The sequence below is a fragment of the Vreelandella sp. EE27 genome, assembly GCF_968206495.1.
On the sequence record NZ_OZ309109.1, the window covers coordinates 2996087 to 3051898 of the forward strand.

Here is a 55812-nt window from a genome sequence, read left to right on the forward strand (position 1 = left end):
TCGCCTCGCTAATGGCCTCGGGCTCGACGCGGCGAAGCGCCTCCATATTTGCTTCGAGCCAGCTCAAAAATGCCTCGTCGCGAATCAGGCCGTACTTGATCACCTCGGCAAGCCCGGCGGAGAGCTCGCGGCCAGGCAGTGTCGTCAGCGTATCGGTATCGACCAGCACCGCTTTGGGCTGCCAGAACGCGCCGATCATGTTCTTGCCAAGCGGATGATTGACGCCGGTTTTGCCGCCCACCGAGGAGTCCACCTGAGAGAGCAGCGTGGTGGGCACCTGGATGAACGCGACACCCCGCTGGTAGGCGGCGGCGGCGAAGCCGACCATGTCACCGATCACCCCGCCGCCGAGCGCCACCAGCGTACAGCGCCGGTTGAAGCCAGCGCCGAGCAGCGCATCCCAGATGCGCTCGACCTGCTCGATACGTTTATACTGCTCGCCGTCGGGCAGTACCAGGGTGTGTACGCTACACGCCTCGGGCAAGGCCTGGCAGAGCGTGTCGAGATATAAAGGCGCGATGGTCTCGTTGGTCACCACGAGCACCTGGCTACCCGCAATATAAGGGGCGAGCAGACCGGGCTCGGCGATCAAACCAGCGCCGATGTGAATAGGGTAGCTGCGCTCGGCAAGAGCTACGTTCAGGGTGCGCTTGGCGCTTGACGTCATGACGATACCTTGGAATCGGTCGGGTAGGCGCTTTCGAGCGGGTCGTTGAGACGCTGGGCACGGCGGAGAATATCGTTGACCACCGACCGCGGGCTTCGTCGGTCGGTGCGCACGGTCACATCCGAGGTGGCGCGGTAGAGCGGGTCGCGGGCGGTGAACATGTCCCGCAGCACCTGTTCGCGGTTGGCGCACTGCAACAGCGGGCGGTTTTTGTCCCGGCTGGTGCGCCTTAGCTGCTGTTCGACCGTCGTGAGCAGATAGACCACGGTGCCGCGTTCTCGCAGCGCCTGGCGGTTCTCTTCGCGCAGTACCGCGCCGCCGCCGGTGGCCAACACCACGCCTTGCAGGCGGGTCAGCTCGTCGATCATCTGCATTTCGCGCTGGCGAAAGCCAAGCTCGCCCTCGACATCGAAAATCCAGGGTATATCCGCACCGCAGCGATCCTGTATGACGTGGTCACTGTCATAAAAGGTGCGCGAAAGCTCTGCGGCCAACAAGCGGCCGATCGTACTTTTGCCGGCGCCCATGGGGCCGACCAAAAAAAGGCTGGGTAAATCCTGCATCAGCGAACCGCCAAACCATCATCTAGTAGTCGTGGAGTTATAAACACTAACAGCTCTACCTTTTCATTGCTCTCCTGGGTGTAGCGAAATAGCCGCCCGAGGAAGGGTAGATCACCCAATAACGGGGTTTTGGCAATTTGGCTGAGCTGCTCAGTGGTTAAGATACCGCCAAGCACGACAGTTTGGCCATTGTCGACCAGCACCTGGGTTTCGATTTGATTGGTATCGATGGGCGGCTCGCCGCCGAATTCGCTTTCCCGAAAGCTGTCGTTTTTGATCACGAGATCCATGATGATGCGGTTATCCGGGGTGATCTGCGGGGTGACCTCCAGCGAAAGCTCGGCCTCCTTGAACTGGGTGTCCGGGTTGCCCTGCACGTCCACGCTCTGAAACGCGCGCTCCTCGCCCTGGCGGATGGTGGCGGTGCGCTGGTTGGCGGTGATGATGCGCGGCTGGGAGATCGTCTGACTCTTGCCTTCGCTCTCGAGCGCCCTGAGTTCGAGATCCAGCAGCACGTCGCCGGAGAGATAACCAAAGCTAAACCCGGTACCGGCCACCGCGCCGGCCCCCAGGTCGACGGCAAGCCCACCCTGGGCGCGGTTGATGCCATCCGGGTTGATATTGCGCCGGCCGTAGGTCGTGCCATCTTCGTTGAGCTGAAAACCGCGCGTACTGGATGCGCCCCAGTTGATGCCCAGCTCGCGCGAGGCGGTGTCCCGGGCGATGACGATGCGCGCCTCGATCTGTACCTGGCGCACGGCGATGTCCAGCCGGTCGAGGGTGGCGAGTATTTCGCGAATCTGCTCGGCGGTGTCCTGAACCAGCAGCGTATTGGTGCGCTGGTCGACGGTGACCCGGCCGCGGTCGGTCAAAAGCCCGAAGCCGTCGCCGCCGCGCAAAAGCTGGGCGAAATCCTCGGCGCGGGCGTAGCGCACTTCGATGAATTCGGTGACCAGGGGCGTGAGGGTCTGGCGCTGATTGCGCGACTCGATCTCCTGGCGCTCGATATCGGCAAGCTCCCCCGCCGGTGCGATGACGATCACATTGCCTTGTTCGCGACTCGATAGCCCCTGGCTTTGCAAAATCAGCGCCAGCGCCTGGTCCCAGGGCACGTCGTTCAGGTTGAGCGTGACCCGCCCGGTCACGCTGTCGCTGGCCACCAGGTTCAGCCCGGTAAACTCGGCAAGCGTGGCCAGCACCGAACGCACCTCGATATCCTGAAAGTTGAGGCTCAGCCGGTCGCCGGTGAAGCTCTCCTCGCCGCGCTGGGCAAGTGAGTCGGATTCGGCGACGGGCTCCACGTCCACGGTCAGCACCCGCCCACTCTGCGAAGAGAGCATCGCAAAAGCCCCTTGGGTTTGAAGCTCCAGCTGCACCCCCCGGGCGGTGGCGCGCGGCGTGATGCGGTTGATCGGCGTGGCGAAGTCGGTGACATCGAGGATCTGGTCGAGGGAATCCGGCAAAGTCACGCCTTCCAGGTTGGCCAGCACGACGCCGCGGTCGGCTTCCTCGACAGTGGCGCTCACGCCGCTTTGGCTAAACGTGACCAGCAGCCGCCCGGCGCCGTTGGCGCCACGGCGAAAGTCGATGTTCTCGACCTGGGGTCCGCTGGCACTGGCGGGGGTGGAAGCGCTGGCAACGGAGGCCGCCGGCGGCGTTGTCGCAGCCGGGGCAGTAGAGGTAGAAGTAGATGCAGAAGCGGCAGCGGATGCAGAAGCCGTCGCGGCCGGGGGCGTACCGCCGGTCGGGGTCAGAAAAACGCTTAGCCGGCTGGGGGACGGCGCCGAGCGAAACGTATGCGCCCCCTGCAGCTCGACGATCAACCGCGTGCGCCCGCCCCCTTCGATGGTCGTGATCCGCTCGACCCCCGCCTGGTCGACCACCAGGTTACGGTTTTCGAGCCCGCTTTGGGTATCCGGCAAATCCAGCGCCAACCGCGGCGGCGACTCCAACACGTAGCCGGTGAGCTCGGCGGGAGGGCCGTCGAAGGAGAGCAAAAGCTCCACCTCCCCCTGGGATGCCTCGCGCACCTGAAGATCGGTCAACAGCACGGCATTGGCCATGGCAGGCCAGAGGGCGAGCAGGAAAAGCGCGGTATAGCGGGCAGTGATGAGCATAAACAACGGGTCCCGGATCAACGTCTATCAAGCGATAAGTAGTAACAGCCGGCTAGGGGTCGAGTGACAGCGCGGCCGGGCTCTCCTGCCAGCCCTCCTGCTCGCTGAATACGCGCTCGAGCAGAGTGACTTCCTCTAGTGAAATACGGGTGACCTCCCCGTAGTTGGATCCCATGTGATTCCCTTCGCGCACGTTCACGACGCTGCCATCCGGCGTAGCGACCAGCGCCACGCGCTGGCCCCCCATTTGCAGCGTACCGACCAGGCGCAGCGAGGCAAGCGCAAAGGCTTCCAGCGGCTCCAGGGGGCGCTGGGTATCCGGCGCCATGGCGCTGTTTCGCGGCGAGATTGTCTCACTTCGCGCCAACTGCTCAGGCGCCAAAAACGGGCTGCGCGACTCGCTATATTGGTAGTTTAAATATGCCGCCTCGGGAAAAGGCGCGCTTGCAAGGGAGGCCTGCCCACTGGGGGCGCGGCGAATATCGGCAAGCGTGGCGTCCAGCTCGTCCAGCCGGGCATCGCTGCAGCCGGTCAGGGTCGCCATCAGGGCCATCATGCACACGCGGCGTTGTCTCATGGCGCCGCCTCCTCGTGGCCGGGGTCGTCGATATAGCTGTAGGTGCGCGCCACCAAAGAGAGCCTGAGCACGTCGCTTTGCGGCTCGACCGGTGTAATGGTCAAGTCGTGCTGGGTGACGATACGCGCGAGCTGGCTGATGTCGGCCACGAAGCGGCCCAACTGGTGATACCCCCCGCGCACCTGAATATCCAGCGGATGCTCGATGTAGTGTTCGTTGCTCACGGTCGTACGCAACCGGACGACTTCGATGGTCAGCCGGTTATCCACCGCGGCGTCGCTGATGCTGTCCAAAAGCGAGGGGATCTCGGCGCTGGTGGGCAGCATGGCGCGCATCCGATCCATCTGCCCGCCGAGGGTGGTCAACTGGCTCTGCACGTTGGGCAAAAGCGCCACTTCCGAGGCCTTGACCCGGTATTCGCTCAAAAGGCGCGCCTCTTCGCGCTGCGCCTCGGCCAATCTGGCGCGTTTGTCGCTGACCTGCCACGCCATTAGCCCGCCAAAGGCGAGCGCGAACATCAGCACCACGCAAAGCGCTTTCAAAAAAACCGGCCAACTGCCCGCCTCCTTGAGATCCAGGCTTTGTACGTCGACTTCCTTGAGGCGCTGCCACTCGTGGCGCGCCCGGGCTCGCGTCATCACTGGGCGGCCTCCCCTTGACCGGCGTCAGGGTTTGTATCGTGCAGTGTCTGGACGACCTCGAAGCCAAACCGCCGCCCTTGCTGGTTCGGGGCGCTGGTCACCTCGGAAAGTACCGGCACGGCAAAGCCTGACATACTCGCAATGCGGCGCAGCTGCTCGGAGACCTGGCGCTCGTCGTTGGCCGTCGCGGTGAGCCGGACCCGCTCCCCTTCCCGGCTTAACTGCTCGTAGACCACGCCATCGGCCAGGCTCGCGGCAAGCGCGTTGAAAAGCTCGACGGTATCGGTGCGCTCGCTTTGCAGGGTTTTGAAAAGCTCGAGCTGGGTGCTTAGCTGTGCCGCGTCCGCCTGATAGCGCTTCACGTCGGCAATCTCTTGCTCCAACTGCTCGACATGGCGGGTGATGTAGGCGTTGCGCATCTCTTGCCCATCGAGCTCTTGCTGATACACAAGCCCCACGGCCAGCGCCATCAACACCCCCACGACCAGCGCCAGGGCCAGCACTTTATAGAACTGCCGGGTGCGCTTTTCCCGGCGCGCATCCCGCCAGGCCAACAGGTTGATGTTGATATTCATTGGCCCACCTTCATGGCAAGCCCACAGGCGGTGAGCATGGCCGGCGCGTCGTTGGTCAGGCCCTCGACGTTCAGCCGCTTATAGATGTGCATCCGGTGAAAGGGGTTGGCCAGCGTCACCGCCAGGCCGTTCTCTTCGGCGATACGCTCGGCAAGCCCCGGGATCACGCTCGACCCGCCGGCCAGCACCAAGTGCTCGACCCGCTGTTTGCGCCCGGCGGTATAGTAAAGCTGAAGCGAGCGGCCCACCTGCTGCACCACGGTTTCGATAAAAGGCGTTAGCACGTTGGCCTGATAATCCTCGGGCAGGCCGCCGCGCTTTTTGGCAAGGCCGGCCTCTTCGTTGCTCAGGTCGAACCGTTCGCGAATGGCATCGGTCAACTGACGCCCGCCAAACACCGTGTCGCGGCTGTAGGTAATGCGCCCGTCGCGCAGCACGTGAAATGCGTTCATATTAGCGCCCAGATCCACCAGGGCCACGCACGCCCTGGGGTCGTCACTGACGTTGAGCGCCCGCCGGAGCTCGCCAAACGAGCGCTCGACGGCGAAGGTTTCGACATCCACCGCAGCGGGTTCGAGCCCGGCCTGTACCAGCGTATCGGTCAGCTGGCTGACGTCGCGCTGACGACACGCCACCAGCGCCACCTGCTGCTGGCTTTCGTCATCGGGCACCACCCCCAAACGCTGAAAATCGAAGGCCACCTCGTTGAACGGAAAAGGAATGTGGCGGTCGTACTCCTCGATTATCCGCGCCTCGATCTCGTCTTCGCCCAGCGAAGCGGGAAAGCTCAGGGTTTTGCTAATGGCGGCGCTGGCGGGAACGGCGACCGCGGCTTTACGGGTCGAGGGGTTGGCGTGTTCGACGGCGTTTCGAAGCACGCGGGCGACATCGCTGATATCGCGTATCCGGCGCTCCACCACGGCCCCCTCTTTGAGCGGGCGCACGGCGTAGCTCTGAACCTGAAAATTGCCGTCCAGCTGCTTGAGCTCTAAAAGCTTAACGGTGGCCGAGGTGATATCGACCCCGATCAACCCCTTTCCAGACTTTGGTAGGCGCATGTGGTCCCGTTGATTTTGTCGTCTTGTCGAGCGTCGTCCGAGGTTACCTTATTTTGGGCGCCGCCACACGTTGAGGCAATCATGGCATATCAACACTGGTGGCCGAGGGCCTGGCTTCTTATAATGGTCGCCAATTGCGCAATACGGCCAGTTGGACGCCGTACTTATCTTATCTCCACGGGTGCCCTCTGTTCATGACGTTTTTTCGAACCCTTATCCTGTCACTGGTTTCGATGGCTGCCGCCCTGGTGGGCGCCGCTGTGCTGGCCGTGGTAGGCGCTGCCATCTACTTTTCTCCGGGGCTTCCCGACGTTCGCCAGCTGCAAAATTTCGAATTGCATACCCCGCTACGTATCTTCACCAACGATGGCCGATTGATCGGCGAGTTCGGTGAAGAGCGGCGCATGGTGGTCGATTTCGACGAAATCCCCCAGGACATGATCAACGCACTGGTCGCCGCGGAGGATTCGAGCTACTTCGAACACGCCGGGGTCGACCCGCGCGGGCTTGCCCGCGCGGCGGTGGAGCTTGCCCGAAGCGGCGGCTCGATCCAGTCCGGGGGCTCGACCATCACCATGCAGGTCGCGCGTAACTATATGCTGACGCTGGATCAAACCTTCACGCGTAAGATTCGTGAAATCCTGCTGGCGCTGCAGATGGAACAAGTGCTCTCCAAAGAGCAAATCTTCGAGCTTTATGTCAACAAGATCTTTTTGGGTAACCGCGCCTACGGCATCGCCACCGCCGCGGAAACCTACTACGACCGGCCGCTTGCCGAGCTAACGCTTGCCGAAACCGCAATGATCGCGGGGCTTCCCAAGGCGCCGTCGGCGTTCAACCCGCTGGCCAACTCCGAGCGCTCGCTGATTCGCCGCAACTGGATTTTGTTCCGTATGCGCGAGCTTGGCTATATCGATAACGATACCTACCAGGCCTCGGTGCAGGACCCGGTGACCGCGCGTCGCCACTACACTCAAACCGAAGTGGACGCCTCCTACGTCTCGGAAATGGCGCGTCAGTACGCGGTGGAGCGCTTTGGTGACACCGCCTACACCGGCGGCTACCGGATCTACACCACCATCGACAGCGAACTTCAACCCGCCGCCCGCAATGCGCTGGCCAACGGCTTGATCGAGTACGACCGGCGCCACGGCTGGCGCGGCGCGGAGCAGCGCGACATCGCCGCAAGCCTGGTCGAAGCCCAGGAGCAAACCAATACCCAGGGCCTTGAAGAGGAGCTTTCCGAGTCGCCGGAAATCCGCCAGACCGCGCGCCAGGCCGCGGAGCGCAGCCAGACCGAGATCGAAGGCATCGACGGCGACGTCTCCAACTGGCTGCAGGTGCTCGAGCGCACGCCCAACTACGGCCTCTTGCAACCGGCCATCGTGGTCCAGAGCAGCGGCCGAGAAATGCAGGTGCTGACCCGCGACCGCGAACTTAGAACCATCGCCTGGGACGGCCTGAACTGGGCACGCGCCTACCAAAGCCCGCGCAGCCGCGGCGGCGAGCCGTCAAGCGCGGATCAGATCGCCGTGCGCGGAGACCTGATCCGCGTGGTGGAGAACGACGACGAAACGCTAAGGCTTTCTCAGCGCCCGGACGTCGAAGGTTCGCTGGTGGTTCAGGACCCCCGCACCGGCGCGATTCTGGCGCTGCAGGGCGGCTTCGACTTCAACGCCAGCAAGTTCAACCGCGCCATTCAGGCCCAGCGTCAGTCGGGCTCGATCTTCAAGCCCTTCATCTACCTGGCCGCCCTCGACGATGGCGACATGACGGCGGCGAGCGTGGTCAACGACTCGCCCCTGGTGGTAGACGACGGCAGCAACTCGCTGTGGCGGCCGATGAACTCCAGCCGCGACTTCCAGGGGCCGATGCGCCTGCGCCCGGCGCTGGCACGTTCGCGCAACCTGGTCACCATTCGCGTACTCCAGACCATGGGCGTCAACCCGACCATCAACTACCTGGAAGGCTTCGGCTTCTCGGTTGACCGGCTGCCCCGCGGGCTTTCCCTGGCGCTCGGTAGCGCGAGCCTCACGCCCATGGAGATGACCAACGCTTACGCGGTGATCGCCAACGGCGGCTTCCAGGTATCGCCCTGGTTCATCGAGCGCGTCACCCGCGACGACGACCGGGAGGTCCTCGACGAGGCCACGCCGCAGATCGCCTGCCCGAGCTGCGCCGAAGGCCAGGAGAGCGTCGAGATCGACGGCAAGGAGTATCCGGTCGCCCGGCGCGTCGCCGATGCCGGCGCGGTATATATTCTGCGCGACATGCTGCGCGACGTGATCACCTCGGGCACCGGACGCGCCGCGCTCAGCCTGAACCGCGACGACATCGTGGGTAAAACCGGTACCACCAACAACCAGCGCGATGCCTGGTTCGCCGGCTTCAACAGCGACCTGGTTACGACGGTCTGGGTGGGTAAGGACAGCAACGAAACTACCGCGGAATACGGCGCCAGCGCCGCCCTGCCGATCTGGATCGACTTCATGGGCGGCGCCCTGGAAGGCACGCCTTCGGCCCTGCCGGAGCGCCCCGCCTCCATCGTTACCGCGCGGGTCGACCCGGACACCGGCCGCCGCTTGTACGACAGCCAGTCCGGCGGGCTCGTGGAGCTTTTCCGTGAAGACCATCTGCCCTCCTACCAGGCGCGCACCATTAGTCGCGAGCTCGAGGAGGCCAGCGGCTCCCAGGGCTCGGGCGCGGCGGAATCGATCTTCTAGCCAGGCCGCGATGACAAGGCCCAACGAAAAAGCCCGGAACATGGTTCCGGGCTTTTTTTATGTGCGGCCATAATACGTGAGTTACGCCTTCACGACGGTCACCTCGCGGCGGCTGGCCAGGTAGTTGGCGCTGATCACCGCCGCGATCACCACCACGCCGGCTATTTCGGTCCAAAGACTTGGGTAGAAGACGCCAAAGATCGCCGCCCCGATGGCCAGGCGCGGTAGCCACGACATGCGCGTAAACAGATACCCCTCGAGCGAGGCGGCAAAGGCGCATAGCGCAAAGATCGCGATCACCGCGTTCCAGGCCACGACCAGCACCGGCCCGCCCAGGATGATCTCCGGGTTGAACACCATGAACAGCGGGATCAGGTAGAGCCCCTTGGCAAACTTCCAGGCCTGGAAGCCGGTTTCCATGGGTTTACTGCCGGCAATCGCAGCCCCGGCAAACCCGGCCAGCGCGATCGGCGGAGTCACGTTGGAGTCCTGGGAGTACCAGAACACCACCAGATGCGCGATCAACAGCGGCACGCCGAATTCACTGGTGAGCGCCGGCCCGACCAGCACGATCAGCACGATATAACTCGCCGTGACCGGCAGCCCCATACCCAGTACCAGGCTCGCCAGCAGCACCATGACCAGCGCAAGCACCAGGTTGCCCCCGGAAAAAGCGAGCATCATCGAGGAGAACTTGAGCCCAAGCCCGGTCAAGCCCACCACGCCGACGATGATCCCCGCCACCGCGCAGGCCATGGACACCGCCACGGCGTTGCGCGCGCCAAGCTCCAGACCTTCCACCAGCTTGATGAGCCCCGCCCACACCACGTTTTTTGTGCGCTCGAAGGTCACCGGCTGGCCCTGGCCGGGGGCGACGAAGAAATACCAAAGCGCGTAGCGAATCACCGCCACGGCGACCATGGTCACCACCGCGTAGTAGCCCACCCGCATGGGCGAAAGGTTCATGACCAGTAGCCAGACCAGCACCGCCAGCGGCAGCAAGAAGTGCCAGCCATCCTTCATCACCTGGCGCATTTTGGGCAGCTCGCTTCTCGGCATGCCCTGCATGCCTTGCTTTAGCGCGATGATATGCACGAAGAGATACACCGTGGCGAAGTACATGATGGCCGGCAGGATACTGATCTTGACGATGTCCAGGTACGGCGTGTTGGTGTACTCGGCGATCAAAAACGCCCCGGCCCCCATCAGCGGCGGCATGATTTGCCCGCCGGTCGACGCCGCGGCCTCGATGCCGCCGGCCTGTTTGGGCTGGTAGCCGAGCTTTTTCATGAGCGGAATGGTAAAGGCGCCGGTGGTCACCACGTTGGCAATGGCGCTACCCGAGATCGAGCCCATGCCCGCCGAGGCGAGTACCGCCGCCTTGGCCGGGCCGCCGCGCTGGCGCCCGGTGGCCGCATAAGCCATGTCGATGAAAAACCGCCCCGCGCCGGTGCTCTCCAAAAAGGCGCCGAACAGCACGAAAATGAAGATATAGGTGGCCGCCACCCCCAGCGGCAGGCCGAAAATACCCTCCTGACCAAGGTAAAGCTGCCCCGCCACACGATCGAGCGTATAGCCGCGGTGGGACAAAATACCCGGCAACCACTCGCCAAGCCAGGCCAGTTCCCCCCGGGGCCCGGCCAGCGCGTAGACGATCGCGATCAGGCCGATGATGGTCATGCCAAAGCCAACCGCCCGCCGGCTGGCCTCCAGCACCGTGATCGTGGCGATGATCGCCACGGTGATATCGGTCTGGTTCCAGAACCCGGCGCGATTGATGATCTCATCCAAAAAGAAGACCAGGTAGCCGCCGGTGACCAGGGCGCCGGCAAAGAAGATCGCATCGACGGCCCAGCCGAGTACGCCGCGCGCTCGGGTCGGGCCGAACACGGGAAACATCAAAAACGCCAGCAACATGATCAGCGCCAGGTGGATACTGCGCTGATAGAAAAGCCCCAGCGGCTGAATGCCCGCCGAGTAGAGTTGGAAAAGCGAAAGGGCAACCGCCACGATCGTGATGGCCCAAAGTGCCAGGCGGGGCTGCACCGCGTTTGCCCCCGGCATGACCACCGCAGGTTGAGTGGATTCGCTCATGGAGTCCTCGAAAGGGTTAGCAAGCAAAGAGTTTTAACGTCAAGGGATAGCCGCGGACACCGGCTCACGGCGCGGCGAGTTCGACGATCACCCGCTCACCGGGGGCGCGCTCGCTCAGGCTCACCGTTTCATGGCCGCTATCGGGCCAGCTGATGCGATGGTTCACCGAGAGTGCCCCTACGCGTAGCCGGTAGCGATTGCCTGGCACGGCCTCGTCGATGGCGTTGATCCAATAGCCGCCTTCGCCGTCGGAAACCTGCACCCCGCGCCCGGCGATATGACCAAGACCCGCGGCGAAGTCAGGCTGGTGGCTACGCTCCAGCACCATCTGCCCGCCGCGGTTCTGGTAGCAGTCGAGCACGGTAAAGTGCGCCACCGAGTGGTTCCAGGCCACACACCAGCGGCTTTCATCGGGGATGGGGTGATCGAGCAGCACGTCGCCGGCGTCGCTGGTCACCGTCAAACGCGCCGGCGCCTGTCCAAAGGCACCGGCGCTTTGTAGCGCCATCAGTGAAAGCGCTATCAGCGGCACGGCTAGCCACTGCATGATCGAACGCCTTGGGTAGGCTTACGGGCGCAGGCGATCGGGGATCTCGGCGCCGGTCTCTTCGAAGTAGCGGATGGCACCCGGGTGGAGCGGCACCGGCGTAGACTCCATCGTAAACTCGACGGTGGTGTCGTTGGCCGCCGGGTGAACGGCGATCAGCTCGTCGGTGTGCTCGAAAAGCACCTGAGTAAGCTGGTAGGCAAGCTCTTCGTCCATATCCGCGTTGACCACCAGGACGTTGGGAATGCCGATGGTCTGCACTGCTTCGTCCATACCGTCGTAAAGACCGGCCGCCAGCTCGTAGGGGGCGAACACCTCTTCGTCTTCCCGGGCGTTGGCAATCTCTTCCTCGGAAAGGCTGATCAAGCGGATATCGCGGGTGGCCGCCAGGTTCATGATCGAGCTGGTCGGCGGGCCAACGCTCCAGAATCCGGCGTCGATGTCGCCATCGCGGATGGCATCGGCGGTTTCGTTGAAATTCAGCCGCTGCGGATCAAAGTCATCGTAACTAATGCCGTTGGACTCGAGCAGCGCACTGACGTTGAGCTCGGTGCCGCTACCCGGTGCGCCCACCGACACCCGCTTACCGGCCAGGTCACTAATACTCTGGATATCGGACTCCGCAAGCGTGACCAGTTGTACGGCGTTGGGGTAGATCGAAGCCAGCGCCCGGGTGTTTTCGACCTGACGGCCTTCGAAGTCGCCCGTGCCGGTGTAGGCCTGGTAGACGGTGTCCGCCAACGCGGTGGCCATGTCCGCGTCGCCACGCATGATCAGGCCCATGTTCTCGACCGAAGCGCCGGTGACTTCCGCGGTCGCCTGCGCCCCTTCGATATGGTTGTTGATCATTTCGGCCAGACCGCCGCCAATCGGATAGTAGACGCCCCCGGTGCCCCCGGTGGCAATCGAGAGCTGCTGTGCGCTGGCGGGTAGCGCCAGCGCTAACATGGTCGTGGCGGCAGCGTATTTTAGCGTTCGCATGGGCGTTGTCTCTCTCATGGGTGCGTTATTGATATTGGAATCGCAAGGTCAACGCGGCTTTGTGGTTTTTAAAAGCCGCTTTAATGACGTTAGCACGGTTTCAAAACAAACGTTAATGGGACGATAGTGCCATAGCCGCGGCGTCGTAAAAGCGCTCGCCCGCCGCTGCGCTCATCAGCCGACGCCTGGCGGCGCCCTTTCACGAAATAGCGTCACTTGAGATAAATTTTCAAAATTACGCAATAATGACGCCTATTTTGCCGCCACCCCAGGAGATTCGATGGAACCGCCCCTACCCCGGCCCAACCTGGCCATTAGCGCCTACCGCGATTTGAAGCGGGATATCATTCGTGGGCGCTACCCGCCGGGCGAGAAACTCTTGATGAGCCTTTTGAAAACGCATTACGGGATAAGCACCGGCCCGCTGCGAGAGGCGCTTTCCCAGCTGGTGGCCGACCGGTTGGTGGTCGCCATTAGCCAGCGCGGCTACCGCGTCGCGCCCATGTCGCTTGCCGAACTGGGCGATATTTACGACGCCCGCGCCCAGCTAGAAGGCCTGGTGCTGGGGTTGGCGATCGAGCGTGGCGACGATGACTGGGAAGCCGACGTGCTGGCCACCGCCCACCGGCTGGGCAAGGTCACCGACGTCAGCAGCCCGGATGAGCTTCTCGATAACTGGGACCAGCGCCACCAGGCTTTCCATACCGCCATTGCCAGCGGTTGCAACTCCCCCCACCTGCTGCAAATGCGCGATGCGCTGTTCAACCAGGTCGAGCGTTACCGCCACCTTTGGTTACAGGAAACCGTGATGTCGGCCAGCGCGCTGGCCCAGAAGCACCAGGAGCACAGCGCGCTGGTCGAGGTGATTCTGGCCCGGGACGGCGAACGCGCCGCGGGCATGATGCGCGAGCACCTGATGACCCCGGTACCGGTCATTACCGAGGTGCTACGAGCGCGGGGCATCGACTAAAGTCGACGTTTTATAAAAATGTAGATATTTCTTTTAAACGGCGATACATTGCAAGCACTCACCAAGAGGGCTTTCGCCATGTCACGCTTTAACTGGGATGACCCGCTGCTGCTCGAGCAGCAACTTACCGACGAAGAACGCCAGATCCGCGACGCCGCGCGGGACTACTGCCAGCAAAATCTTCAGCCGCGCGTGCTCAGCGCCTTTCGTGAGGAGCGCTTCGATCGCGAGATCATGTCCGAGATGGGCGAGCTGGGACTTCTGGGCGCCACCGTTGCCGAGGAGTACGGCGGCGCGGGGGTCAATAACGTGGCCTACGGGTTGATCGCCCGCGAGGTAGAGCGGGTCGACTCCGGCTACCGTTCGGCGATGAGCGTGCAGTCGTCGCTGGTGATGTACCCCATCGAAGCCTACGGCTCTGAGGAGCAAAAGCAGAAGTACCTGCCCAAACTCGCCAGCGGCGAAATGGTCGGCTGCTTTGGCCTGACCGAGCCGGACCACGGTTCCGACCCGGGTTCGATGATCACCCGTGCCGAGCAGGTCGACGGCGGCTACCGGCTGACCGGCGCCAAGATGTGGATCACCAACAGCCCGATCGCCGATATCGCCGTGGTCTGGGCAAAATCCGCCGCTCACGACGACCAGATCAAGGGCTTCATCGTCGAGCGCGGGTTCGAGGGCTTCTCCACCCCGAAAATCGAAGGCAAGGTGTCGCTGCGCGCCTCGATCACCGGCGAGATCGTGCTCGATGGCACCTTCGTTCCCGAAGAGAACCTGCTGCCTAACGTCAGTGGGCTGAAAGGCCCGTTCGGCTGTTTGAACAAGGCGCGCTACGGCATTGCCTGGGGCGTGATGGGCACCGCGGAGTTCTGCTGGCACGCCGCGCGCCAATACACCCTGGATCGCAAGCAGTTCAACCGCCCGCTTGCCGCCAACCAGCTGATCCAGAAAAAGCTCGCCGATATGCAAACCGAGATCGCCCTCGGCCTTCAGGCCGCGCTGCAGGTGGGCCGTTTGATGGATACCGGCAACTGGACACCGGAGATGGTCTCGCTGATCAAACGCAACAACTGCGGCAAGGCGCTGGATATCGCGCGGGTCTCCCGGGACATGCACGGCGGCAACGGCGTCTCCGATGAATACGGCGTCATTCGCCACATGGTGAACCTGGAGTCGGTGAACACCTACGAAGGCACCCACGATGTCCATGCCCTGATTCTGGGCCGCGCCCAGACCGGCCTACAGGCGTTTTTCTAATCCATCGCCCCGCGCAAGGAGCCCCCATGAGCGATACGCCAACGCCGCTTAAGGGCATCAAGGTGCTCGACCTTTCCCGCGTGCTGGCCGGCCCCTGGTGCGGGCAGGCCCTGGCCGACATGGGCGCCGATGTCATCAAGATCGAGCGCCCGGGTAGTGGCGACGACACCCGTCACTGGGGCCCGCCCTGGCTTGGCGAAAGTTTCGAGTCCGCCTATTACCTTTGCGCCAACCGCGGCAAGCGCTCGGTCACGGTGGATATGGCAAAACCCGAAGGCCAGGCGCTGATCAAGACCCTGGCCGCCGACGCCGACGTGGTGCTCGAGAACTTCAAGGTCGGGGGGCTCAAGCGCTACGGGCTCGACTTCGAGAGCCTAAAAACGATCAACCCGGGGCTCGTTTACTGCTCGATCACCGGCTTCGGTCAAGAAAGCCCCTACGCCCACCGGGCCGGCTACGACTTCATGATCCAGGCCATGGGCGGCTTGATGAGCCTGACCGGCCAACCCGACGAAGTGCCCGGCGGCGGCCCGGTGAAAGTGGGCGTGGCGATTACCGATATTTTCACCGGCCTTTACGCCACCAACGCGATCCTCGCCGCGCTGTATGCACGCCGCGAAAGCGGCGAAGGCTGCCATATCGACCTTTCGCTGATGGATGTTCAGGTGGGGGTTTTGGCCAACCAGGCCACCAACTACCTGACCTCCCACCAGGTGCCCAAGCGGCTGGGTAACGCCCACCCCAATATCGTGCCCTACCAGGCGTTTGCCACCCAGGATGGGCATATCATCGTCGCGGTGGGTAACGACGCCCAGTTCAAGCGCTTTTGCGCAGCGATCGGCCAGCCTGCGCTTTGTAAAGATGCCCGTTTCGCCACCAACGGCGCCCGGGTCGCCCACCGCGAGGCGCTCGTGCCGCTTTTAGAGGCGGCGATTGCCCTCAGGCCCATCGACCATTGGCTTGCGACGCTGGAAAACGCCGGCGTGCCCTGCGGGCCGATCAATACCCTGGACCGGGTGTTCGAGGATGCCCACGTCAAGGCGCGGGGGCTCAAGCAGACCCTGCCCCACCCCACGGCGGGCAGCGTCGACCTGGTGGCCAACCCGGTTCGTATCGACGGCCACGCGGTATCTGCCCAAACCGCCCCTCCGCTTTTAGGCCAGCATACCGACAGCGTGCTGGAGGAAATCGGTATCACCGCCGCCCAGCGCGAAGCGCTCTATAAGGCGGGCATCATTTAGCGCAGCCTTGAGCGCCCGCAACGGGCGCTTAAGCCAACTTCGCCCTTTCCCGAAAGCTTCTTCAACATAAATTAAAAGGGCGTGTGGACCTTAACGCCCGTCATGTACGCAACCCCCCTCTGCTACTAGACTGCTACGAGTCACATTGACGTCACACGTCACAAAACGCGCCAAGACGCGTTGAATACTCAAAAACACCAAGGGCTTAACAGAGGATTTTTCATGAGTAACTGCGCTCGGGTAGAGGGTCGGTGTAATCGCTGCGATGGCGAGCTCCCCTTCGATTTCACTATGGCGTTTCAACCTATCGTGGATCTATCGAAAGCGCAGGTCACCACCTATGAAGCGCTCGTGCGCGGTGTGAACGGCGAGTCCGCCTGGAGCATCATTTCCAAAGTCACCGACGACTTGCTCTACCGCTTCGACCAGGCCTGCCGGGTCAAGGCCATCGAGATGGCAAGCGCGCTGAATATGCAGACCAACCTGTCGATCAACTTTCTACCCAACGCGGTGTACGAACCCCACGCCTGCATACAGGCGACCCTGGAAGTTTCCCGGCGCGTTGGCTGGCCAGCCAGCCGCCTGGTGTTCGAAATTACCGAAACCGAGCGCGTCGAGGACCGCCAACACCTGGCCAATATCATCGATGCGTATCGCAACATGGGGTTCCAGACCGCCCTGGACGATTTCGGCAACGGCTACGCCAATCTGGATCTACTCACCGATTTGAACCCCGACAAGCTTAAGATCGATCGTGAAATCGTCATGAACTGCGATAGCGACCCGCGCCGCCAGGCCCTGCTCAAAGCGGTCGTTTCGCTGGCCCAGGAACTCGACATCGCGGTGATTGCCGAAGGCATCGAAACCCACAGCGAAGCGCTGTGGCTAGCCCGTGCTGGCATTATGCGCCAGCAAGGCTACTTTTACGCCAAGCCCGCTATCAACTCATTGGGTGAGGACCTTACGCCGCGGCTCGTGGCACTGCGAGACGAAGCGCTCGCGCGTTCAAATCCCGGAGTGGTGAATGCCTGATATTTCGGCCGAGCAATTACAAGAAATGGTAAAACGCTCCAAACGCAATGCGTGGAGTGTACTGACTAGCGCGCCCATAGGAATCTGCGTCACCGATGACCAGGGCTGCTTCGAGCTCGTCAATCCAGCTTACTGCAACTTTTACGGTTACACCGAGAAAGAGCTCATCGGTCAGCCCTTCACCGTCATGGTAGCGCCGGAGTATCGCGAAAAGGCCAGCGCCCTGCACGATGAGTTCCTGCAAGGTACGGAACTGACCGAGATGCGTCAGGAGTGGCAGGTTTTTTGTAAAAACGGCGACTTGCGCACCATCATTGCCGAAGCCGCACGGGTAGAAGGCGATGATGGCACCCCGCGCAAAGTAACCTTCGTAATCGACATCACCGAGCGCAAACAGCTGGAGGAACGGCTTCGAGAGGCGAACGACCGCCTGGACCACCTGGCCAGCCACGATGGCCTTACCGGGCTTTTGAATCGCCGCGCTGGAATTTGCCATCTTAGCGAAGAACTCAAACGCTGCCGGCGCTATGGGGGCGATCTCAGCGTCATGATGTTCGACCTGGATCGCTTCAAAACCATCAACGACACCTATGGCCACGCGACTGGGGATACGGTACTGACCGAGCTTTCCGCCGCGATCGATAATATGCTTCGCGACACCGACGTTCAGGTGCGCTTAGGGGGCGAAGAGTTTTTGGTCATCATGCCCGAAACCAGCAGTAGCGAAGCCCAAACCGCCGCCGAACGCCTTCGCGCGCACATAGAAGAACAGACCTTCACCGAGCATGCACTGACGATCACGCTCTCCGGCGGGGTCGCCAGCACCCCGGCCTCCTGCGCCGAGCAGTTGATCGAGCGCGGCGACCAGGGCATGTACCGCGCCAAGGAGCAGGGGCGTAACCAGATCGTGGTGGCTCAGCCAGAGACACCCGAAGAATTTTAATAGCGGCGTAGGCGTACTATGCTAATGCCCTACCCGTGCTTCATGCCCAACGCTAAAGGAACCCGCCATGACCAATGCCGAGCTTAACGCGCTAAAGCAAAAATACGTGGCCGCCGGCGCGGCAAGCCCCGCCACCGCCTTCGCCGCCCGTGCCGAAAACGCCGAGATCTGGGATGCCGACGGCCACCGCTTCATCGATTTTGCCGGCGGCATTGGCGTACTCAACATTGGCCACCGCCACCCGAAGGTCGTCGCGGCGGTCAAGGAACAGCTCGACAAGGTGATGCACACCTGTCAGACCGTCATGCCCTATGAAGGCTACGTGAAGGTGGCCGAAAAGCTCAGCCAGGTCGTGCCGGTACGCGGCCATGCCAAGGTGATGCTGGCCAACTCCGGTGCCGAGGCGCTGGAAAATGCCGTGAAGATCGCCCGCGCGGCTACAGGCCGCCCCAACGTGGTCTGCTTCGACGGCGGCTATCACGGGCGTACCTTCTACACCATGGCGATGAACGGTAAGGTCGCGCCCTACCAGACCGACTTCGGCCCGATGCCGGGGACCGTCTTCCGTGCGCCTTATCCGGTGCCCTACCACGGCATCAGCGAAGACGAGGCGATTCGTGGCTTGATGATGGCGCTGAAAACCGACGCCGGCCCGACTAACACCGCCGCCATCGTACTCGAACCCGTGCTCGGCGAAGGCGGCTTCTACGCCGCCCCGGCCTCCTTTCTCAAACGCGTTCGCGACATCTGCGATGAGCTCGGTATCTTGATGATCGTCGACGAAGTGCAGTCGGGTTTCGGGCGTACCGGCAAGCTCTTTGCCATCGAGCACAGCGACGTCGAGCCCGACATCATGACCATGGCGAAAAGCATGGCCGATGGCATGCCGATCTCGGCCATCGTCGGTACCGATAAAATCATGGACGCCTCTGGCCCCAACTCGCTGGGCGGCACTTACACCGGCAGCCCCACCGCCTGCGCCGCGGCCCTGGCGGTACTCGAGGTGTTCGAGGAAGAGAATATTCTCGAGCAGAGCCTGGCGCTGGGTAACAAGCTGGTCAAACGTTTCCACGAGTGGCAGAACAAGTTCGACTGCATCGATAACGTGCGCAACCTGGGCGCCATGGCCGCGTTCGAGCTGGTCACCGAGAAAGAAGGCAAAAAGGCACCGAACCCGGACCTGGCCGGCGCGCTCTGCAAAAAAGCCCGCGAAAAAGGCCTGATCCTGCTCTCCTGCGGTATGTACGGCAACACCATCCGCTTTTTGATGCCGATCACCATCGAAGGCGACGTGCTCAACGAAGGTCTGGACATCATCGAGTCCTGCCTGGATTCGCTGACCTGATCTCCGGGCTAAACGCCGCCTGAACGCAAAAACGCCGCCCTATCGGGCGGCGTTTTTGTTTATCTCATACTAACAGCTCAGCCAGCCATGAAGCGCGGCAGCCAAAGCACCAGGCCGGGCCATAGGCTAACGATAATGGCCGCCAGACACATCAGCAAAAAGAACGGCAGCGCCGCCCAAGCTACGCGACCGATACTTTCTCCGGTCAGGCTTTGCAAAACGAAGAGGTTAAAGCCCACGGGCGGGGTGATCTGGCCAAGCTCGATCATGATGATTAGAAAAATGCCGAACCAGATCGGATCGAACCCTGCCAGCAGCACGATCGGAAGCGTAATGGGCAGGCTCATGACGGTAATCGAGATGCCGTCCAAAAAAAGCCCCAAGACGATATAAAAAACCGCCAACGCCAGCAACAACATGGCCGGGCTGAAGTTCTGTGTGGCAATCCAACTGGCAAGCTCGCGCGGAAGGTGCAGATAGCCCATCGCCGTTGACAAAAGGGTCGCGGTGATCAACAGGCTACATACCATGATCGAGGTAATCAGTGTGCCCCGAAAGGCCTCGGTGAGCATGGCCAAATTGATCTGCCGCTCGGCACCCAACAGTACCAGCGTAGCCGCCACGCCCACCGCCGCCGCCTCGGATGGCGTGGCGATGCCGCTGTAGATCGAGCCGATCACGATCGAGATCAGAATCAAAATGGGCAGTAAAAGCAGAATCGACTGGCCAATGGACTGCTCATGCGCCACCTGTTTAGGAGCAAGCGCTGGAGACATCAAGGCGCGTATACCAATGTAGCCGCTATACAGAAGCGCAATCACAAGCCCCGGGACAACGCCCGCCATGAACAGCTGGCTGATCGAAACCTCCGCCTGAACGCCATACACGATCATGACGATCGAGGGCGGAATCAGTAGCCCTAGACTCCCCGCGCCAGCCAGCGAGCCGATCGACAGGTGCCGGTCATAGCCGCGTTGCTTGAGCTCTTGGGTGGTAATCTTACCGATGGTGGCGGTGGTGGCCGCACTCGAGCCGCTGACGGCGGCAAACAGCGTACAGCCCAATACATTGGTGTGCAGAATACCGCCAGGCAGCCGACTGGTAATCGGCACCAAACCTTTGAAAAGCCGCTCCGAGAGATTCGAGCGAAAGATCAGCTCGCCCATCAAAATAAATAGCGGAATCGCCGAAAGCTCCCAGCTATTGCTGGCCCGATATAAAATCCGTGAGAAGATCAAACCGATACGATCAGCGCTGAAGTCCCCGAAAAGCCAGAGCGAGCCAATGGAAACCGCCAGCATCGAGGCGAATATCCAGGTCCCCATGGAGAGGAAAAACACCAGCAGCAGCGCCACACCAACGGCCGTCCAGAAAATATCCATAGTCCGTTCCTGTTAGCCAGGCCTAGGCCGTGGGAGATGAGTACCGCGAGCGCAGTAAAACGATTTTTAATGACCTCACTAATAGCGTAAGTGAAATCAGCCACATGCCAATGAGGATGGCGCCTTCGGGAAGCCAGATAGGCGTTTCGGCCAGGGTCTCACTTACCACGCCACGCTGATAGCTACGCTGAACGTTTTGCAGCCAAAATGTGGAGAGCCATAAAAAACAGCCGGCGGTAACCAGGCTGCTGAAAAGCTCTAAAGGCCATCGCTTGGGTTCGGGAATGCGCTCCATGAGCAGCGACACTCGAATCAAACCACCTTTTTCGAGCACGTAGGGAAGCCCCAGAAACGCCATGGTGGCCACGGCGTAGCCGATATATTCATCCAAAATGAAGGTAGAGCGACCCAACAGGCGCATCACGATTTCGAGAATGATATGGCCAAACATGTAGATGATGAGGGCCACGGCAATCGCGGCGCCCGCACGGTTGAGTAGCTTCGACGCTTTTTCCATTAGCTCGAAAAACCTCATTGCTGGCCTCGAAACTCATCCAGGATCTTTTCGCCGGTGTCGCCAGTGTTCTCCAGCCAGTTTTCGATCACGTTGGTAGAAGCCTCGGAGAGCGCGTCATTGAGGCCTTGCGACACGGGGTCGCTCACCTCGACGTCGTTCTCCGCGAGCATCTGGTAGTTCTCCTCGGTACGCGTTTCAACGGCGGACCAGTTGTACTGGTCGGTCAGGCGAGCGGCTTCGAGCACGGCCTGCTGCTGCTCTTCGCTAAATGAATCGAACACGGCCTTGTTCATGTGCACCATGTTGAGCGGGATGGCGTACTGAACCGCGGAGAAGTGGTTTTGATGCTCCCAGAAGCTGCCGTTGGCACCGGCCTCGGCGGAGGTAAGCACGGCGCTAATACCGCCGGTGGCCAACTGCGGCACCACATCACCCCAGGAGAGGCTGACCGGCGAGGCGCCGACGTTTCTAAAGGTCTCGGTGCCGCTGCGATCGAAGGTGCGAATCTTTAGATTCGTTAGATCATCGGCGCTTTCGATTGCGTCCTTCGACCAGATACCGCTGGGCGGCCAGGGCGAGGCGTAAAGCAGCACCTGGTCGTTATCTTCGAATACGTCTTCGTAATAGGGTTTGGCAATGTCGTAAAGCTGGCGAGCGTCTTCGATATCATCGACCAGAAACGGCAAGGAAGAGAGCAAAAAGAGCGCATCCACACCGCTCATGGTGCCGGAGAGGGTATCGGCGATATCCACGGCGCCATCGGCCACTGCGTAGAAGTGGTCACCGGAATTAAACCCAAGCGCGCCACCGGTATGCAGCGTAATGTCGATATCACCGTCCGTCAGCTCTTCCACCTTGTCGATAAAGTAGGCGTCGCCTTGGGCGTGAATCGAGCTTGCATTGTACTCGTTGGAAAAGTCCAGGCTGAACGTCTGGGCATACGCCTGGCCGCTTACCAGGGCCAATCCCAAGGCCGTTAGAAGAGTTTTTCCGGTGTGAAGCCGGTGAGCGCTACGTTGCATGAGAGTCATGGTGTCAGGTTCCCTGCCGATTTTTATTGAGGTTCTTTTTCAATTTACCTATATCAGCAGGCGGACTGTTTCCATTAACGACTTTTAAGCACCAGGGCGCGACACAATCGCCAACGAAAACTAAAGCATTATTTACTTTCAACGCTCATTGAGGGCAATAAAATGCCGCTCTGGATAAGCGGCATCGGGCTTAAAAAGTTCTGGTCAATAAAACCGAATTACCTTGGCCGGCGATCCCCTTCGAGAAAATTCGCCGTGAATACCGCTTTGCCGTGGGTCTCGAAGGACCATTTCATGACATCGTTAAGGGCGGTCATGACCGCGTCGAACTCGCCGAACACCTGGGTGCTCATGCGGTTGGGGTGAACCTCGAGCCCGCTTTGTTCCAGGCGCTGGACGACCTCCTTGACCACCGGTTTGAAGTCGTCGGTCAGCGGGTAGTAGCTTAGCTGTACAGAAAGATACATGGTCGCTCTCCTGGTCGTTATCGATAGGGCTTAAGGCCCTCAATGGGCCTGGATACGCTGCCAGGCATCGAGGATCGCCGTGCGGGTCTCCTCCGGGTGCTCCATGGGGAACATATGCCCGCCCGGCACGCGGTTGACCGACATCCCTTTACGCTGCAGGCGGCCAATGCGCTTGGGTGTCATCAGGTCAGAGCCCGCGCCGGCGACGATTTCCACCGGCACCTGAACCCGGGCCAGCCGGAATGAAAGGTGATCCGGCAGGTTGCGGAAGATGGCGACCTCGACGCCGGGTTCGAACACCAGCTCGGCCTGGCCATCCTCGAGTAGCCGGGTGCCTGTTTCAACATAGTCGCTAAGCGCCTGCGGGGTAAAGGTGCGAAAAAGCCCACGGCGTTTGAGCGAAGTGGTCATCGCCTCGCGGCTGGGCCACACGCTTCGCCGGTTGCGCGTTTTGCCGGCCGGGGTGATCCGGTCGACGAAACCAAAGCGCTTGGCCGCTTTCAACGCCCAGGCATCGATGCCCATCATCAAGGGCGGGTCGAGCATGACCACGCCGTAAAAGCGCTTGGGCTCGCGCAGTGCGGCCATGGCCATCAGCGTGCCGCCCAGCGAGTGGCCCACACCCAGCACCTTCGTGTGCGTAGGCAGGTAATGTAAAAGCTCATCGACCAGGTTGGCCCAGTTGCGATTCACCGGGAAGCGCGGGTGATGCCCGACCCGGTCGATAGGCTGAAGATCGAAGTGCTCGGCCAGAGGCGCCAGCAGGCTTTTGTAACTGTCGCCGGTAAAGCCGTTGGCGTGGGCGAAGACCAGGGGAGGACGTGAAGGTGTCATAAGGGCTCTGGCGGTATAAGAAATAGTACGGTCCGGCGGTCCGGGGCGCAGCAGCCATTAGGCCGCTATCTGTCATACAGCTGTTTTAATCAAAGCCAGAACCGGCGTCAAGGCCAAGCCCCTGGGGCCCTTAAAACAGCGAAAGCTGGGTGTCCGGGGCGCCGTCGGCCAGCCGGTAGCCCACTCCCAGCAGGCGAACCGGGCGCGCCCCGCGCGCCCAGCCAACGTTCAAAAGCGATTCGAACTGCGCCATGTTCGGCGCGGGGTCGGCGTGCTCGACCGTGGTTTGGGTAAAGTCGTTGAACTTCACCTTGACCATCAGCCCCTTCACCGCCGGGGGCGGGTCCAGTCGTGCGTAGCGCCGCTCCAAATCGCTCAAAAGCTCGGGGAGCTCGCCCCGGCACGCCTCGAGCGTGGGCAAATCCTGGGAATAGGTTTGTTCGGTGCTGATCGACTTGCGCTCGCGGTGGGTCTTGACCGGGCGCTCGTCATGACCGCGGCTTAGATCAAACAAACGTTTACCAAAGCGCCCGAAGTGCTCGATCAGCTCGGTGAGCGCTCGGGTGCGCAGGTCCGCGCAGGTGTGGATATCGAGGCTGGCCATTTTTTCCGCCGTGCGCGGGCCGACGCCGTGAATCTTTTTGACCGGCAGCGCCTCGACGAAGCGCTCGACGTCGTCGGGCGGAATCACGCACAGGCCATCGGGCTTGTTCCAGTCGCTGGCGATCTTGGCCAGAAACTTGTTGGGGGCAACGCCGGCGGAGACGGTAATGCCCACCTCCCGGCGCACTTTCTCGCGAATGGCCTGGGCCATCAGCGTGGCGCTGCCTTTGAACTGCGTCACCTGAGAGACGTCCAGAAACGCTTCGTCCAGTGACAGCGGCTCGATCAGCTCGGTCATCTCGCGGTAGATGGCAAACACCTGGCGGGCCACGTCCTTGTACTTGGCCATGTCGCCACGAATGATGGTGAGGTGCGGGCAGCGTTTGAGCGCCTGGCCCATGGGCATGGCGGAGTGAATGCCGTACTCCCGCGCGGGGTAGTTGCACGTGGCGACCACGCCGCGCTGCTCCACGGAACCGCCAATGGCGATAGGAATATCCGCAAGCGCCGGGTTATCGCGCATTTCGACCGCTGCGTAGAAGCAGTCGCAGTCACAGTGAATAATCTTGCGCACGGGCCCCTGCTTACCTCCGTGTCGAAAAGCAGGGCCACGTGAAAAGCCACCGCCTTAACTGTAAAAAATCACAGTATAGCATAGCCCCGACGCGCTCCCGCCATGCCATGCCGTGTAGCGGCTAGGTACCGCAGAAGGTGCGCAGTACCTGTTCGCTGCTGGTAGCCGGGGCGGCCAGCCGACGCGCGCTCGTCGACTCATCGAACGGGTTGGTTACTGCTGCCAACAGCGTATGAAACGGCGCGAAATCCCCCTGAAGGGCGGCGTCGATGACCTCTTTCACGCGGTGGTTACGCGGGATGACCACCGGGTTGGCGCGGCGCATGGTGTGCTGACGCGTGGCGTGCTCGGCCAGTTCGCTGCCCCGCCAGGTCTCGAGCCATCCATCCAGTGCATTCGGCGTTTGGGAGAGCGCCAACAGTGCCTCGCGGCTGGCATCGTCGAAGTCGATGGCGTAGTGGGTCAGCGCATCGAAGGTGGCGGTCATATCCATGCGCCCTTGCTGCATCAGCGTTTCGAGCTCGTCCATCAGGGTGTCGGCAAGCTCCGGCGCGTCCTCTTCGAGCCCCAGCTTGGCAATGCGCAACTGCCGCCGGGCATGATCGAAGTGCGTGTCGAAACCGCGAATCACCTCTACCGCGCGCTCGACGCCCTCTTCGCCCTGCACGTTCATCAAGGGCAGCAAGGTTTCGGCAAAGCGGGCCAGGTTCCACTGGGCCGCCGCGGGCTGGTTACTAAACGCGTAGCGCCCGCCTTCGTCGATCGAACTGTACACCTTACCCGGGTCGAACTGTTCCATGAAGGCGCAGGGGCCGTAGTCGATGGTCTCGCCACTGATACTGGTGTTGTCGGTATTCATCACGCCGTGGATAAACCCGACGCTCATCCAGCGGGCGACGAGCTCGGCCTGGCGGCGGGTCACGCACTCGAGCAGCGCCAGGTAAGGGTCGTCTTCGGTCATGACCTCGGGGTAATGGCGCTGGATGACGTAGTCCGCCAGCGCTTTCAAAGTGGCCTGGTCCTGACGTGCGGCAAACTGGAAAGTGCCCACGCGAACATGGCTCGAGGCGACCCGGGTGAACACCGCGCCGGGCTCGGGCATTTGGCGCACCACGCGCTCGCCTGCGGCCACCGCCGCCAGCGCCCGGGTGGTGGGCACGCCGATAGCGGCCATGAACTCGCTGACCAGGTATTCGCGCAGCACCGGCCCAAGCGGCGAGCGACCGTCGCCGCCACGGGAGAACGGCGTTCGCCCGCTGCCCTTGAGCTGGACATCCCAGCGTTTGCCCTCACTATCTACTACCTCGCCCAACAGCAGCGCGCGGCCATCGCCCAGCTGAGGCACGAAGTTGCCGAACTGATGCCCGGCGTAGCCAAGCGCGACGGGGCGCGCCCCTTCCGGCGTTACGTTACCGCTGAACCACTGCGCAAGCGTTGCTTGATCCGGCACGGTGCGCGCGCCGAGTGTCTTTGCGAGCGCCTCGTTGAAGGCGATCAGAGAGGGGGCAGCAACGCCCGCGGGCTCGCAGGCACGCCATAGCGGCTCGGGAAGCGTTTGGTACTCGTGATCGAAGTTCAGCACTAAGGCCTCCACTTTCAATAGTCGGGCTGGGGTAATACCCTAGCATCTTGCTCAAGTTTATGGCGATATCATGGGTTTTCCTAACACGTCGACATCATCGATTCACGCCCCGCTGCCCCGGCGCTTTTACGACCGGGATACCCTGCTGGTCGCTCGTGAGCTTTTGGGCTGCCAGCTGGTGCGCCGGGTGGGCGATGAGCTGGTCGCCGCCACCATCGTGGAAACCGAAGCGTACCGGGGCGCTGCGGACTCCGCCTGCCACGCGCACCGGCGCAAAACGCCGCGCACCCAAGCGATGTTCGGCCCGCCCGGCCACGCCTACGTGTACCTGGTGTACGGCATGCACTGGCTTTTGAATATCGTCACCCAGCCCGAAGGCAACCCCTGCGCGGTGCTGGTGCGTGCGGTCGAGCCCGCCGTCAACGAAGAGGCCATGCGCTACTACCGCCCCATGCAGGGCAAGGCGCTCTGCAACGGCCCGGGCAAGCTCACCCGGGCACTGCAAATCGACAAATCGCTTTACGGTGAAGACATGACCCAACCGAAAAAGCTTTGGGTCACCCAGGGCAAGGCCGTTGAGCGTATTTCGAGCGGGCCGCGTGTGGGGATCGACTACGCCGCCCCGGCGGATCGCGACGCACCCTGGCGGCTTTGGGTGGCGGATAACCCCTGGGTCTCTAAAGCGCGTTAGTGCTGGTTTGCTCCAGGCAGGTCAACGCGTGAGCCAATACCGGGGTGAGCGGCGCGCGCCACTGGTGGGTGAGCAGGTGATCGGCCCGGGTCACGCCCAGCGAAAGTGATGCCACCGGCAGGCCCCGGGCGTGGGCCTCGCGGCAGAAGCGGTAACCGGAGAACACCATCAACGAGGTACCCACCGCCAGCACCGCACTGGAGCGGGCCAGCGCCGCCTCGGCTTCGAGCCGGCGCGCCATGGGCACCACGTCGCCGTAATAGACCACGTCAGGTTTCAATATGCCGCTACAGCGTGGGCAGTCGTACACCTTGAAGCTCGAGAAATCGGTATCCAGATCCGCGTCGCCGTCCGGGGCGTGGGCGGCGTCCATTGCCGCAAAGCGGGGGTTCATGCGCGCCATTTCCGCGTGCATGGCGTAGCGCATGATGCTGTAACCGCAGCGCATGCAGCTCACCGTATCCGCCCGGCCGTGCAGGTCGACCACGCGTTTTGAGCCCGCCCGCTGATGAAGCCGGTCGACGTTTTGCGTCACCAGCATTTCCACCATGCCCTTGGCTTCGAGCGCGGCCAGCACCCGGTGCGAACCGCCCACCTGGGCGCTGCCCAGCGCCTTGAAGCCGATCAGCGCCCGCGCCCAGTAACGCTTGCGCACACTGGCACTTCCCATGAAGTCACCGTGCTGCACCGGCGGCGAGCGTTTCCACTGGCCGTTGGCATCGCGGTAATCGGGAATGCCGCTGTCGGTGCTGACCCCGGCACCGGTAATGATGAAAAGCCGCGGGTGGCGAAGTATGAACGCCGCCAATTCTTCGCCCGCCTGCTCAACATCCGTCAGGTTTTTTATCTGCGTCAATACTTCACCCCAGGAAAGCGGTTAACATCTCAACGATACTGTAAGACAGTGGCGGTGCATACAACGTGCCCGCCCCGGCCTAACAAGGAGCCCTTTCATGCAGCGAGATCACGATATCATCATCATTGGCGGCGGCATGGTGGGCGCGGCACTGGCCGCGCGGCTGGGGCAAGCCGGCCGCCGCGTGGCGCTAATCGAACACAGCACGCCCCCAAGTGCCCCCGAGGGCGACTATGACCTGCGTATCTCGTCGCTGAACAAACGCTCGCTCGACTTCATCGAGGCAAGCCACACTAATCTTCCGCTGGAGCGCACCTCGTCGTTTCGCCATATCGAAGTGTGGAACCAGGAAGGCGCCGGGCACAGCCTGTTTTCGGCCGAGGACAGCGATATGGAGCGCTTTGGCCTGTTCATCGAGAACATCGCGCTTCAGCACGCCCTGTGGCAGCGTCTGGAAAGCATGGCCTGCGTGACGCTTTATACCGAAACCACGCTGGTGGCGACCTACGCAAGCGGAAGCACCCGCATGGTGGAGCTGGATAACGGCCAGACGCTGAGCGCCGAACTGGTGGTCGGTGCCGACGGCGCGAACTCCAAACTTCGTGAGCTGGCCGGTATCGAGATCGCCACCCACGACTATCACCAGCGCGCGATGATCATCAACGTGGAGACAGTACTTCCCCAGCAAGATGTGAGCTGGCAGTGCTTCACGCCCACCGGGCCCCTTGCCATGCTGCCGCTGCCCGGCCACCGCGCCTCCCTTGTGTGGTACGACCAGGAAGGCGCCATCCAGGCCCGCGAGGCCATGGACGACGACGCCCTCAAAACCGCCATCGAAGCGGCGTATCCCAAGCGGTTGGGCGGCATTACCCGCGTGGTCGCCCGCGCAAGCTTCCCCATCAAACGCCAGCACGCCAGAAGCTATACCGCCAAACGCCTAGCGCTAATGGGCGACGCCGCCCACGTGGTACACCCGCTGGCAGGTCAGGGGCTGAACATTGGCCTGCACGACGCCGACGCCCTGGCCGAGCTGATTCTGGGCCATACCGATGCCGGCGACAGCGCCGCGCTCAAGCGCTACGAGTGGCAGCGCCGCCTGGCCAACCAGGCGATGATTGCCGCCACGGACAGCTTCCATCATCTATTCACCGGCGCCAAGCCGCTGCGCCAGCTAGGCGATTTCAGCCTGCAGTTGGCCGAGCGCCTGCCCTTCGCCAAGCGCATGATGATGATGCAGGCCAATGGGTTGAATCCGTTCAAACGGCGCTAACACGGACGCTAGCGATAGCCACGGGTTTTAGCTTGACTCGCTGGCGCTTGATTGAGCGCCAGCGCTGTTTAGGTCACCTCGAAATCGAACAGGTGAACATCGTCAAGACTGACCGTGCTGCGATAGCACGCCTTCCTTATCCAAACTGAACTCGGCGAAATCCCGCGCCAGATAAAGCGTGCTCGAATAGGCGCGCCTGGCCTCCTCGCGGATCTCCTCGATCGAAGACGAGCCTTGCGTATGCGACTGGTAGCGCGGGCTAAAGTGCGTTAGCACCAAATTAGGCAGCGCCACTGCCTCGGCCAACGCAGCCACCTGTTGTGCATAGCTGTGCCCTACCTCACTCGCTTTTTCGGCCATCGCGGCAGTATAAGTGGCTTCGTGCACCAGCACCTGGGCATCCGCGCACGCTTTTGTTAGAAGCTCGGGGCTGTCGTTGTCACCGGCAATGACTATCTTGCCGGGCGGGTTTTTGAACACTCGGTAGTCCGCACTTTTTAGCGTCTCGCCGCCCCACTCGATATCCACGCCCTGCTGAATTTGGCCCCACAGCGGCCCACGCGGAACGCCGCGCTCGGTTAACGCCTCGACGTTCAAGGCACGCTCGGGCTTTTCGGTAAAGCTGTAGGCGTAGGAAGCCACGCCATGAGAAAGACGCGAGGTGGCAACCATCATGTTCTCGAACTCGACGTCTGGCAGCGCGTCGGCGTCGATGAACGTCACGGCAAAAGGCAGCGAGAGCGACGTGGTTTCGAACGTTGCCTTCATCCACGCCTGGATGCCAGCGGGCGCCACCACGGTGAGCGGCGCCTGGCGGCCGTTCATCGCCGCGCTCGCCAAAAGCCCCGGCAGCCCATAGCAGTGGTCGCCGTGCACGTGGGTGATGAAAATACCGCGCAGCGCATTCAGCGAAAGCCGGGTGTAAAGGATCTGCTGCTGGGTGCCCTCGCCGCAGTCGATCAGATACCAGCCCTTGCCCTTACGCTCGCAAAGGGCAACGGCGGAGACGTTTCGCTGCTTGGTGGGGACGCCGGCAGAGGTGCCAAGAAAAAGCAGGTTCATGGTGAGCCCGTGTGATGGTTAGCGTTCTCGAACATTGCCAGGGTGTCCTGAGCCTCGGGTATGCCGGAAGCGGCCGCTTTCTCGAGCCATTCGGCCCCCGCCGCATAATCTTCGTAGCCCGCCCAGCCATCGATCAAGGCCAATCCCCAATTATACTGGGCGGCCGGATGTCCTTTATTGGCTGCTTTCTCGAAGTACTGGCCGGCCTTTACATCGTTCACTGGAACGAACTGCCCCGCCATGTGCATACAACCAAGGTTGAACTCTGCATACATCAACCACTTGCCGTTCAAGGCCGCCGCTTTCTCGAAACATTGATAGGCTCTTTCATGGTCCTCCTTCACCCCTATGCCATCCAAGCACCTGGACCCTAGATCGATAAGGCCTCTTTCACCTTCCAGCGTTTCCAGCACTTCAAGGTGGCGAACCGCTCTTGCTTCGTCATTATTCTCAAAGCTCGCCGCCAGGAACTGGTGATGAGAGATTCTGATCTTTCTTAACCATTTGGCAGGCATCAATCCTGCAACGATACCCGTATCAATGGCGACGTGAATGCGCCGCCAACAGGGAATGTTGTTCAATAAACCGGGGATACGCCGGTACCGCGACCACGCCAACTTTTCGTCAGCAATAGGTGCCCCGCAACGCTTGCAAACCAATCGTGTTCTGTAGAACCTTCTGGTCTGGTCAAAGAAGGTAAATAAAAGCGCCGCCCCCAGAACATATAAAAGAGTACTGGATACGTGCAGCATTAACGTACCGAATCCACCGACCAAAAGCGCCCACCGCAGCAACATAATGACGATGTTTTTAAACGTCCACGGCAGTACCCAGGCAGCACTTCCTCGGCAGCCCAAGCAACATAGAATGTCCTCCACTTTTCTTTTTCCCAAGCGCCACCTTTTACCGGCTGATTGTGAGGTCGAACGGCTCTTTTCAAAGCACCACGGCGGTTAAGCCAGCAGGTCTCCGCGCTCCCATAGTGAGATCACGACGTTCATTTGCTGGTTATGCTTTTTTTGGGTGCCGCGCCGGAGCGATATTGATCGACCGCCTTTCGTGCAATCTGTGCGTATTTATTCATCGTCTCTTTACCTAAACTTAATAAAGCGAGCTTATCCTGGAGCCTACCCATTCGCCATGAAATGACACGCGTCAATCTATCGGTTTTGAATCGAAACGAAGTGGGTACAGCACTGTCACAGACGATTACACTGATCATGCAACTCACTCTACGTACAGGACTATTTGCCATGGAAGCGACCAACGAGAAAGTCTTCATCAGCCCGGCCCGCTACGTTCAGGGTGAAGGTGTGACGGCTCGCGCCGGTCACTACGTCTCGGCACTGGGCAAAAAAGCCCTACTCATCGCCGACGACGTGGTCTGGAAAATTGCCGGTAAGCAATTAAGCGAGAGCCTGGAAAACGAAGGCGTGAGTTTCGAGCGCGTCGTGTTCGAAGGCGAGGCCTCCACGCGCGAGATCGAGCGGATCAGTGAGCTGGGCCGCCAGCAACAAGCGCAAGTCGTCATCGGCTTCGGTGGCGGTAAGACGATCGACACCGCCAAGGGCGTGGCCGACGAGCTCAAAGCCGCCTGTGCCGTACTGCCGACCACGGCGTCTACCGATGCGCCGACCAGTGCGCTCTCGGTCATCTACAACGATGAAGGCGAGTTCGAGTCCTATCGCTTTTTCGACAAGAACCCCAACCTGGTGCTGGTGGACACCGGCATCATCTGCAAGGCGCCGCCGCGCTTTTTAGCCTCCGGCATTGCCGATGCGCTGGCCACCTGGGTCGAGGCGCGCGCCGCCATTCGTGCCAACGCCAACAACATGGCCGGCGGCAAGTCCACGCTTCTGGGCGCGACCATTGGCGAGAAGTGCGAAGAGATCCTCTTCGAGCACGCAATGCTCGCCTACCAGGCGAACCAGGCGCAGATCGTCACGCCCTCATTCGAGGCCGTGGTCGAAGCCAACACCCTGCTCAGCGGGCTCGGTTTCGAAAGCGGTGGCCTGGCAGGCGCCCACGCCATTCACAACGGCTTTACCGCCCTGCACGGCGAGATCCACGACCTGACCCACGGCGAAAAAGTCGCCTACGGCACCATGGCTCAGTTGATTCTCGACCAGACCCCGCAAGCAGAACTGGAAGAGTACCTGGACCTCTACCTGGCCCTTGGCCTGCCGGTGACGCTAAAAGCGCTCAAGCTCGACGAAGCCAGCGACGACGATTTATTCCGCGTAGCCGAGGCCGCGCTGAAAGAAGGCGAATCGAGCCACAACCTGGCGTACGAACTCACGCCGCAGCAGGTCGTCAGCGCCATCAAGGCGGTGGACGTGCATGCGCGGGCGTTTATGGAGAAGGTGGGCCTGAGCGAGTAAGGCTTAAAAAGCGGGGCGCTTCGGCGCTCCGCTTTCTCGAAGGTAAGCGGAGCGTCAGAGCCAGGTCAAGAGACTATGCAGATAAACTATAATCCAATGGGGAAATGGTCGGCAGAGGCAGTGAAGGTAAGATATTCAGAGTTAAGCTATACATTGGGAGGGGGCGATGGATTCGAGCCGTACTGTAAAACCTTTACTAACCGCGGAGGCTTCACCTGGATTTATAATATTATGGAATCCGTACCAGATAGGGACCGGTTAGGTGACAAGCCTGCGTACAGCTTTTTCCAGGATCTGGCCGAAAAGTGCATGCACTCTCAAGACAAAATCTAACGAACCTGGAATGCCCACTCAAACGTATCAGTGCTTCCCGACACACGGTCATTAATGGTCGCCTCAAGCCGATACTGCCCTGGGGGATCATCTGAATCTATCACTATTCCCATGTACTCAACGCTTAGCTCATACATGCCGGGCGCGACAGCTGGCTTATCCTGCCATAGTTCAACATCGTTCAACGCGTCTCCATAGATGTCGCCTTCCGGGTTAAAGAGAACATAATCTACCGTAGCATCACAATTCCCATTGGCATTCGCAGCACACCCAGAAAACGCCACAATTGCCGTCAAAAACCGTTCGAGAGGTGCCACCTCGAGCTTTTCAAGCTCTAGTGTATGCATGGTGCCAGTGCGCCTGGCATGAAATAGCTCATCCCCTCGATCCGTCAAGAGGAGAAACCCGTCAATATCAGCTTGCCCAGTTTCAGCCTGCGCCACACTCTGGCTGCTGCAAAGCAAACCGAGTAAGGTAACCGCGATTTGAAGAACTTGTGAGAATCGAAACACCAGGCACCGCCTTTCATATAGTGAATACCACGTTATTATTTTCCATCTTCACTACTACAACTAATTGAACAGCCGTAATAGCGATAGAGCGCAGTAAGTGGCTATTCAAAACTAATCAACCTACTCTAATCCATAAGTAGCAGCCATCTCTTCTCTGGCCAACCTTATAACTTCCTCTCCACTAAGGCCGTCTAAGCTCGAACGCGCCCGATCGGCACGCCGCTGAAGCTCCTCGTCGCTTAGTTCACTGAGCTCCCTCATCGACAGCCCCTCGGACAGGCGACGCATGGTAAGGACACTTATTGCCTGATTGAACCGGCTGACTTCACTTTCATCCAGCGCTTCACGGATAGATCTAATCGACTCATCGAATTGCTGTTGATCGGTACCATCGATTTCAGGATCTGCATGAGCTATTCCCATCATCGATACCATAGCGACTACGGCTAATATACGTTTCATTACGTCTTTACTCAGTTCAGTAGATGTGGAACAAAACTAAACAATAACGCTTTGAAATGCCAATTAAATTCCCCTCGAATCCTTCGTTACTATCGATGCTGCCACCCCAAACAGCATTATTCGAACTACCTGCATAAATCCCGATTGGTAACTGAAGCGCTCTGCCATGCCGCCCATCTGCCGCCTCCCGGCTTGATCAGGCGGTGCTTGAGTCCAGGGTCCGGCACAACCGCGAGCGTAGTGAGCCCTACGGCTTAAAGCTGTCAATTACTGGCTTTTAGTAAGCGTTTTACTTGTCAGGATAAACATTATCAGGCGTAAATATTTCCGGATAGAATATGCCGTTGCCCCAGTACTCCGACCTGATAAAGTAGCCGAAAGATAAGACTTGCTCCACCTTATAAAGTCAGGCGAATGCGCTGGTTTAAAGCCACATAGCGGTGGAGGCCTGTCGCTGTGTAGCCACTATCATAAGCTGACATGTCTTCGCACATAATTGCATGCCGATACTGCACAAGCTGCGCCTAGCAAGCCATAAAAGCCAAGGAAGGAGGCTGATTCAATGCCGAATCTTGTACCAGACGAACCAAACACCAGAAGCGGTGTGATAGTACCGAAAATAAAGCCAACAACAGAGTAGATGCCAAGCCAAGTATATTCTCGCAACTGAACTGCCTGACGAAGCTTGATCAAGGGATAGGACAGAAGAAGGCACCAGAACACTGCAACAGGGAATGCGAGAACACCAAAGATAGTCGCTGCGCCTCCATATGTCGGCAAGCAAACGACAACCAGAAGCATTGCACCTACAAAAGCTGCCTGGATGCTTGATACTAAAACATGCTTCCACATTGCATTGCCTCCTGAGATCAAGCAATAAGTGCAGCACCTGCGGTATCCAGGGCCCCACTCTTTGCGCAGTTGCTTGGCGACGATGCTGATCATGCCGGGTAGGCGCTTCGTCCACTTCCAGGCGATACGCCACCTGCTGTCACTATAGTGATAGCCATCAGCGGTCGCGTTACGACGCTGTTCGCGGCTAATCGTACTGTTATGAATGCCAAGGTCTCTGGCGATCTGTCATTGGCTCATGCCTCCCCCGATCTACGGCTATTAAAACGGTTCTTCCAATCGAATTCAGGAATATTGATTCTTTGATTCGTAGTCCCATCCCAATCTACCGCGAATCCTGCCTTTTCCAGCTCTTCCTGCATAATCTGGGCAACGTTAATTTTCTCAGCCACATCACCATTAACGTGATCATAAGCCAGCATCAAGCCCTCGCTATCAATAGCTCGCTCTAAATCTTGCCCATGATAAAAGCAATAGCCGAAGAATGTCGCTTTTGGATATACACTCAATACTTCATTTGAATCGTCATGCCCATCCGCCATCGTATAGCCAGCGTTATGTAAACAAAGAATGCCTTTTGCCCTGAGGGCCTGAAACACACTGTCTAATCGATCCAGGTCTGTTATTTGAGGCCATGATTCTTCAGCCGCTAGCTTTTTCTTAAATTCGATGCTTACGGACTCACGAAGCATTTGCTCATCGGCATCATCTTCAAGTAGGTCGGAAATTACCTCTTGGATGTCTTCTGGTGTATCGAACCCACCCCAAACATGAACCTTGATGGTGTCTAAAATATACTGATTCACTTCATTCATATTCTCTACCTTGGACAAAGCAAGTTCACTAACGATTATCCGCGCTATTCAGGCCAACGGATAAGTTTCCAAAAAAAAGTTTTTTAAGGCTTATAACGTGTCAACGCAATGCCGCAAGCGATCAGTCCAGAAGAAACAAACCGCCATACTCCGAAACCTTCTTTCAAAATGATGGTGGAAATCAGCGCGGCAAACAATACGCTGGTTTCGCGTAGCGCCGAGACCATGCCAAGGGGCGCATAGGCCATGGCCCAGATAACGATCCAATACGCGCCAACCTGCATTCCACCGCCAGCAATGGCAGGAGCCAGGTTGCCACATACGACTTTTTGTATTTCCTTGGCTTTCCATGTCAAGGCAATCGCAAACGTCAGCAAGCCGTTACCGAGCGTCAGAAGAACCGCAAAGCCGAGTACCGAGCCCGCCTGCCTTGCCCCCAAACCGCCACCAACGTGTAAGAGGCAATCAGCCCGCCCGTGCCCAACGCAAGTATTATGGCGCGCGGGTTACGCGTGATACCGGTACGGGCATCGAAGGCCAGCGACATCACCCCCACCCCGAGAAACAACACCCCAAGAAGCGGTAGCATGCCCAGCATTTCGCCAGCGAATGCAGCCGCACCCAGGGTGACGAGTAACGGCGCCGACCCGCGCGCGATGGGATAGACCTGGCCAAAATCACCATGCTGGTACGCCATGGGCAGGCAGAAGTGATACGCCGTATGTATCAGGATAGCCAGGCCCAGAAGTGGCCAACTGGCCGGATCGGGGAGCGTGACAAAAGGCAAGGCGAGTGCGGAAACGGCGCTACCCAATAACGTGATCACCGCCATGACGGCAATTCTGTCACCGCTCACTTTGACGATAGCGTTCCAACTGGCGTTGAAGAGCGCCGCGAGCAGTACGATCATGGTGATTTCAGGGCTCATGTCATCGAATCCTTGGGCGGCAGGATGCTACGTTAAGAAAAAATAGTTTTTCCAGCATAGCGACCAGCTCTGCATCAGCGCCATAATACTTATGGAGCTGGTGTACGGTGCTGAGAAATCTGCTTCTCCCGAGAAAAATTTAAGCGCGATAGAAGGATTCGCAGCCCGACTGGAAGTACTCGACTATGACCAGATGATTGTCGGGCACGCCCGTTCAAGAGGGTTGATTCTGGTAACCAATAACTTGCGAGAATTTCATCGCGTGCCAAGGCTTCGAGTAGAAGATTGGCTTTGAAACGCTAAGCCATTTGAATCAAGGCCTAATGCCCCATTCGCGTCAACATGACCAACATGGCCGTAGGTGAAGTTGCGAGGAAAACGTCTTCGAGCGCGCCATGCTGGCTTATCAAGCTGTACAGCGAGATTCATAATCTTACCCACGGCGAAAAAAAGGCTCACAGCACGGTCGCGCAGCTGATTTCGACCAAACGCCACGAGCAGAGCTTGAAGAGTATCTAGACCTCTACCAGGCGCTGGGCCTGCCGGAGGCGCTGAAGCTTGACCAGGCAAGTGAGGAAGATCTTTACCGTGTAGCCGAAGCGGCGCCTAAAGAGGGCGAATCAAGCCATAACCTGGCGTATGAGCTAACGCCCAAGCTAAAGCATGCGCGGGCGTTTATGGATAAAGCTGATCTGACAGAGTAGATCCAGGTGGCGGAGCACTGCGGCGCTCCGTATTGGGCACCCTTTCAAATGTACTACGTTGTGATTGGCTTGATCATCGCTAACGCCCCCAAATCACCCCTGCCTTTTTCCACAAGCCCCAACGCTTGATAAAGGCGAAAAGCGGCTGTATTCGACTCATAAACGTTGAGTGTAAAACTGCTTACGCTTACGTGATGCTGCGAAGCCCCTTGCTCCATCAGTGCGACACATAGCGCTCTCCCCACACCATGCCCCCGCATTACTGGGTCAACAATCAAGCGCGCCAAGTGAAGAACGCCGCCTTCGCGTAACAGCAGCTGACCAAACCCCATAATTTCGCCTTCAGCATCCACAAGGACGTAAGCATTGTTTTCGGATGCCCCCATGTCAGCCCACGCAGTGTCGGGTGTGCCAGGGTATCGCACATTTGGCCCTGCCCACATGCGGCACTCTTGCTTACCAGTGATCCAGTTCAAAATTGTGGAAAGGTCGGCGGGTTGCGCGGCGCGTAATGTCATCTGATGAATTACCTTTCAACACTGCGTCATGCATATGCTTTATCGGAAAGGCGCGCCATATGGTATGCATTCACGTATTCGCCACCCCTAAAAGCAAAAGCCACCGACTCACCTTCAATTTCAAAATCAAATTTCTTGTATAGATTAATGGCGCGCTCATTGTCTGTGTATACGGTGAGTTCGATGCGCTTGAGATTAAGCCAATTATCCGCCAGCTCGACCACCGTAGATAACAGCGCACTGCCAACCCCCTGCCCTTGGGATTTATCCTTCACCCCCATACCGAGCGACCCCACATGTTTGCGCCTTGGGTTTTGACAGACCTCAAAGCCCAAATTACCCACGATTTCTCCATTAACCAGAGCAACATACCCGTAAACATTCTGTGGTGTATTCGAAAGACGCTGCTCCCAGAGGGCAACAGATGGATGGGGAAGTTGAAGAGTGCCCGCATAGGCGTTTGGGCATTCGTAAATTTCTTTTACAGCGCGAGCATCGGAGGGCTCGGCTCTTCTAATTTCAGCATCCATATTTCTCTATTTCCTTTATACACCATGAACGATACATGGCTAACCTTAACCCTAATTAGCACCGCCTACACAACATTGCTTACGGCTAAATGTGGCTTTTTTGTCACGCCAACTGGATTTCAGTGGTATCTAAAAGCCTCAATTCACCACAGAGCGTCCGGCCTCTTACCGGTTAGCATTTTCCTCAGCCACTTGGCGCAGCGCATCGACCAGCACATCCGCGGGCTGGGCACCTGAAATCAGGTAGCGGCCGTCGAGGATGAAGCCCGGGACGGCGCTCACTCCGGCCTCCATGAATTTCTGCTGTGCCGCTCGCACCTCGTCCGCGTACTGATCAGAGCGGGCGATGGCTTCGGCGGTATCGCCATCAAGCCCCACTTCCATCGCCTTCTCGCGTAGCACCTCCGGGTCTGCCGGATTTTTCGCGTCGCCAAAGTAGGCCTCGAACAGGGCCAGTTGCAGGGGCGTTTCCAGGTTCTGCGTGGCCGCCCAGGCAAGTACACGGTGCGCATCGAAGGTATTATTCGCCCGGCGCTCTACGGCGCCACGGAAATTCAAACCAAGCTCTTCAGCAACCTTCATGATCTCGCGCTGGGATTGCTCCATGGTAGCCGCATCCTTGCCGTACTTGCGGCACAGGTGCTCCAGAATCGGCTCGCCCTCGGGCGGCATGTCCCGGTTGAGTTCGAAGGGCTGCCAGTGAAGTTCGACTTCAATCTCGCCCTTCAGGGTTTCCAGCGCTTGTTCCAGGCGGCGGTAGCCGATGGCACACCACGGGCAGGCGACGTCGGACACCAGGTCAATTCTTACTTTTTGCATACTGTATATCCCTTTGACATATCCCAAAATGCGATCAAACTATAGAAATCATGCTACGTACATAGTGTAAGTAATGACAGTACTGAAAAAGGAGGCGGCCATGGAAAAAGCAGCGGTGTTTAAAAGTAATCGTAGCCAAGCGGTTCGCATGCCTAAATCGCTCGCGCTACCGGAGGGCGTTACACGCGTTGATGTGATTGCAGTGGGTCGCGCGCGCTTGATTACGCCCGCAGGTGAAGCGTGGGACAGCTGGTTCGACGGCCCAAGCGTCACCGCAGACTTTATGGGTGAACGCGAGCAGCCCGTTGAGCAGGAACGTGAGGCGTTTTGATGCTTAAGTACATGCTCGATACGAATATCTGCATTTTTACCATCAAACATAAACCGGCTCATGTTCGCGAGACCTTTAATCAGCATAGCGAGCAGATTTGCATCAGTACCGTGACACTAATGGAATTGGTGTACGGTGCTGAAAAATCCGCTTCTCCCGAGAAAAATTTAAGTGTGATAGAAGGATTCGCAGCCCGACTGGAAGTACTCGACTACGACCCTGGCGCCGCCTATCACAGCGGAGAGCTACGAAGCGAGCTGGCCAACGCGGGCACCCCCATCGGCCCCTATGATCAGATGATTGCCGGGCATGCTCGCTCAAGAGGGTTGATTCTGGTCACCAATAACCTACGTGAGTTTAATCGCGTGCCTGGGCTTCGAGTAGAAGATTGGCTTTGAGGCGATAGCTACTTGGCTCGAACCCTGCCCTTCCATCTGCGCTAATGCCAACAACATGGCAGGCGTCAAGGCGACGCTACTCGGTGCGATCATCGTTTAGAAAGACAAGACAGTGGACGCCCGTGCCTTCATGGCGAAGGTAGGCCTGAGCGAGTAAGGCATTGATCAGGAGATTATTTACAGGATTAAGGCGTTACTCGATAGCGGGTTCCGGTAACACCGGCGGCGTACTGTCCATATAGGTCAGAAAGTCTTGCCAGATGTCGTGCGTTCGCTGTTTCGTTAAACGGGTACTGCACGTAATGCCCATGACGTTCCGAATGCTCCCGTCGCGCCACTGCGTATAGACAGCGCCGCAATGGGCAGCGGCATACGCCTGCCACTGCTTTTGAGCCACCTGAATCGCTTCGACTAGCTCAGGGTCAGCTTCGTTATATTCAACGCTCGTCTCCAGATAGTGGGCGAGCACGTCCTCGGCGGCCTCTAACTCGATAGCCGCGCACCGATTGGTCTCGAGCGTGTTCATTATGTTATTGCAATCAAGCGCCTCGTCGTCCGCCACGGCGGACAGCGACAGCGAAGCAAGCACTATCAATAGCCACTTTTTCATTTTTTCCCCAAACGCACATAAGGTGCGGGCCAGGCGGGCACAACCGAGATCACAGCGGTCTTGCCGTCCCGCCCCACGGGCAGTTCCGGTATAGGGGCAGGTGTCACAGGCGCGTCATGATGTCTGCTGTTGTTCGGCAGTGCGACGTTCAAAATCCTTTGCCAAGTCTTCAACGCTTATCTTCGAGAATTGCGCTAGTAGGCTAGCTTCAGCTGCCTGTAGCGTGGTGTTCAACTGGGCATCCACCGCCTGTTCGACCAGGCATTCGGCCGGCTCGGCCTTGGGTCCGATATTAAATATAGACGGCGCACCTGCCGCTTCATAAACGGTGCCCAACGTGATCTCGGAAAGCGGCTGTACCAGTTTCCAGCCACCACCATGCCCCTTCTCCGACGTAACAATCCCGCGCTCACGTAGCCCGCTCATCATCCGGCGCACCACCACGGGGTTGGTAGCGATCATCCTGGATATCTCATCCGACGTCGCGCGATGCACATGGCGGTCCATGTGAATCAGCACGTGCAATAAGCGGGACATGCGAAGATCGCGTGGCATAGGTGGTATCCATTTCACGTTCGTTATCTGTAAAGCAAGGACCCTAGCAGGCATCACGTAATAAATAAAGTTTCATGTATTGCCTTGGTTACCCACTCTATGTAACTCTATATGTTTCGTTAAGCATAAAGGCAGGAATTATCATGGATCATGAGGTGATCATCATCGGGGGCAGCTTTGCGGGGCTGTCGGCGGCCATGCAGTTAGCCCGCGCCCGCCGCAGCGTATTAATTATCGACAACGGCGCGCCGCGCAATCGATTTGCAGCGTCATCGCACGGGTTTCCGGGCCAAGACGGTCGACGCCCGGCGCAGATCAAGGAGGCGTTGCGCAATGAGTTAAGCGCGTATCCAACCGTAAGCTTCGTGGATGACGAGGCCGTGGCGGCATATCAACAGGATGGCGGGTTCAGGGTCTCGTTGAGGGAGGCAGGCAATATCGTGTCGCGCCGACTGATTCTGGCTTATGGTGTTCGAGACACCCTGCCCGACCTACCGGGCCTCTCAGAGCGTTGGGGGGCGACGGTGCTGCACTGCCCGTATTGCCACGGTTACGAATTGAACCAACAACCTGTGGGAGTGTTGGCGAGAAACGACATCGCGATACACCAGGCGATGCTGCTTCCTGATTGGGGGCCAACAACCTTATTCACTCAAGGCGCCATCACGCCGACGCCGGAACAACATCAGGCACTTTCCGCACGTGGTGTAAAAATCGAGACAACGCCGATTACGAGCCTGCTCGGACTGGCGCCCACGCTCACCGCCGCGAAGCTTGCCGACGGGCGTGAAATCCCGCTGGCGGGGTTGTTTCTTGTCCCCCAAACCGCCCTTGCCAGCGATATCGCAGAACAACTGGGCTGTGCGACCAAGGACGGGGCGACCGGCCCATATCTCGACGTCAACGAGATGCAGACAACGACGGTTCCAGGCGTTTTCGCTGCCGGTGACCTCGCAAGCCCAATGCCAAACGCGACCCTTGCTGCAGCAGCGGGCGTTATAGCCGGCGGCGCGGCGCATCAGTCGCTGATCTTCGATCCCGATCTTACTCAAATCAACTAAAGAGACACCACGAGACAAGCTGAAGCGTTCTGGGGTGGTATTCTATTGTTGCAACGCGCCGAGGTCTGGTAAGGCTCTGGGGATCTGACAGCTAACGCTGAGCTCAGGCGCGGCGAAGCCGTCGGCTGCAGCGCTTGGTTAGCTCCACAATTCGCCTCCAAAAGTACACCATCTTCGCGCGACTCTTGGAGCCATATTCCTTCTTAAATTCGACCGAGTAAACCACGGTCTTTCCTATTTCGACGACGGTGATATCGTTACAGGAAATCTCATGGTATCCGTGAGTAGTATCAAACGAAAAGATAAGGTGATCGGAGGGGTCGGTCTGTCCGTCCACCTCAATACGAATATCGATATTTCCTTTGGCTGGCACCTCAAATGAAGTTTTTGACGAAAACACAGCGTATCGGCTGGATAACTTCTCAACGTATTCTGGCTTTTCTCCTACCCTCTGCTCTATCTCGAAAGTTTTCCGTGAAAAGCAATCAATTCTTTTTGCCTCAACTGGATACGACTTTCTGTTCTTCGCCACAATTATATAGGTTAAGCCGTCATCCTTTTTATGTACTACCACCCTAGAAATGCTAAGAGGCTTCCGCGCACTGCTATACCACCCAATCAAAACTGACAGGATCGCTACAAGTGCAGCCAACGAAGCGAGTGTATCTACGACTACTTTGAAGCCCATGCACTCTCCTAGAGCTAACGCCGCGTTCACCGGCTTGTCCGGTGCAACGCTTTGTTAACCTTTGTTACGTGACTGATATTCTTTGCTTGCATCAGCTAGATACTCTTCTTTATCGTCGTGTTTCGCCAGCTCGTCACGTATAGCTGTTAGCGCATATTTCGAGTACTTAAATATATTTGAAGCACCAGCATTAACTTCGATTGAATATCTTTTGCTGCTTTTTAGCCCCAACTTCCAGACAAGAACCTGGGCATCATAGGACCGAATCTGCAGCTCATCTGCCAAATGCTTAACCAAAAACGGATAATCTTTGTTTGGATCAAGGTTAGGAACCACCACAGTATCGACTGGCGCAAGATTCCCTACTAGCTTGAGCGTAGGGGCCCCCTCTTTTTCCTTAAAATTTCCTTCTTGAACAAAAGAAACCTCATTTTTCAAGCCAGCCAATAACTCTTCATCTATAACAAAATTGTTAGCTATATTAGAGGATTCCATCTTGCCGCTATAAAGGTCAAGCAACGCTACATTTTTTGGCCCAATTCGCGATATTTTTTCTATATGCTCCATCCATAGCTTTCTTTCTTTTTCTCGGATTTCAATCTGCATCCGCTTTAGCTCAGGAAACTCGATTCGCTTACTTGTTCCGCGATAGCGATAGTAAATATCACCATCTTTCAGAATATCACCGGAGTTTTTCTTGCATATTACTGGCTTATCATCGGCCTCTTCTATAGCGATAAACCCATAGTGCTTTCTTTTAAAAGTAACGACGCCTATATCCCAGTGAATTTCTGGACTGAAGTACTCCGAAAGGTACGTAGATAGCTGCTCTATTTTAATCTGATCAAATTTATCCTTATCAATTCCTTTCAAAGTTCTCGGGCTATCAGTAACGCCAAAAACAAGAACCCCGCCTTGCGTATTGGCAAAGGCACAAATTGTCTTGAGATATTTAGCCAAGCTTTTGAAGCCAAAACTTTCCTTGAATTCGAGAGAGGTCGACTCTCTGGATCTAACTTTCCCATCATCGCTCGAATTAGCGAGAATTTCTTTAACTCGATATTCGTAGATGCTACTCATCTTGTTCCTTGTGAAGGGTTAACGCCGCCAGCACGCGCGGCTTTGTAGTGGAGGCGCAGCCGTAACGGAAAAACCGTCGCAGTGCCAGGCCTTGTTAACAGGTTCTCGCACCAATTCTATTACACGCATCCATCACCCCTCTGTATATCAGATCGGGAAACCCAAAAGTAGCTTGCGCATCATTTAGCCATTGCACCATCTTCGTTGCCGTTTCCTCGCTGTAGATGGGAGGCTTTTTCTTTGATGCTTGGAAGGCGTGGAGATTAAGTAAATTACCTGTATGAATATCCGTCACAACCCACTTGCCCAAGGTGAAAGGTTCTTCCAAGTATAAAATTTGCATATTTTCTTGTGTAACTTTTGTCGTTCCAATATGCATCTGGAAGTTACGTAATATTTTTAGTACATGCGGAAGCGGCCAGTCGGTATCCAATAAAAAGAACCCTTCATCTTGAAGTTCTATCTTGGCCATTTCATCGATCGCAACATATTCCGCCAATGAGGCTCGCAAGTATGAACCCGCCATCTTTTCTCTACCATCCCCTTCTTCCGCACTTCTAAGCAAGTGAGCAAAGTGTAAAGCTCCCCGTGCTCGGCTCAATGTTTCCGGATATTCAGATAAAGACTTCTCCGTAGCTTCATCCAGAGAAAAGAATACTTCATATGATTCTGGTTCCAACGCGTCGAATTTTAGGGAATTCTTATCCATATAGTACCTGTTAACGCTTGCCAGCAGGGGCGCAGAATGCGTCCCAACTGGCTGGCTTTGTTATGAGGTTATTCAACAAACTTGTCGTTAGCCCGCTCTTCGCAAAGATCATCCCATACTCTCTTAGGAATAAGTTTACTCGCCCATCCATAATAGCCCCATGTTTTCGCAAGGTCTTCCTGCCAACAATCATCACACATCAACGAATAAAAATGAACGCTACCGTTCATTATATCTTCGTAAACCTCATGCAAGCTTTTTGGATAATTACAATAACATTTATATTTAGGATCTCTTTTCCGCTCATATAAAGGACCCACTAAACGTTGATATATTTTAGGATGGACTTTTTTCAATCGCTGATGCACTGCATCTAAAACATCAACTCGATCTTTTTCTAAGGCATTTTTCCTTAAATTTAGAAGACTCTTTTCAGAGTCATATCGCCCTTGATGAATTCTGGAAACTATTCCAGCCATGGTTTAGTTTTCCTATGCCTCATAACGCCCGGCTCTGCGGCTGACAAAAATGGCGCTGCTTTTGCGTCAGCAAAAGGAGTGACGCTTTTGGCAGTCCGACAGCAGCCACTTGTTAAGCCGTGACTACCTCGACTGTTGTTTCGAAAGTAAATGCCTCACTTGGGGCCACACCTTCATTTTCAAATTCAACGACAACGGAACCCTGTATTTCATAGAGTCCATTATCAGCTTTAGAAAATATTAACTCTTTTACATAACACCAATTATGAGCACAACCGACATAAACCGAACCTTCGGCTTCTGGATATGACTCATGTGATAAATTAGCGCCATCCAGTTCTGCTGGATTTTCTAAGTTTAACTCGTACCAGTCTAAGACTATTTCGGTTGATAATGGTTGCTCTTCATACTCGAGACCTGAATCAAAAGGCTCAAGAGGTATGGTTATATGATGAAATAGCGTTTTCTGTAGCCCGATACTTTCGTTCTCGAACCAGTACGCCTCAACCTTTCCGCTTTTAGCTTTAGTTTTTTGCTGTAATTCGATTTTATTCATAGCTTCGATTCTGGTGTGGCTTAACGCTTGGGCTCAGCCGCCGGTTTGGAGCAGCAGCGGAAAACCGGTCGGCTGCAGCCCTTGGTTAGGTAGCGAATCACCGGGCTAACCGCATGGTCATATGCTCATGAACAGCCAGATCGCAGTAAACTTTGTTTCTTTGAGATACCGATGGAGTACCTAAAACGAGGATGTAAGCTCCAGCGAGACCCTCTTCATCATCGATGCCGTACCGTTCAAACAGTGGGGTAATTAAATGCTCATCCAAACAAAAACTGATCGCATCTCGACCGCCACTATTAATCCACAGCGTACCGTCATATGCTCGCCTTGCATCAGATAACATTCCCCAATAACCGCGAAACTGACCTTCATAAACAGTGGTCACTTCCAGCAGTGGAACAAAGAAATCTCTTACGGCAATTTCCGGATAGCCCTCGATTTCTAGGATTTGATCTGACTGTCGAAATTCGGGAATTTCAATCAGGTTTCGGAGTAACGTGCTAAGGCGGCGCTGCATTCTTGCTTGAGGCCGGCCTCCGTCTCCGCCATATCTTCCTCGCCTTTCTCTGTTTTGAGGCAGTCCTTCTTCCTCTCGAACAACTGGCTGGCGAGCCGCACCATAATCCAAGTCAACTACAATCCTATTTCCTGGATTCAGGAGTTGATCTTGGTCTTCTCCTCGACCGTCGGCGTTAGGATCGTATTCGGGTGCTGCCAACTCGCAGTTAGGCGCGTGAGGTCGAGCACCAAAGCATGCAGCCCTACCGCCGCGAGATGCTTTTCTGAAGAAAGCTGGGCCACCACACTCTGAACATTGCAGAAACCTACGTTTTCGAGCCAACTCCTCAGGAGGTAGCCTTGCAAAATCGACAGCGGCGTAGATCACACCGTCCTCGGTACATCTTGCTGAGTACATGTCTCCCTCGCTTTACCTAACGCTGAGCGAAGCGGCGGCCCGTCAGGGACGTCCGCCTTACGCGGCTGGTTAGTTCACTCACGGCGAGCCAGTAGCAGTCCGACCCCGGCGCTCCCAAGAAATCCAGCACAGATCCTATTGAACAGTTGACGCATAGCCGGACGAGAAAACCAGTGCCGCAACATCTTGCCAAAGAAGGCGTAGGTGCCTATCGCGATCCATTCAAGCATAAGAAAAAGAGCACCCAAAACCAAGAACTGAAATCCTACTGAGCCTGAAGGATCGACAAACTGAGGAAGAAAGGCCGTAAAAATCAAAATGGCCTTTGGGTTACCAGCCGCCAAAAGAAATTCTTGCTTCGCCAATTGGAGCAGGTTTTTACCCGCCGGTGACTCATCATCGGCACCAGTCGTGTCTGCTGTCCAAAGCTGGAAAGCCAGCCAAAGCAGATATAGTCCGCCGGCGATTTTTATAACAAGAAATAACTTCTCCGACGTATACAGCACTGTTGCCAGGCCTGTTGCTGCAAGAGTAATCATACCCACAAACGCGACAAGCCGACCAATGCCAGCACAACAGGCTGCCTTGATCCCGTAACGTTTGGCGTTTGCCATTGAAAGAAGGTTATTTGGCCCAGGAGCCATGTTTAAAGCAAAGCTCGCTGGTATGAATAAAAGGATCGTCGATAAGGTCACAGTTGATTCTCCTTGATGAACTAACAGTGATTATACGGAAGGCTACATAACCTCAATAAACGCGACGGCACATTGATTGAGGTTATGCTGCCCCAAGAAGTGAATCTACCCCATTGTTTCTCCTGAGAGCAAAGCCAAATTTGGCAGTATATCCAAAAGTCGCGTGCCTGCGCGTTTTGCCGATTTCCATCATCCTGACGCATGCGCATCATCCGGCAGTGCGCCTGAGTTTGAAGGACCAAATAGCGCGGGCCGCCCAATAGATAGATAGGCCATTATACTAGCCTCACACACACCTCCTCGCCCTCGAACCATTGCTGTAATAATCCCCGTTGCTGCTCCAACAGCGCTAGATAAGGCCTCAGCGGATGCTCCGGTGGCAGGCTAACGTGCAGTTGCCGCAGCCGTCGCTGATACGGCAACTGCACGGCGGGCTGGTGCAACGGGGTGGCGTGCTGGGTGAGCCATTCGATGCTGGGGAGTAGTAAATGGGTGGCGCCGGTGTCCAGCGCCAGCGTTATGCCCTTGGCATCGAAGTCGCCGGCGTAAAGATGCGGGCGGCGGGTTTTGCGCCACGCCTCAGCGAGCGAGGCGAAGCCGCCGCCGTAGTGGCTGTCCCCGCGGTAGGCGATGAGCGGTTGTGCGAAGCCTTTTAGCGCGGCGATGCTGGGGTCGAAGGCGTAGAAGCTGTCCAGGTTTTCGACCTGAATCAGCAGGCCGAAGGCGCCCAGGGAGAGGTCTCTCAAGTCGACATCGTGAATGCTGCGCGCTGCGTGGGTAATGCCGACGGTCGGCTGAGGGGCCATGTTGAGCAGCACCCGCCAAGCGCGGGGGCCTTCGCGGCCTTGTTTGTCTTCCTCAACACCTGCCTTCGCTTGGGCGCTGCTGGTCAAGCCGCTGAGCGAGCGGCCCAGCGGGGCCAGGTGGGCGCTTTCCAGCACCGCGTCGATCTCGGCGAGCAGTGCGGCGTCGAAGCGGAGCGCCTGGCTGGTCAGGCGCGGACCCAAGTCGATGTCCTGCTCGCGGCACCAGGCGACCACGTCGTCCACCCACTGGCGGCGGGGCCGTTCCACGCGGTCTTGTTGGCGCAGCAGGCGCTGCACGTCATTAAGCCCCGCGCGGGCGCGGCCGGGCAGGTTCATTGGGGCAGCGCCAGCTGTAGCGACACATCGCGGATCAGGCGCACGTCGTTGTAGTCGCTGGCAGGCTCCTCGGCCTGGTCGAGAATAAAGGCCTGCTGCTCGCTGCGCGGCAGGCCTTGGAACTCGGCGATGACCTCAAAAAGCCAGATTTCGTCGTTCCAAGTGAGCCCGCTTTGCTCCAGGTACTCCAGCGCGCTGACCGGCTGGGTTGGGACCGCGTCCACCACGTTGAGGTAGAACGTTTCCACGTCTTCTTTCAGCGCCTGCTGTCGGGCGGCCACGGCGGCGTCTTCCTGGGCGTGGGCGGGCCTGGCGGCGGTGGTCAGCTCGGCGGGGCGGCTGGGCGTGGGGATGGCGCTCAGCAGCGCGGCCAGTGTGGGCGTTTCCTGGGCGCGGTCAAGCGCAGCGGAGCCGGCGGCCACCATCGGTGCGGCGCGGTTGAAAAGCGCAGGCACGTCGCTGCGCTGGGCGTAGTTGCCGGGGGTGAAGCCGGGGTGTTCGCGTAGAAAGGCGGCCATGCCGGAAACAAGGCGGCTGCGCGCCTGCTGGTGACGAAAGCGCGCCATCAGCTCGATCAGGCGGTGCTGCACTTCGCGCAGGCTGGTGTAGTGCTGGCTGATCTGCTGCTGCAGCTGGCTGACCAGTACCTTACGCAGGGTGCCGTCGCTGCCCACCAGCTCGATCAGCTCATGGAAGTCGATCAGCGCCAAGCCGTCGAGCAGGCGCACCACCTGCTTCTGGGCGCGGTCGTTTTCGCGCACCTTGTCGCTTAGCTGGCTGACGAAGCCAAAGTCGCTGTTGAGCCGCTGCCAGAGGCTGTCGATGGCATCGGCAAAGCGGCCGTTCATGTCGTCCACCGCCTGGCGCAGCCGGGTGAGCTGCTGCTCCTGCTGCCAGTAGTCGCCGCGGCTGCTCGACTCGCGATAGCTGCCAATCAGGCTACGGATCAGCTCCAACGCCTCGGCCACGTCGGCATTGACGTGGCGGCGGGTCTCATCGGCGGTCATTTCGGCGATCAGCTCGCGCACCTTGGGCGTCAGCTTGACCCCGCCCTGCTCGTCCGGGCGCCAGACGATGCGCGCGGCCAAGAGCTTGCGCAGCGCACTGGTGCTGAGCCCGGCCAGCGGTACTTCGTCCTGGGTATAACCCTGCATCAACGCCTCGGCGTGGCGGCCCAAAAGGGCCAGGCGCTCCACGCCGGTGGTCATCTGGCGGCTTTCCAGGGCGGTCTCGGCGCTTTGAGTGTCGCGTTCGACCTCGCTCACAGCAGCGTCTCCTGGGCGGCGTCAACGTCATCCGCCACGGGCAGGTGCTCTTCGTCGCGAATGAAGCGCACCAGGTCGAGCAGGTACTCTACCTTGCCGGTCACCAGATAGACCTGGCGGTCGCCGTGGGGCTGGAGCAGGTAGCCGTGCTCTTTCAAACGCTTGAACACCTGCTTCACCTGGGCGTCGAGCTGGTCGCTCTGGGAGCCAAAGAAGGCGTCACCGGCCACCCGCTCGATGCGCTCGCGAAGGCTCGGGTTGTCTTCGCTTTTGGCCTGTAGCTCGCCGGGTTTGAGCACGTCCCCCGGGGCGGGCACGCTGTCGCGGCCAAGCGCCTCCTGGACCAACTGCAGCCACTCCAACAGCGGCAGCAGGCTGTGGAGCGTGTCGTTCAACTGGCGGGAGAGTTGCTCTCGGGCGGCGTCGTCAAGCTGGCGCCAGCCGAGGAAGTAGACGCTTTTGTCCTCGTTGGTGGCCAGGCGCCGGTTGAGCGGGCGCAGGTAGGCATCGAAGGCCTCGCGCAGCGTGTCATCCTGCAGGCGCTGGAAGGCGGCTTCGTCGCTCACCGCACAGACGAACTCCCCGGCCAACAGTTTTTCCAGCAGCGGGCCGTGGGGCAGCAGATCAAAGGATCGCGGGTCGTTAAAAAGTGAGTCATCACTCATACGGAGACCTCCTCGCTGCGGGCTTTCAGGCGTTCGGCCAGGCGGCTTTGGCGCGGTTCGATGCGTTTGAGCCGGCGCACGCCCGGCCTTTGCGCGTCACGGTCGATTAGGTAGCGGTTGTGAAACAGCAGCAGCACGTCGGACTCGGGGTTGGGGAAGGCGCCGACGATATGAATCCGGTTGCTGTCGCAGGCATCAAAAAGCTTTTCGACGTTGTGGTAGGCGAGCGTGCCGATCTCATCGATCGGCCAGTGAATGGCGATCTCGGCGCGCCCGCGCAACAGCCGGGTAAAGGCGAGCAGAAACTTGCACAGAATCAGGTACGCCATACCGTGGCTCGAGGATTCGAGCAGCTGGCGGTCGCTGCGGATGACCAGGTCGGTGCCGCCTTCGTTCAGGTGAAGCTCCAGGCGCAGCAGGCTCTCGAAGCTGTAGGGCTGGTCGTGGCGCAACAGATCCACCACATCCGCCAGGGCGTTCAAGTAATCGTCGCTTGGCAGCGTCTGGTCGGATTCGCGCCACGCCTTGTAACGCTTGGCGAAGAGCTTGAGCGGCTCCCAGAAGCCCAGCTCGTCGATGGTCGACTGAATGCGTACCTCGGCCTTTTTGATGCCGTCCAGGGCCAGGTCATCCGCCACTTCGTCGGAAAGCCGCTTGCTCTGGGCGCTGATACGTCGGTTAAGGTCGCTGAACACGGTAAAGAACTTGTCCAGGTCGTCGCTCAGGTTGCGCCCCTGCTGAACGAGCTGCTGCTGCTGGTCTTCGAGCAGTTGCAGCATGCCCGCCAGTATCGGCAGCAGCGCGCGGGGCTCGTCCGGGTCGTTGAGCCTGGCGCGTTCGCTTTCCAGCGCGTCGACAAAGCTCGAACTGGCGCCTTTTATCAGCTGGCTCTCGACCTCCTGGCAGCCCTTGCGCAGCGCGTCGCGCTCTTCCGCACGCTGTTTGAGCGCCTGGCGGGTGCGGGTGATGCGCTCCTGGCTATCGCCGGGGGTGGCCTGCTGGGGGCTGGGGTCGGCGGCAAGGTTGAGCTCGTCGAGCTGTTTCATCAGCGGTTTGAGCTCGCCAAGCAGCTCGTTACTTTCGCGCCGGGTGGCGTCAAGGGCGCTGATCTGGCGCTGGTGTTCGGCCTTGGTGGCCTGAAACCGCTGCTGCTTCTCGTCGCGCTGGCGTTGGGTGTCGCCGACCTCGCGGGTCAGGCGGCTCTCCTGCTCGACGAGTTCGGGCTTTTGCTGGCCCCAGCTTACGCGCATGAAGCGCTGGTAGGCCTCCAATTCTTCCTGGCGGGCAGCGGTCTCGCGAATGTGGCTTTCAAGCTCGCCAAGCCGGGTGCGGGTCTGTTTGAGGGTAACCGGGTCGACGCCCTGCTCTTCCAGCGCCTGCTCAAAGGCCTGCTCGACCTCGCGGCTCTGGCGCTTGTGCTCGTCGCGCAGCGCCTGAAGCTGCTCCTTGTACTGAGTGAGCTGGCGATCGAACGTGGCCAGGCGCTGCTGGGCGTCGGCCTTGAGTTCGAGCTGTTCGGCCTGGTAGGCGGCGTGCAGCGCGTCCAATGCCTCTTGACGTTCTTCTTTAAGGGCCTGATGCAGCGCCTGCTGCTCGTCGAGCGCCGCCTTACGCTCATTCTGACGGGCGCGCTGGGCGTCACCGTGGCGCGCCTGGCACTGGCGGCGGGCTTCAAGGGCGTACTCGACTTCCTGATCGGCGCGCTTGATACCTTGCTGCGCCTGGCCGAACGCCTCCTCACAGGCGCTGACTCGCTCGTTGTGGCGCTTGAGCTGCTTTTCGGCGCTGGCCACGTTGGCCTCTTCACGCAGCACCGCCTCCTCGGCGGCCTCGATGGCGGCCAGCAGGTTGGCTTCGTCCTGAGCGTACTCCGGTAGCTCGATGGCCTGAGTCTCGAGGGTAATGCCGAAGAGGCTCTCGGTCTCAAGCGGCGCCTCGACCAGGGTGGGCGCGAGGTCGCGGCGCTCCAGCAGCGCCGGGGCGATCACCTTGCCCAGGCGCTGCTCCCAGCCGGGGGCGTGGTAGCGCAAAAAGTGGCGCAGCGTGCCCTGGGCCGGGTCGCGCTGCTGGTGTAGCGCCTGGCGGTGCTGGTTGGCTGCCTGCAGGGCCTTGCGCGCATCCGCGTGGGTCTGCTCGGCGCCGTCGCGCTCGCGCTTGAGGCCCGTCAGTTCCTGGCGCAGGCTTTCGAGCTGGCTACCGGCGGCGTTGCGCTCGCCCTGGGCCTGGTCGACGCGGGTCTGCACCAACGCCGCCTCTTCGCTCTCTTCGGCGGTTGGCCCGCCGTGGTCGAGGGCGGCTTTTAATACCGCCAGCTGCTCGCTGGCCTGGGCCAGCCGGGTCTGGTAGCCCGCCTCCACCGTCTGGCGCTCGCCCTGATAGCGGGCATCGAGCTGCTGCTGGGCCTCCCACTGGGTTTCGCGGTAGCCGGCCTTCTCTTCGCCCAGGGCGTCCATTAGCGCCTGGGTCTCTTCGCTCTGGCGGGCCAACGTGTCGCCCAGCTCCCGCAGCCGTTCCTCCTTTTGCGCCTGGCTTGCCTGCACCGCTTCTTGCAGCGTGCGCAGGTGACGCGTTAGCTGCTCGTACTGCTCGCGCTTTTGGGGCAGGCCGTTGAGCGCCTGTTCCAGCCCCGGCATGTCGGCGGCCTCGAACGCTTCGAACTGCTGCTGTAGGTCGCTCAAATCGCGCTGAGCCTGCTTGAGTTCGCTCTCCTGCTCGCTGAGCTGGTCGTTGAGCCGGTCGCGTTCGGCCTCGAAGCGCACCCGCTCTGCCTCGAAGGCGCGCTGCTGCTCGGCGCGGGCGGCGTCGGCATCGGCCAGGGCGCGCTCGGCGCGGCTCAAGTCGGCGTCCAGCTGCGGCTTTAACTGCCAGAGGGTGGCGTCCAGGTGGGCGAGTTCGCGGTCGATACCGTGCAGGCGGGTCAGCGAGCGCTGCAGCGGCTCCAGGCGCATCGACTGGCGCATCTGGGCAATCCAGTCCCGGGCCTTGGCGCTGCGCACCCGGGTCACCGGCAGCTCCACGCCATCCTCTTCGAAGATTGCCGCCAGCATGGTCTTGAGGGTATCCATCTTGCCCTCTTTGGCGTGGACCGCCGAGACCAGCTTTTCGATATGGCGAATGCGGTGCTCCGGCGCGACCAGGCTGTACTGCGCGGCGAGCTGGCGTAGCTTCAATGCCTCCTTGCGGTTGCCGTGCATCGCCATGCCGGGGGTGGGAGTGAAGTCGTTCTGGATCACCGCGCGGTACTCGGAGGTCGCCGAAAGCTTGGAGGAGACGCTGATATTGTTGCGCCGCAGGCCGCTGGCCCACTGGGCGTACTCCAGCGCTTCCACGCCGTTCTCCCCCGTCACCAGGTAGTCTTCCGGCCGATAGGGCGCGGCGACGAAGCGGTACTCGACCCCGCCATCGCTTTTGCGCGTCAACACCGCCTGGCAGATATTACCGGCCTCGCGGCGGTACTCGTACACCAGGTAGCTGTTGCGGTGGGGCAGGTAGAACGCATCGAACTTCATGCGCGTCTTGGGCACGACCTTGTTGGGCAGCTCGCCATAAAACACCGGCACCAGCCGCTGGAGCGTGGTTTTGCCGGAAGCGTTGGTGCCGCAAATATTGGTGTGGCCATCCACACTCAGCTCGACCACGCCTTCCAGGTGGCCGTGAATCATCACGATGCGTAGCAGATGCGCCATGCGTGTCCTTGAGCGGTAGAGAGTCTAAATAAAGAGTCTAAAAGGTCTATCTTGCCAGACCTGCGCCATGGCGACACCTCTCCTTGGGGTCAGCGATTACCGACACTTTATGTAAGCGTTTAACTGCTGGATACTAAGCCCCAACTTTCTGGCCGCTTTCCATCGCGCTTGGCCAAAGCACGTGTCATTTGAACAGCAGGAAATCATCATGCCCCGCTACCCCGAGCACCTGACCGGCGAAGGCCCGGTCAATCCCTTCCCCGGTATCAAGGCCCTGGAGCGCCGTCTTGCGCGGGCCATTCCTCATCAGCTGGGCTCCAACGAAGGGCTGGATATGCCGCATCGGGCGTTGCGCGCGCACTTTGGTGATGCCATGACCGAGCACGCCTACCGCTACGGCGATGCCGAAGCCATGGGCGTGCGTACCCGCTTGAGCGCGCAACTGGGTACGCCGCTGGAGCACCTGCTGGTAGACGCCGGGGCGGATAGCCTGATTGCGCTGGCCCTGCGCACCACCTGCGAGGCAGGGGAAACGGTGATTGCGACAGCGGGCACCTACCCAACCTTTGGTTACTTCGCCAAAGGCCAAGGCTGTCGCCTGGTGGAGCCAAGCTACCGGGAAGCACGGGGCGTGTTGGCGCCGGATCTAAAAGCGCTGGCGGCCGCGGCGCACAAGGAAAACGCACAACTGGTCTACTTGGCCAACCCGGATAACCCCGGCGGCCACCTGCACGACGACGAGGCGATTCTCAAACTCCGCGAAGCGCTACCGGCTACCTGCTGGCTGTTGCTGGATGAAGCCTACGGCGATTTCCGCGACGATGCGGGCAGCGACTTTGCCGCCCGCGCCCTGCCGGGGGTGATTCGCCTGCGCACGCTCTCCAAGGCGCACGGTATGGCTGGGCTTCGTATCGGCTACGCGATTGCCGAGCCCGAGGTGCTTTCGATGATGATGAAAGTGCGTATTCACTACGCGGTGTCGTCGGTCGCGATGGCCGCCGCCGAGGTCGTGCTGGACAACCTCGATGAGGTGCACGCGCACGTAGCGGATGTCAAAGCGCGCCGCGAGCAACTGGCCGAGCACTTTCGCGCCCTGGGGGCGGATGTACTCCCGAGTGCCACCAACTTTGTCGGCATTCGCCTGCCAAACGCCGAGTTGGCCGCCACCGTTCACCAGCAGCTATTGGAAGAAGGTGTGCTGGTCGCGCGCCTGGCCCATCCAAAGCTTAATAACGTGATCCGCATTACCGCGGTGGCGGATGCGCTGGTGCCCGGGCGGCTGGCGCCGCTCGAGCAGGCAGTCAAAAGCGGTGCCTGATAGTGTCGGCCAGGGCCTTTGTTTGCCTCGTACAAAAAAGGCCCATCGACTAAGCGATGGGCCTTTTGGCAGCGCGGCGAATGGCGCTTAAGCCAGCGGCTTAGGCCAGGCTATAAAGGTCTTCACCGAACTGTACCTGCTGAATGCCGATCAGGATATTGGTGCCTTCATCGGCCCCCGCTACCTGCCACTGGCCGTTACCCGTCTGGGCAATCTGGTACTGGTCGACCGCCTGGCTAAAGGCGGCGGTGTTGACGCCGCCGTTGCCGATCAGGGTATCGTTACCGGCGCCGCCGAAGAACCAGTTATCGGCGTCGTTGCCGATGATTTCGTCGTCGAAGTCGGTGCCCACGACGGCTTCGATGACGGTACCCATCGCAATGGAGACGTTCTTTTCGGCTTGCTCGACGCGATCGAGGCCCACGTATTTGATACCGATATCGCTAAACTGGCCTTCGCGCAGATCGACCCTGGCGCCTACCTGCTGGTTACTCAGGTCGAACGTATCGAAGCCGCCACCATCCCAGATATTTTCGAACACCGGCTCGTCAGCGGAGAAGACGTAGACATCGTCGCCCGCGTTGTAGTCGGTATTGGCGCC

General features: G+C 59.1%; 57 protein-coding genes and 1 pseudogene (2 of these 58 only partly in view). 14 read left to right on the forward strand and 44 right to left on the reverse strand.

Features of this window, described 5'->3' with window-relative positions; translation table 11 throughout:
- The 7 genes in view from aroB to pilM are tightly spaced (at most 52 nt apart) and all read right to left on the reverse strand, a layout consistent with a single transcriptional unit that may run on beyond the window.
- On the reverse strand, window positions 1-667 hold the 5' portion of the coding sequence (aroB, locus tag ACWHVV_RS13965) for a 3-dehydroquinate synthase (RefSeq protein WP_447926775.1). The gene continues 461 nt to the left of window position 1, outside the view; only the first 667 of its 1128 coding nucleotides appear in the window; the start codon lies at window positions 665-667; its stop codon lies off the left edge, out of view.
- Window positions 664-1230 (reverse strand): shikimate kinase AroK, encoded by a 567-nt coding sequence (aroK, locus tag ACWHVV_RS13970; protein ID WP_447926776.1) that lies wholly within the window; start codon window positions 1228-1230, stop codon window positions 664-666. The genes aroB and aroK overlap by 4 nt, the downstream gene beginning before the upstream one ends.
- Window positions 1230-3347 (reverse strand): type IV pilus secretin PilQ, encoded by a 2118-nt coding sequence (gene pilQ, locus ACWHVV_RS13975; protein ID WP_447926777.1) that lies wholly within the window; start codon window positions 3345-3347, stop codon window positions 1230-1232. The genes aroK and pilQ overlap by 1 nt, the downstream gene beginning before the upstream one ends.
- Before the next feature lie 52 nt (window positions 3348-3399).
- On the reverse strand, window positions 3400-3924 hold the full coding sequence (locus ACWHVV_RS13980; protein WP_447926778.1) for a pilus assembly protein PilP: 525 nt from the start codon (window positions 3922-3924) through the stop codon (window positions 3400-3402).
- Window positions 3921-4562, reverse strand: coding sequence for a type 4a pilus biogenesis protein PilO (locus ACWHVV_RS13985; RefSeq protein ID WP_447929162.1), 642 nt, complete (start codon window positions 4560-4562; stop codon window positions 3921-3923). The genes ACWHVV_RS13980 and ACWHVV_RS13985 overlap by 4 nt, the downstream gene beginning before the upstream one ends.
- Window positions 4562-5140 (reverse strand): PilN domain-containing protein, encoded by a 579-nt coding sequence (locus tag ACWHVV_RS13990; protein ID WP_447926779.1) that lies wholly within the window; start codon window positions 5138-5140, stop codon window positions 4562-4564. The genes ACWHVV_RS13985 and ACWHVV_RS13990 overlap by 1 nt, the downstream gene beginning before the upstream one ends.
- Window positions 5137-6198, reverse strand: coding sequence for a type IV pilus assembly protein PilM (pilM, locus tag ACWHVV_RS13995; protein ID WP_447529659.1), 1062 nt, complete (start codon window positions 6196-6198; stop codon window positions 5137-5139). The genes ACWHVV_RS13990 and pilM overlap by 4 nt, the downstream gene beginning before the upstream one ends.
- A 194-nt stretch (window positions 6199-6392) precedes the next feature.
- Between pilM and ACWHVV_RS14000 the strand changes: the two genes are divergently transcribed.
- Window positions 6393-8921 carry a penicillin-binding protein 1A gene (locus tag ACWHVV_RS14000; RefSeq protein WP_447926780.1) on the forward strand — a complete coding sequence of 843 codons (2529 nt, stop codon included), beginning with the start codon at window positions 6393-6395 and terminating at the stop codon, window positions 8919-8921.
- 81 nt (window positions 8922-9002) lie between these two features.
- On the opposite strand, the gene ACWHVV_RS14005 is transcribed toward ACWHVV_RS14000, so the two are convergent.
- From ACWHVV_RS14005 to ACWHVV_RS14015, 3 genes are all read right to left on the reverse strand, one after another.
- A complete protein-coding gene (locus ACWHVV_RS14005; RefSeq protein WP_447926781.1) occupies window positions 9003-11015 on the reverse strand; it encodes a TRAP transporter permease in 2013 nt (670 codons plus the stop codon).
- Window positions 11016-11079: 64 nt separating this feature from the next.
- On the reverse strand, window positions 11080-11562 hold the full coding sequence (locus tag ACWHVV_RS14010) for a DUF1850 domain-containing protein (RefSeq protein WP_447926782.1): 483 nt from the start codon (window positions 11560-11562) through the stop codon (window positions 11080-11082).
- A gap of 21 nt (window positions 11563-11583) precedes the next feature.
- A complete protein-coding gene (locus ACWHVV_RS14015) occupies window positions 11584-12543 on the reverse strand; it encodes a TAXI family TRAP transporter solute-binding subunit (RefSeq protein WP_447926783.1) in 960 nt (319 codons plus the stop codon).
- Window positions 12544-12823: 280 nt separating this feature from the next.
- Between ACWHVV_RS14015 and csiR the strand changes: the two genes are divergently transcribed.
- The 6 genes from csiR (at window position 12824) to gabT (ending at window position 19331) form a co-directional block, all read left to right on the forward strand.
- Entirely contained in the window at window positions 12824-13513 is a 690-nt protein-coding gene (csiR, locus tag ACWHVV_RS14020; protein WP_447926784.1) for a DNA-binding transcriptional regulator CsiR, read from the forward strand.
- A 78-nt stretch (window positions 13514-13591) separates the two neighbouring features.
- A complete protein-coding gene (locus ACWHVV_RS14025; RefSeq protein ID WP_447926785.1) occupies window positions 13592-14770 on the forward strand; it encodes an acyl-CoA dehydrogenase in 1179 nt (392 codons plus the stop codon).
- A 26-nt stretch (window positions 14771-14796) separates the two neighbouring features.
- Complete coding sequence (locus tag ACWHVV_RS14030) at window positions 14797-16011, forward strand: CaiB/BaiF CoA transferase family protein (protein WP_447926786.1); 1215 nt, start codon at window positions 14797-14799, stop codon at window positions 16009-16011.
- A gap of 222 nt (window positions 16012-16233) precedes the next feature.
- Entirely contained in the window at window positions 16234-17043 is an 810-nt protein-coding gene (locus ACWHVV_RS14035; RefSeq protein WP_447926787.1) for an EAL domain-containing protein, read from the forward strand.
- The gene (locus ACWHVV_RS14040; protein WP_447926788.1) at window positions 17036-17986 is read left to right on the forward strand and encodes a sensor domain-containing diguanylate cyclase; all 951 of its coding nucleotides are present in this window, start codon (window positions 17036-17038) and stop codon (window positions 17984-17986) included. The genes ACWHVV_RS14035 and ACWHVV_RS14040 overlap by 8 nt, the downstream gene beginning before the upstream one ends.
- Window positions 17987-18053: 67 nt before the next feature.
- Window positions 18054-19331 (forward strand): 4-aminobutyrate--2-oxoglutarate transaminase, encoded by a 1278-nt coding sequence (gabT, locus tag ACWHVV_RS14045; protein WP_447926789.1) that lies wholly within the window; start codon window positions 18054-18056, stop codon window positions 19329-19331.
- 77 nt (window positions 19332-19408) lie between these two features.
- On the opposite strand, the gene ACWHVV_RS14050 is transcribed toward gabT, so the two are convergent.
- From ACWHVV_RS14050 to ACWHVV_RS14080, 7 genes are all read right to left on the reverse strand, one after another.
- A complete protein-coding gene (locus ACWHVV_RS14050; RefSeq protein ID WP_447926790.1) occupies window positions 19409-20713 on the reverse strand; it encodes a TRAP transporter large permease in 1305 nt (434 codons plus the stop codon).
- Between the two features lie 22 nt (window positions 20714-20735).
- Window positions 20736-21248 carry a TRAP transporter small permease gene (locus tag ACWHVV_RS14055; protein WP_447894079.1) on the reverse strand — a complete coding sequence of 171 codons (513 nt, stop codon included), beginning with the start codon at window positions 21246-21248 and terminating at the stop codon, window positions 20736-20738.
- On the reverse strand, window positions 21245-22261 hold the full coding sequence (locus tag ACWHVV_RS14060) for a TRAP transporter substrate-binding protein (RefSeq protein ID WP_447926791.1): 1017 nt from the start codon (window positions 22259-22261) through the stop codon (window positions 21245-21247). The genes ACWHVV_RS14055 and ACWHVV_RS14060 overlap by 4 nt, the downstream gene beginning before the upstream one ends.
- Before the next feature lie 218 nt (window positions 22262-22479).
- Entirely contained in the window at window positions 22480-22728 is a 249-nt protein-coding gene (locus ACWHVV_RS14065) for a YkoF family thiamine/hydroxymethylpyrimidine-binding protein (protein WP_447926792.1), read from the reverse strand.
- A gap of 39 nt (window positions 22729-22767) precedes the next feature.
- Window positions 22768-23562 carry an alpha/beta fold hydrolase gene (locus ACWHVV_RS14070; RefSeq protein WP_447926793.1) on the reverse strand — a complete coding sequence of 265 codons (795 nt, stop codon included), beginning with the start codon at window positions 23560-23562 and terminating at the stop codon, window positions 22768-22770.
- A gap of 130 nt (window positions 23563-23692) precedes the next feature.
- A complete protein-coding gene (dinB, locus tag ACWHVV_RS14075; protein WP_447894083.1) occupies window positions 23693-24739 on the reverse strand; it encodes a DNA polymerase IV in 1047 nt (348 codons plus the stop codon).
- 121 nt (window positions 24740-24860) lie between these two features.
- On the reverse strand, window positions 24861-26321 hold the full coding sequence (locus tag ACWHVV_RS14080) for a protein adenylyltransferase SelO (RefSeq protein WP_447926794.1): 1461 nt from the start codon (window positions 26319-26321) through the stop codon (window positions 24861-24863).
- Between the two features lie 70 nt (window positions 26322-26391).
- On the opposite strand from ACWHVV_RS14080, the gene ACWHVV_RS14085 reads away from it, so the two are divergent.
- On the forward strand, window positions 26392-27012 hold the full coding sequence (locus tag ACWHVV_RS14085; protein ID WP_447926795.1) for a DNA-3-methyladenine glycosylase: 621 nt from the start codon (window positions 26392-26394) through the stop codon (window positions 27010-27012).
- Here the strand turns inward: ACWHVV_RS14085 and ACWHVV_RS14090 are convergent.
- Window positions 26999-27868 carry an NAD-dependent protein deacetylase gene (locus tag ACWHVV_RS14090; RefSeq protein WP_447926796.1) on the reverse strand — a complete coding sequence of 290 codons (870 nt, stop codon included), beginning with the start codon at window positions 27866-27868 and terminating at the stop codon, window positions 26999-27001. The two genes, ACWHVV_RS14085 and ACWHVV_RS14090, sit on opposite strands and share 14 nt — an antisense overlap.
- A gap of 97 nt (window positions 27869-27965) precedes the next feature.
- Here ACWHVV_RS14090 and ACWHVV_RS14095 point away from each other — a divergent pair, with 97 nt between their 5' ends.
- Entirely contained in the window at window positions 27966-29138 is a 1173-nt protein-coding gene (locus ACWHVV_RS14095) for an FAD-dependent monooxygenase (RefSeq protein WP_447926797.1), read from the forward strand.
- A 102-nt stretch (window positions 29139-29240) separates the two neighbouring features.
- Here the strand turns inward: ACWHVV_RS14095 and ACWHVV_RS14100 are convergent, their stop codons facing one another.
- The gene (locus tag ACWHVV_RS14100) at window positions 29241-30200 is read right to left on the reverse strand and encodes a ribonuclease Z (RefSeq protein ID WP_447926798.1); all 960 of its coding nucleotides are present in this window, start codon (window positions 30198-30200) and stop codon (window positions 29241-29243) included.
- On the reverse strand, window positions 30197-31078 hold the full coding sequence (locus ACWHVV_RS14105) for a tetratricopeptide repeat protein (protein WP_447529678.1): 882 nt from the start codon (window positions 31076-31078) through the stop codon (window positions 30197-30199). The genes ACWHVV_RS14100 and ACWHVV_RS14105 overlap by 4 nt, the downstream gene beginning before the upstream one ends.
- A 375-nt stretch (window positions 31079-31453) precedes the next feature.
- Here ACWHVV_RS14105 and ACWHVV_RS14110 point away from each other — a divergent pair, with 375 nt between their 5' ends.
- On the forward strand, window positions 31454-32581 hold the full coding sequence (locus tag ACWHVV_RS14110; protein ID WP_447926799.1) for a glycerol dehydrogenase: 1128 nt from the start codon (window positions 31454-31456) through the stop codon (window positions 32579-32581).
- Between the two features lie 329 nt (window positions 32582-32910).
- Here ACWHVV_RS14110 and ACWHVV_RS14115 read toward each other — a convergent pair whose 3' ends face one another.
- From ACWHVV_RS14115 to ACWHVV_RS14160, 10 genes and pseudogenes are all read right to left on the reverse strand, one after another.
- Window positions 32911-33426: a hypothetical protein gene (locus ACWHVV_RS14115; RefSeq protein ID WP_447926800.1), complete on the reverse strand. Its 516-nt coding sequence runs from the start codon at window positions 33424-33426 to the stop codon at window positions 32911-32913.
- 120 nt (window positions 33427-33546) lie between these two features.
- Window positions 33547-33888: a DUF6694 family lipoprotein gene (locus ACWHVV_RS14120; protein ID WP_447926801.1), complete on the reverse strand. Its 342-nt coding sequence runs from the start codon at window positions 33886-33888 to the stop codon at window positions 33547-33549.
- A gap of 468 nt (window positions 33889-34356) precedes the next feature.
- Window positions 34357-34740, reverse strand: coding sequence for a hypothetical protein (locus ACWHVV_RS14125; RefSeq protein ID WP_447926802.1), 384 nt, complete (start codon window positions 34738-34740; stop codon window positions 34357-34359).
- 48 nt (window positions 34741-34788) lie between these two features.
- Window positions 34789-34968: pseudogene (locus tag ACWHVV_RS14130) on the reverse strand (IS30 family transposase); the annotation flags it as partial.
- Window positions 34969-34976: 8 nt separating this feature from the next.
- Entirely contained in the window at window positions 34977-35555 is a 579-nt protein-coding gene (locus ACWHVV_RS14135) for a DUF6891 domain-containing protein (RefSeq protein ID WP_447926803.1), read from the reverse strand.
- Window positions 35556-35638: 83 nt separating this feature from the next.
- A complete protein-coding gene (locus ACWHVV_RS14140) occupies window positions 35639-35932 on the reverse strand; it encodes an EamA family transporter (RefSeq protein WP_447926804.1) in 294 nt (97 codons plus the stop codon).
- A gap of 14 nt (window positions 35933-35946) precedes the next feature.
- Window positions 35947-36483: a hypothetical protein gene (locus tag ACWHVV_RS14145; protein ID WP_447926805.1), complete on the reverse strand. Its 537-nt coding sequence runs from the start codon at window positions 36481-36483 to the stop codon at window positions 35947-35949.
- A 757-nt stretch (window positions 36484-37240) separates the two neighbouring features.
- The gene (locus tag ACWHVV_RS14150; RefSeq protein ID WP_447926806.1) at window positions 37241-37705 is read right to left on the reverse strand and encodes a GNAT family N-acetyltransferase; all 465 of its coding nucleotides are present in this window, start codon (window positions 37703-37705) and stop codon (window positions 37241-37243) included.
- A gap of 26 nt (window positions 37706-37731) precedes the next feature.
- Complete coding sequence (locus ACWHVV_RS14155) at window positions 37732-38235, reverse strand: GNAT family N-acetyltransferase (RefSeq protein ID WP_447926807.1); 504 nt, start codon at window positions 38233-38235, stop codon at window positions 37732-37734.
- A gap of 165 nt (window positions 38236-38400) precedes the next feature.
- Window positions 38401-39054, reverse strand: a complete 654-nt coding sequence (locus tag ACWHVV_RS14160; protein ID WP_447926808.1) for a DsbA family oxidoreductase — start codon at window positions 39052-39054, stop codon at window positions 38401-38403.
- 100 nt (window positions 39055-39154) lie between these two features.
- Here ACWHVV_RS14160 and vapB point away from each other — a divergent pair, with 100 nt between their 5' ends.
- Both vapB and vapC read left to right on the forward strand, forming a co-directional pair.
- On the forward strand, window positions 39155-39385 hold the full coding sequence (gene vapB, locus ACWHVV_RS14165) for a type II toxin-antitoxin system VapB family antitoxin (protein ID WP_447529683.1): 231 nt from the start codon (window positions 39155-39157) through the stop codon (window positions 39383-39385).
- On the forward strand, window positions 39385-39783 hold the full coding sequence (gene vapC, locus ACWHVV_RS14170; protein WP_447926809.1) for a type II toxin-antitoxin system tRNA(fMet)-specific endonuclease VapC: 399 nt from the start codon (window positions 39385-39387) through the stop codon (window positions 39781-39783). Before vapB ends, vapC begins: the two co-directional genes overlap by 1 nt.
- Before the next feature lie 193 nt (window positions 39784-39976).
- Here the strand turns inward: vapC and ACWHVV_RS14175 are convergent, their stop codons facing one another.
- Window positions 39977-40393 carry a lysozyme inhibitor LprI family protein gene (locus tag ACWHVV_RS14175; protein ID WP_447926810.1) on the reverse strand — a complete coding sequence of 139 codons (417 nt, stop codon included), beginning with the start codon at window positions 40391-40393 and terminating at the stop codon, window positions 39977-39979.
- A 114-nt stretch (window positions 40394-40507) separates the two neighbouring features.
- Entirely contained in the window at window positions 40508-40948 is a 441-nt protein-coding gene (locus tag ACWHVV_RS14180) for an RrF2 family transcriptional regulator (protein ID WP_447926811.1), read from the reverse strand.
- Between the two features lie 143 nt (window positions 40949-41091).
- Here ACWHVV_RS14180 and ACWHVV_RS14185 point away from each other — a divergent pair, with 143 nt between their 5' ends.
- Window positions 41092-42009, forward strand: coding sequence for an NAD(P)/FAD-dependent oxidoreductase (locus ACWHVV_RS14185; RefSeq protein ID WP_447926812.1), 918 nt, complete (start codon window positions 41092-41094; stop codon window positions 42007-42009).
- 103 nt (window positions 42010-42112) lie between these two features.
- Here the strand turns inward: ACWHVV_RS14185 and ACWHVV_RS14190 are convergent, their stop codons facing one another.
- The 11 genes from ACWHVV_RS14190 to ACWHVV_RS14240 all read right to left on the reverse strand — a co-directional run bounded on the left by ACWHVV_RS14190 (window position 42113) and on the right by ACWHVV_RS14240 (window position 53893).
- Window positions 42113-42697 (reverse strand): hypothetical protein, encoded by a 585-nt coding sequence (locus ACWHVV_RS14190; RefSeq protein WP_447926813.1) that lies wholly within the window; start codon window positions 42695-42697, stop codon window positions 42113-42115.
- A 54-nt stretch (window positions 42698-42751) separates the two neighbouring features.
- Entirely contained in the window at window positions 42752-43777 is a 1026-nt protein-coding gene (locus ACWHVV_RS14195) for an ATP-binding protein (RefSeq protein WP_447926814.1), read from the reverse strand.
- 94 nt (window positions 43778-43871) lie between these two features.
- Window positions 43872-44486, reverse strand: coding sequence for a hypothetical protein (locus ACWHVV_RS14200; protein WP_447926815.1), 615 nt, complete (start codon window positions 44484-44486; stop codon window positions 43872-43874).
- 68 nt (window positions 44487-44554) lie between these two features.
- A complete protein-coding gene (locus tag ACWHVV_RS14205) occupies window positions 44555-44965 on the reverse strand; it encodes a hypothetical protein (RefSeq protein WP_447926816.1) in 411 nt (136 codons plus the stop codon).
- A gap of 112 nt (window positions 44966-45077) precedes the next feature.
- Window positions 45078-45521 carry a hypothetical protein gene (locus ACWHVV_RS14210; RefSeq protein ID WP_447926817.1) on the reverse strand — a complete coding sequence of 148 codons (444 nt, stop codon included), beginning with the start codon at window positions 45519-45521 and terminating at the stop codon, window positions 45078-45080.
- A 97-nt stretch (window positions 45522-45618) separates the two neighbouring features.
- Window positions 45619-46152, reverse strand: a complete 534-nt coding sequence (locus ACWHVV_RS14215; protein ID WP_447926818.1) for a hypothetical protein — start codon at window positions 46150-46152, stop codon at window positions 45619-45621.
- A 362-nt stretch (window positions 46153-46514) separates the two neighbouring features.
- Window positions 46515-47135, reverse strand: a complete 621-nt coding sequence (locus ACWHVV_RS14220) for a LysE family translocator (RefSeq protein ID WP_447926819.1) — start codon at window positions 47133-47135, stop codon at window positions 46515-46517.
- Between the two features lie 275 nt (window positions 47136-47410).
- Window positions 47411-48277, reverse strand: a complete 867-nt coding sequence (locus tag ACWHVV_RS14225) for a DUF7281 domain-containing protein (protein WP_447926820.1) — start codon at window positions 48275-48277, stop codon at window positions 47411-47413.
- The gene (locus ACWHVV_RS14230) at window positions 48274-49485 is read right to left on the reverse strand and encodes a hypothetical protein (protein WP_447929163.1); all 1212 of its coding nucleotides are present in this window, start codon (window positions 49483-49485) and stop codon (window positions 48274-48276) included. Before ACWHVV_RS14230 ends, ACWHVV_RS14225 begins: the two co-directional genes overlap by 4 nt.
- A gap of 53 nt (window positions 49486-49538) precedes the next feature.
- Window positions 49539-50165 (reverse strand): condensin complex protein MksE, encoded by a 627-nt coding sequence (locus ACWHVV_RS14235; protein WP_447929164.1) that lies wholly within the window; start codon window positions 50163-50165, stop codon window positions 49539-49541.
- Window positions 50166-50203: 38 nt separating this feature from the next.
- Window positions 50204-53893, reverse strand: coding sequence for an ATP-binding protein (locus tag ACWHVV_RS14240; protein WP_447926821.1), 3690 nt, complete (start codon window positions 53891-53893; stop codon window positions 50204-50206).
- A 208-nt stretch (window positions 53894-54101) separates the two neighbouring features.
- On the opposite strand from ACWHVV_RS14240, the gene ACWHVV_RS14245 reads away from it, so the two are divergent.
- Window positions 54102-55211 (forward strand): pyridoxal phosphate-dependent aminotransferase, encoded by a 1110-nt coding sequence (locus tag ACWHVV_RS14245; protein ID WP_447926822.1) that lies wholly within the window; start codon window positions 54102-54104, stop codon window positions 55209-55211.
- Between the two features lie 100 nt (window positions 55212-55311).
- Here the strand turns inward: ACWHVV_RS14245 and ACWHVV_RS14250 are convergent, their stop codons facing one another.
- On the reverse strand, window positions 55312-55812 hold the end of the coding sequence (locus ACWHVV_RS14250) for a M10 family metallopeptidase (protein WP_447926823.1). 813 nt of this gene lie beyond the right edge of the window; the window shows 501 of its 1314 coding nt (coding positions 814-1314); its start codon lies off the right edge, out of view — the gene reads right to left on this strand; it ends in the stop codon at window positions 55312-55314.

Bases quoted from the DNA above. Each gene is read 5' to 3' on its own strand.
- ACWHVV_RS14180 (WP_447926811.1), bottom strand. From the start codon at position 40,948: ATGCCACGCGATCTTCGCATGTCCCGCTTATTGCACGTGCTGATTCAC.
- ACWHVV_RS14225 (WP_447926820.1), bottom strand. From the start codon at position 48,277: ATGAACCTGCCCGGCCGCGCCCGCGCGGGGCTTAATGACGTGCAGCGC.
- ACWHVV_RS14035 (WP_447926787.1), top strand. From the start codon at position 16,234: ATGAGTAACTGCGCTCGGGTAGAGGGTCGGTGTAATCGCTGCGATGGC.
- ACWHVV_RS14195 (WP_447926814.1), bottom strand. From the start codon at position 43,777: ATGAGTAGCATCTACGAATATCGAGTTAAAGAAATTCTCGCTAATTCG.
- ACWHVV_RS14055 (WP_447894079.1), bottom strand. From the start codon at position 21,248: ATGAGGTTTTTCGAGCTAATGGAAAAAGCGTCGAAGCTACTCAACCGT.
- ACWHVV_RS14070 (WP_447926793.1), bottom strand. From the start codon at position 23,562: ATGACACCTTCACGTCCTCCCCTGGTCTTCGCCCACGCCAACGGCTTT.
- vapC (WP_447926809.1), top strand. From the start codon at position 39,385: ATGCTTAAGTACATGCTCGATACGAATATCTGCATTTTTACCATCAAA.
- csiR (WP_447926784.1), top strand. From the start codon at position 12,824: ATGGAACCGCCCCTACCCCGGCCCAACCTGGCCATTAGCGCCTACCGC.
- ACWHVV_RS14025 (WP_447926785.1), top strand. From the start codon at position 13,592: ATGTCACGCTTTAACTGGGATGACCCGCTGCTGCTCGAGCAGCAACTT.
- ACWHVV_RS14005 (WP_447926781.1), bottom strand. From the start codon at position 11,015: ATGAGCGAATCCACTCAACCTGCGGTGGTCATGCCGGGGGCAAACGCG.
- ACWHVV_RS14010 (WP_447926782.1), bottom strand. From the start codon at position 11,562: ATGCAGTGGCTAGCCGTGCCGCTGATAGCGCTTTCACTGATGGCGCTA.
- vapB (WP_447529683.1), top strand. From the start codon at position 39,155: ATGGAAAAAGCAGCGGTGTTTAAAAGTAATCGTAGCCAAGCGGTTCGC.
- ACWHVV_RS14110 (WP_447926799.1), top strand. From the start codon at position 31,454: ATGGAAGCGACCAACGAGAAAGTCTTCATCAGCCCGGCCCGCTACGTT.
- ACWHVV_RS14190 (WP_447926813.1), bottom strand. From the start codon at position 42,697: ATGGGCTTCAAAGTAGTCGTAGATACACTCGCTTCGTTGGCTGCACTT.
- ACWHVV_RS14200 (WP_447926815.1), bottom strand. From the start codon at position 44,486: ATGGATAAGAATTCCCTAAAATTCGACGCGTTGGAACCAGAATCATAT.
- ACWHVV_RS14125 (WP_447926802.1), bottom strand. From the start codon at position 34,740: ATGTGGAAGCATGTTTTAGTATCAAGCATCCAGGCAGCTTTTGTAGGT.
- ACWHVV_RS14050 (WP_447926790.1), bottom strand. From the start codon at position 20,713: ATGGATATTTTCTGGACGGCCGTTGGTGTGGCGCTGCTGCTGGTGTTT.
- ACWHVV_RS14240 (WP_447926821.1), bottom strand. From the start codon at position 53,893: ATGGCGCATCTGCTACGCATCGTGATGATTCACGGCCACCTGGAAGGC.
- gabT (WP_447926789.1), top strand. From the start codon at position 18,054: ATGACCAATGCCGAGCTTAACGCGCTAAAGCAAAAATACGTGGCCGCC.
- ACWHVV_RS14160 (WP_447926808.1), bottom strand. From the start codon at position 39,054: ATGCAAAAAGTAAGAATTGACCTGGTGTCCGACGTCGCCTGCCCGTGG.
- ACWHVV_RS14060 (WP_447926791.1), bottom strand. From the start codon at position 22,261: ATGACTCTCATGCAACGTAGCGCTCACCGGCTTCACACCGGAAAAACT.
- ACWHVV_RS14175 (WP_447926810.1), bottom strand. From the start codon at position 40,393: ATGAAAAAGTGGCTATTGATAGTGCTTGCTTCGCTGTCGCTGTCCGCC.
- aroK (WP_447926776.1), bottom strand. From the start codon at position 1,230: ATGCAGGATTTACCCAGCCTTTTTTTGGTCGGCCCCATGGGCGCCGGC.
- ACWHVV_RS13990 (WP_447926779.1), bottom strand. From the start codon at position 5,140: ATGAATATCAACATCAACCTGTTGGCCTGGCGGGATGCGCGCCGGGAA.
- ACWHVV_RS14065 (WP_447926792.1), bottom strand. From the start codon at position 22,728: ATGTATCTTTCTGTACAGCTAAGCTACTACCCGCTGACCGACGACTTC.
- ACWHVV_RS14135 (WP_447926803.1), bottom strand. From the start codon at position 35,555: ATGAATGAAGTGAATCAGTATATTTTAGACACCATCAAGGTTCATGTT.
- ACWHVV_RS13985 (WP_447929162.1), bottom strand. From the start codon at position 4,562: ATGACGCGAGCCCGGGCGCGCCACGAGTGGCAGCGCCTCAAGGAAGTC.
- ACWHVV_RS14030 (WP_447926786.1), top strand. From the start codon at position 14,797: ATGAGCGATACGCCAACGCCGCTTAAGGGCATCAAGGTGCTCGACCTT.
- ACWHVV_RS14210 (WP_447926817.1), bottom strand. From the start codon at position 45,521: ATGAATAAAATCGAATTACAGCAAAAAACTAAAGCTAAAAGCGGAAAG.
- ACWHVV_RS14120 (WP_447926801.1), bottom strand. From the start codon at position 33,888: ATGAAACGTATATTAGCCGTAGTCGCTATGGTATCGATGATGGGAATA.
- ACWHVV_RS14095 (WP_447926797.1), top strand. From the start codon at position 27,966: ATGCAGCGAGATCACGATATCATCATCATTGGCGGCGGCATGGTGGGC.
- ACWHVV_RS14150 (WP_447926806.1), bottom strand. From the start codon at position 37,705: ATGACATTACGCGCCGCGCAACCCGCCGACCTTTCCACAATTTTGAAC.
- ACWHVV_RS14015 (WP_447926783.1), bottom strand. From the start codon at position 12,543: ATGCGAACGCTAAAATACGCTGCCGCCACGACCATGTTAGCGCTGGCG.
- ACWHVV_RS14205 (WP_447926816.1), bottom strand. From the start codon at position 44,965: ATGGCTGGAATAGTTTCCAGAATTCATCAAGGGCGATATGACTCTGAA.
- pilQ (WP_447926777.1), bottom strand. From the start codon at position 3,347: ATGCTCATCACTGCCCGCTATACCGCGCTTTTCCTGCTCGCCCTCTGG.
- pilM (WP_447529659.1), bottom strand. From the start codon at position 6,198: ATGCGCCTACCAAAGTCTGGAAAGGGGTTGATCGGGGTCGATATCACC.
- ACWHVV_RS14100 (WP_447926798.1), bottom strand. From the start codon at position 30,200: ATGAACCTGCTTTTTCTTGGCACCTCTGCCGGCGTCCCCACCAAGCAG.
- ACWHVV_RS14245 (WP_447926822.1), top strand. From the start codon at position 54,102: ATGCCCCGCTACCCCGAGCACCTGACCGGCGAAGGCCCGGTCAATCCC.
- ACWHVV_RS14000 (WP_447926780.1), top strand. From the start codon at position 6,393: ATGACGTTTTTTCGAACCCTTATCCTGTCACTGGTTTCGATGGCTGCC.
- ACWHVV_RS14155 (WP_447926807.1), bottom strand. From the start codon at position 38,235: ATGGATGCTGAAATTAGAAGAGCCGAGCCCTCCGATGCTCGCGCTGTA.
- ACWHVV_RS14230 (WP_447929163.1), bottom strand. From the start codon at position 49,485: ATGACCACCGGCGTGGAGCGCCTGGCCCTTTTGGGCCGCCACGCCGAG.
- ACWHVV_RS14040 (WP_447926788.1), top strand. From the start codon at position 17,036: ATGCCTGATATTTCGGCCGAGCAATTACAAGAAATGGTAAAACGCTCC.
- ACWHVV_RS14145 (WP_447926805.1), bottom strand. From the start codon at position 36,483: ATGAGCCCTGAAATCACCATGATCGTACTGCTCGCGGCGCTCTTCAAC.
- ACWHVV_RS14085 (WP_447926795.1), top strand. From the start codon at position 26,392: ATGGGTTTTCCTAACACGTCGACATCATCGATTCACGCCCCGCTGCCC.
- ACWHVV_RS13980 (WP_447926778.1), bottom strand. From the start codon at position 3,924: ATGAGACAACGCCGCGTGTGCATGATGGCCCTGATGGCGACCCTGACC.
- ACWHVV_RS14185 (WP_447926812.1), top strand. From the start codon at position 41,092: ATGGATCATGAGGTGATCATCATCGGGGGCAGCTTTGCGGGGCTGTCG.